Origin of the sequence: Mycobacterium sp. Root135 (assembly GCF_001426545.1) — a bacterium.
GTDB lineage: Bacteria > Actinomycetota > Actinomycetes > Mycobacteriales > Mycobacteriaceae > Mycobacterium.
The window spans coordinates 511,496-568,911 of the sequence record NZ_LMEZ01000006.1 but is presented as its reverse complement, the minus strand read 5'-3'; the positions used below and the strand labels follow the sequence as shown (position 1 = coordinate 568,911).

General features: G+C 67.3%; 52 protein-coding genes (1 of these 52 cut by a window edge). 23 read left to right on the top strand and 29 right to left on the bottom strand.

Translation table 11 applies throughout. The features are described 5' to 3' along the window. From tig to clpX, 4 genes are all read left to right on the top strand, one after another. Positions 1-1,254, top strand: partial view of a trigger factor gene (gene tig, locus ASD37_RS19395; protein WP_056554837.1) — the 3' portion only. It extends 177 nt beyond the left edge of the window; the window shows 1,254 of its 1,431 coding nt (coding positions 178-1,431); its start codon lies beyond the left edge, outside the window; it ends in the stop codon at positions 1,252-1,254. Positions 1,255-1,357: 103 nt separating this feature from the next. Beyond that, positions 1,358-1,960 (top strand): ATP-dependent Clp protease proteolytic subunit, encoded by a 603-nt coding sequence (locus ASD37_RS19390; RefSeq protein ID WP_162253289.1) that lies wholly within the window; start codon positions 1,358-1,360, stop codon positions 1,958-1,960. Further along, the gene (locus tag ASD37_RS19385) at positions 1,957-2,607 is read left to right on the top strand and encodes an ATP-dependent Clp protease proteolytic subunit (protein WP_056554832.1); all 651 of its coding nucleotides are present in this window, start codon (positions 1,957-1,959) and stop codon (positions 2,605-2,607) included. The genes ASD37_RS19390 and ASD37_RS19385 overlap by 4 nt, the downstream gene beginning before the upstream one ends. A gap of 304 nt (positions 2,608-2,911) precedes the next feature. Continuing rightward, a complete protein-coding gene (clpX, locus tag ASD37_RS19380) occupies positions 2,912-4,192 on the top strand; it encodes an ATP-dependent Clp protease ATP-binding subunit ClpX (protein WP_056554829.1) in 1,281 nt (426 codons plus the stop codon). A 66-nt stretch (positions 4,193-4,258) separates the two neighbouring features. Here clpX and cynS read toward each other — a convergent pair whose 3' ends face one another. The 6 genes from cynS to ASD37_RS19350 form a co-directional block, all read right to left on the bottom strand. After that, positions 4,259-4,711 carry a cyanase gene (cynS, locus tag ASD37_RS19375; RefSeq protein WP_056554826.1) on the bottom strand — a complete coding sequence of 151 codons (453 nt, stop codon included), beginning with the start codon at positions 4,709-4,711 and terminating at the stop codon, positions 4,259-4,261. Positions 4,712-4,724: 13 nt separating this feature from the next. Further along, positions 4,725-6,041 carry a glycosyltransferase gene (locus ASD37_RS19370; RefSeq protein WP_056554824.1) on the bottom strand — a complete coding sequence of 439 codons (1,317 nt, stop codon included), beginning with the start codon at positions 6,039-6,041 and terminating at the stop codon, positions 4,725-4,727. Positions 6,042-6,139: 98 nt separating this feature from the next. Beyond that, on the bottom strand, positions 6,140-6,964 hold the full coding sequence (fdhD, locus tag ASD37_RS19365) for a formate dehydrogenase accessory sulfurtransferase FdhD (protein WP_056554821.1): 825 nt from the start codon (positions 6,962-6,964) through the stop codon (positions 6,140-6,142). Next, positions 6,957-9,305: an FdhF/YdeP family oxidoreductase gene (locus ASD37_RS19360; protein WP_200959929.1), complete on the bottom strand. Its 2,349-nt coding sequence runs from the start codon at positions 9,303-9,305 to the stop codon at positions 6,957-6,959. The genes fdhD and ASD37_RS19360 overlap by 8 nt, the downstream gene beginning before the upstream one ends. Positions 9,306-9,314: 9 nt before the next feature. Continuing rightward, complete coding sequence (locus ASD37_RS19355; protein WP_056554816.1) at positions 9,315-10,385, bottom strand: YncE family protein; 1,071 nt, start codon at positions 10,383-10,385, stop codon at positions 9,315-9,317. Positions 10,386-10,470: 85 nt separating this feature from the next. Beyond that, positions 10,471-11,328, bottom strand: coding sequence for a DUF559 domain-containing protein (locus ASD37_RS19350; RefSeq protein ID WP_056554813.1), 858 nt, complete (start codon positions 11,326-11,328; stop codon positions 10,471-10,473). Between the two features lie 239 nt (positions 11,329-11,567). On the opposite strand from ASD37_RS19350, the gene ASD37_RS19345 reads away from it, so the two are divergent. Next, positions 11,568-13,742, top strand: coding sequence for a glutamine synthetase III (locus tag ASD37_RS19345; protein WP_056554810.1), 2,175 nt, complete (start codon positions 11,568-11,570; stop codon positions 13,740-13,742). 138 nt (positions 13,743-13,880) lie between these two features. After that, positions 13,881-14,273: a nuclear transport factor 2 family protein gene (locus ASD37_RS19340; protein ID WP_056554806.1), complete on the top strand. Its 393-nt coding sequence runs from the start codon at positions 13,881-13,883 to the stop codon at positions 14,271-14,273. On the opposite strand, the gene ASD37_RS19335 is transcribed toward ASD37_RS19340, so the two are convergent. From ASD37_RS19335 to ASD37_RS19325, 3 genes are all read right to left on the bottom strand, one after another. After that, positions 14,270-15,061, bottom strand: coding sequence for an enoyl-CoA hydratase/isomerase family protein (locus ASD37_RS19335; RefSeq protein WP_056554802.1), 792 nt, complete (start codon positions 15,059-15,061; stop codon positions 14,270-14,272). The two genes, ASD37_RS19340 and ASD37_RS19335, sit on opposite strands and share 4 nt — an antisense overlap. A gap of 638 nt (positions 15,062-15,699) precedes the next feature. Continuing rightward, on the bottom strand, positions 15,700-16,737 hold the full coding sequence (locus ASD37_RS19330) for a Gfo/Idh/MocA family oxidoreductase (protein ID WP_235568469.1): 1,038 nt from the start codon (positions 16,735-16,737) through the stop codon (positions 15,700-15,702). Then, positions 16,730-17,908 carry a Gfo/Idh/MocA family protein gene (locus tag ASD37_RS19325; protein WP_056554796.1) on the bottom strand — a complete coding sequence of 393 codons (1,179 nt, stop codon included), beginning with the start codon at positions 17,906-17,908 and terminating at the stop codon, positions 16,730-16,732. Before ASD37_RS19325 ends, ASD37_RS19330 begins: the two co-directional genes overlap by 8 nt. 90 nt (positions 17,909-17,998) lie before the next feature. On the opposite strand from ASD37_RS19325, the gene ASD37_RS19320 reads away from it, so the two are divergent. Next, positions 17,999-19,048 (top strand): LacI family DNA-binding transcriptional regulator, encoded by a 1,050-nt coding sequence (locus ASD37_RS19320; RefSeq protein ID WP_156720970.1) that lies wholly within the window; start codon positions 17,999-18,001, stop codon positions 19,046-19,048. Between the two features lie 262 nt (positions 19,049-19,310). Next, positions 19,311-20,852 carry an alpha/beta hydrolase gene (locus ASD37_RS19315; protein ID WP_056555513.1) on the top strand — a complete coding sequence of 514 codons (1,542 nt, stop codon included), beginning with the start codon at positions 19,311-19,313 and terminating at the stop codon, positions 20,850-20,852. Here the strand turns inward: ASD37_RS19315 and ASD37_RS19310 are convergent. From ASD37_RS19310 to iolC, 8 genes are all read right to left on the bottom strand, one after another. After that, entirely contained in the window at positions 20,849-21,829 is a 981-nt protein-coding gene (locus tag ASD37_RS19310) for an adenosine deaminase (RefSeq protein WP_056554791.1), read from the bottom strand. The genes ASD37_RS19315 and ASD37_RS19310 overlap by 4 nt on opposite strands. A gap of 10 nt (positions 21,830-21,839) precedes the next feature. After that, a complete protein-coding gene (locus ASD37_RS19305) occupies positions 21,840-22,688 on the bottom strand; it encodes a sugar phosphate isomerase/epimerase (RefSeq protein ID WP_056554788.1) in 849 nt (282 codons plus the stop codon). 101 nt (positions 22,689-22,789) lie between these two features. Continuing rightward, on the bottom strand, positions 22,790-24,280 hold the full coding sequence (locus ASD37_RS19300) for a CoA-acylating methylmalonate-semialdehyde dehydrogenase (RefSeq protein WP_056554785.1): 1,491 nt from the start codon (positions 24,278-24,280) through the stop codon (positions 22,790-22,792). A gap of 8 nt (positions 24,281-24,288) precedes the next feature. Next, a complete protein-coding gene (locus ASD37_RS19295) occupies positions 24,289-25,164 on the bottom strand; it encodes a sugar phosphate isomerase/epimerase family protein (RefSeq protein WP_056554784.1) in 876 nt (291 codons plus the stop codon). A 10-nt stretch (positions 25,165-25,174) separates the two neighbouring features. Continuing rightward, positions 25,175-27,124, bottom strand: coding sequence for a 3D-(3,5/4)-trihydroxycyclohexane-1,2-dione acylhydrolase (decyclizing) (iolD, locus tag ASD37_RS19290; protein ID WP_056555510.1), 1,950 nt, complete (start codon positions 27,122-27,124; stop codon positions 25,175-25,177). 2 nt (positions 27,125-27,126) lie between these two features. Then, entirely contained in the window at positions 27,127-27,996 is an 870-nt protein-coding gene (gene iolB / locus ASD37_RS19285) for a 5-deoxy-glucuronate isomerase (RefSeq protein WP_056554781.1), read from the bottom strand. 2 nt (positions 27,997-27,998) lie between these two features. Next, positions 27,999-28,901 (bottom strand): aldolase, encoded by a 903-nt coding sequence (locus ASD37_RS19280; RefSeq protein WP_156720969.1) that lies wholly within the window; start codon positions 28,899-28,901, stop codon positions 27,999-28,001. Continuing rightward, positions 28,894-29,865 carry a 5-dehydro-2-deoxygluconokinase gene (iolC, locus tag ASD37_RS19275; RefSeq protein ID WP_056554778.1) on the bottom strand — a complete coding sequence of 324 codons (972 nt, stop codon included), beginning with the start codon at positions 29,863-29,865 and terminating at the stop codon, positions 28,894-28,896. The genes ASD37_RS19280 and iolC overlap by 8 nt, the downstream gene beginning before the upstream one ends. Before the next feature lie 154 nt (positions 29,866-30,019). Between iolC and ASD37_RS19270 the strand changes: the two genes are divergently transcribed. From ASD37_RS19270 to ASD37_RS19250, 5 genes are all read left to right on the top strand, one after another. Continuing rightward, on the top strand, positions 30,020-30,751 hold the full coding sequence (locus ASD37_RS19270; protein WP_056554776.1) for a GntR family transcriptional regulator: 732 nt from the start codon (positions 30,020-30,022) through the stop codon (positions 30,749-30,751). A gap of 166 nt (positions 30,752-30,917) precedes the next feature. After that, entirely contained in the window at positions 30,918-31,910 is a 993-nt protein-coding gene (locus ASD37_RS19265) for a substrate-binding domain-containing protein (protein WP_056554773.1), read from the top strand. A 14-nt stretch (positions 31,911-31,924) separates the two neighbouring features. Next, complete coding sequence (locus ASD37_RS19260; protein ID WP_056554770.1) at positions 31,925-32,983, top strand: ABC transporter permease; 1,059 nt, start codon at positions 31,925-31,927, stop codon at positions 32,981-32,983. Positions 32,984-32,987: 4 nt separating this feature from the next. Then, the gene (locus tag ASD37_RS19255) at positions 32,988-33,806 is read left to right on the top strand and encodes an ATP-binding cassette domain-containing protein (RefSeq protein WP_056554767.1); all 819 of its coding nucleotides are present in this window, start codon (positions 32,988-32,990) and stop codon (positions 33,804-33,806) included. A gap of 163 nt (positions 33,807-33,969) precedes the next feature. Beyond that, a complete protein-coding gene (locus ASD37_RS19250; protein ID WP_056555502.1) occupies positions 33,970-34,440 on the top strand; it encodes a carboxymuconolactone decarboxylase family protein in 471 nt (156 codons plus the stop codon). A 20-nt stretch (positions 34,441-34,460) separates the two neighbouring features. On the opposite strand, the gene ASD37_RS19245 is transcribed toward ASD37_RS19250, so the two are convergent. The 3 genes from ASD37_RS19245 to ASD37_RS19235 are packed head-to-tail and all read right to left on the bottom strand — an operon-like array spanning position 34,461 to position 38,660. Further along, a complete protein-coding gene (locus tag ASD37_RS19245) occupies positions 34,461-35,276 on the bottom strand; it encodes a metallophosphoesterase (protein ID WP_056554765.1) in 816 nt (271 codons plus the stop codon). Positions 35,277-35,281: 5 nt separating this feature from the next. Beyond that, a complete protein-coding gene (locus tag ASD37_RS19240; RefSeq protein WP_082570260.1) occupies positions 35,282-37,204 on the bottom strand; it encodes a putative nucleotidyltransferase substrate binding domain-containing protein in 1,923 nt (640 codons plus the stop codon). Next, positions 37,188-38,660 (bottom strand): sugar porter family MFS transporter, encoded by a 1,473-nt coding sequence (locus tag ASD37_RS19235; protein ID WP_056554763.1) that lies wholly within the window; start codon positions 38,658-38,660, stop codon positions 37,188-37,190. Before ASD37_RS19235 ends, ASD37_RS19240 begins: the two co-directional genes overlap by 17 nt. A 325-nt stretch (positions 38,661-38,985) precedes the next feature. Here ASD37_RS19235 and ASD37_RS19230 point away from each other — a divergent pair, with 325 nt between their 5' ends. Further along, positions 38,986-39,852: a substrate-binding domain-containing protein gene (locus tag ASD37_RS19230; RefSeq protein ID WP_235568468.1), complete on the top strand. Its 867-nt coding sequence runs from the start codon at positions 38,986-38,988 to the stop codon at positions 39,850-39,852. Positions 39,853-39,895: 43 nt separating this feature from the next. Here ASD37_RS19230 and ASD37_RS19225 read toward each other — a convergent pair whose 3' ends face one another. Then, positions 39,896-40,897: a sugar phosphate isomerase/epimerase gene (locus ASD37_RS19225; RefSeq protein ID WP_056554756.1), complete on the bottom strand. Its 1,002-nt coding sequence runs from the start codon at positions 40,895-40,897 to the stop codon at positions 39,896-39,898. Positions 40,898-40,931: 34 nt separating this feature from the next. Next, on the bottom strand, positions 40,932-42,107 hold the full coding sequence (locus ASD37_RS19220; protein WP_056555499.1) for a Gfo/Idh/MocA family protein: 1,176 nt from the start codon (positions 42,105-42,107) through the stop codon (positions 40,932-40,934). A 106-nt stretch (positions 42,108-42,213) separates the two neighbouring features. Here ASD37_RS19220 and ASD37_RS19215 point away from each other — a divergent pair, with 106 nt between their 5' ends. Continuing rightward, entirely contained in the window at positions 42,214-43,224 is a 1,011-nt protein-coding gene (locus ASD37_RS19215; RefSeq protein WP_056555497.1) for a LacI family DNA-binding transcriptional regulator, read from the top strand. 25 nt (positions 43,225-43,249) lie between these two features. Then, positions 43,250-44,272: a Gfo/Idh/MocA family oxidoreductase gene (locus ASD37_RS19210; RefSeq protein WP_056554753.1), complete on the top strand. Its 1,023-nt coding sequence runs from the start codon at positions 43,250-43,252 to the stop codon at positions 44,270-44,272. Positions 44,273-44,286: 14 nt separating this feature from the next. On the opposite strand, the gene ASD37_RS19205 is transcribed toward ASD37_RS19210, so the two are convergent. Beyond that, positions 44,287-44,940, bottom strand: coding sequence for a TetR/AcrR family transcriptional regulator (locus tag ASD37_RS19205; protein WP_056554750.1), 654 nt, complete (start codon positions 44,938-44,940; stop codon positions 44,287-44,289). 61 nt (positions 44,941-45,001) lie between these two features. Here ASD37_RS19205 and ASD37_RS19200 point away from each other — a divergent pair, with 61 nt between their 5' ends. Next, the gene (locus ASD37_RS19200) at positions 45,002-45,478 is read left to right on the top strand and encodes an SRPBCC family protein (protein WP_056555494.1); all 477 of its coding nucleotides are present in this window, start codon (positions 45,002-45,004) and stop codon (positions 45,476-45,478) included. On the opposite strand, the gene ASD37_RS19195 is transcribed toward ASD37_RS19200, so the two are convergent. After that, on the bottom strand, positions 45,475-46,251 hold the full coding sequence (locus tag ASD37_RS19195; protein ID WP_200959927.1) for a TIM barrel protein: 777 nt from the start codon (positions 46,249-46,251) through the stop codon (positions 45,475-45,477). The genes ASD37_RS19200 and ASD37_RS19195 overlap by 4 nt on opposite strands. Positions 46,252-46,359: 108 nt before the next feature. Between ASD37_RS19195 and ASD37_RS31555 the strand changes: the two genes are divergently transcribed. Continuing rightward, entirely contained in the window at positions 46,360-46,509 is a 150-nt protein-coding gene (locus ASD37_RS31555) for a hypothetical protein (protein ID WP_156720967.1), read from the top strand. Here the strand turns inward: ASD37_RS31555 and ASD37_RS19190 are convergent. The 5 genes from ASD37_RS19190 to ASD37_RS19170 all read right to left on the bottom strand — a co-directional run bounded on the left by ASD37_RS19190 (position 46,496) and on the right by ASD37_RS19170 (position 51,256). Beyond that, positions 46,496-47,161 (bottom strand): hypothetical protein, encoded by a 666-nt coding sequence (locus ASD37_RS19190; RefSeq protein WP_056554746.1) that lies wholly within the window; start codon positions 47,159-47,161, stop codon positions 46,496-46,498. The two genes, ASD37_RS31555 and ASD37_RS19190, sit on opposite strands and share 14 nt — an antisense overlap. An 84-nt stretch (positions 47,162-47,245) precedes the next feature. Continuing rightward, the gene (locus ASD37_RS19185; RefSeq protein ID WP_056554743.1) at positions 47,246-48,226 is read right to left on the bottom strand and encodes a Gfo/Idh/MocA family protein; all 981 of its coding nucleotides are present in this window, start codon (positions 48,224-48,226) and stop codon (positions 47,246-47,248) included. Continuing rightward, positions 48,223-49,092, bottom strand: coding sequence for a sugar phosphate isomerase/epimerase (locus ASD37_RS19180; RefSeq protein WP_056554739.1), 870 nt, complete (start codon positions 49,090-49,092; stop codon positions 48,223-48,225). The genes ASD37_RS19185 and ASD37_RS19180 overlap by 4 nt, the downstream gene beginning before the upstream one ends. Further along, complete coding sequence (locus ASD37_RS19175; protein ID WP_056554736.1) at positions 49,089-50,096, bottom strand: Gfo/Idh/MocA family oxidoreductase; 1,008 nt, start codon at positions 50,094-50,096, stop codon at positions 49,089-49,091. The genes ASD37_RS19180 and ASD37_RS19175 overlap by 4 nt, the downstream gene beginning before the upstream one ends. Further along, a complete protein-coding gene (locus ASD37_RS19170; protein WP_056554733.1) occupies positions 50,093-51,256 on the bottom strand; it encodes a phytanoyl-CoA dioxygenase family protein in 1,164 nt (387 codons plus the stop codon). Before ASD37_RS19170 ends, ASD37_RS19175 begins: the two co-directional genes overlap by 4 nt. Before the next feature lie 144 nt (positions 51,257-51,400). Here ASD37_RS19170 and ASD37_RS19165 point away from each other — a divergent pair, with 144 nt between their 5' ends. The 5 genes from ASD37_RS19165 to mobA all read left to right on the top strand — a co-directional run bounded on the left by ASD37_RS19165 (position 51,401) and on the right by mobA (position 57,259). Then, on the top strand, positions 51,401-52,405 hold the full coding sequence (locus ASD37_RS19165) for a LacI family DNA-binding transcriptional regulator (RefSeq protein ID WP_056554729.1): 1,005 nt from the start codon (positions 51,401-51,403) through the stop codon (positions 52,403-52,405). 88 nt (positions 52,406-52,493) lie between these two features. Further along, entirely contained in the window at positions 52,494-53,342 is an 849-nt protein-coding gene (locus tag ASD37_RS19160) for a PfkB family carbohydrate kinase (RefSeq protein WP_056554725.1), read from the top strand. A 332-nt stretch (positions 53,343-53,674) separates the two neighbouring features. Then, entirely contained in the window at positions 53,675-55,627 is a 1,953-nt protein-coding gene (locus tag ASD37_RS19155; protein WP_056554723.1) for a 2-oxoacid:acceptor oxidoreductase subunit alpha, read from the top strand. Further along, positions 55,624-56,700, top strand: a complete 1,077-nt coding sequence (locus ASD37_RS19150; protein ID WP_056554719.1) for a 2-oxoacid:ferredoxin oxidoreductase subunit beta — start codon at positions 55,624-55,626, stop codon at positions 56,698-56,700. The genes ASD37_RS19155 and ASD37_RS19150 overlap by 4 nt, the downstream gene beginning before the upstream one ends. Beyond that, positions 56,672-57,259 carry a molybdenum cofactor guanylyltransferase gene (mobA, locus tag ASD37_RS19145; RefSeq protein ID WP_082570257.1) on the top strand — a complete coding sequence of 196 codons (588 nt, stop codon included), beginning with the start codon at positions 56,672-56,674 and terminating at the stop codon, positions 57,257-57,259. The genes ASD37_RS19150 and mobA overlap by 29 nt, the downstream gene beginning before the upstream one ends. The last annotated feature ends 157 nt before the right edge of the window (positions 57,260-57,416 follow it).

Here is a 57,416-nt window from a genome sequence, read left to right as displayed (position 1 = left end):
AAGCAGGCCATGCTCGACCAGGTCGTCGGCGAGGCCGTCCCGGCCCGCTACAGCGAGGCCATCGCCAGCGCCGAGGTGCAGCCCCTCGGGCAGCCCGAGATCGAGGTCACCAGCAAGGAGTACGGCGGTGACCTGACGTTCACCGCCGAGGTCGACGTCCGGCCCGAGATCACCCTGCCCGACCTGTCGGCGCTGGCCTTCACCGTCGACGCCATCGAGGTGGACGACGAAGAGGTCGACACCGAGCTGCAGAACCTGCGGGCCCGCTTCGGCACGCTCACCGGCGTTGACCGTCCCGCCCAGGACGGCGACTTCGTCTCCATCGACCTGTCGGCGACCGTCGACGGTGAGGACGTCGAGGAAGCCAAGACCGAGGGCCTGTCCCACGAAATCGGATCGGGCAACCTGATCGAGGGTCTCGACGACGCGATCAAGGGCCTCTCGGCCGGCGAGAGCAAGACCTTCACCACCAAGCTCGTCGCGGGCACGCACGCCAACGAAGATGCCGAGGTCACCGTCAAGGTCGTCACCATCAAGGAGCGCGAGCTTCCCGAGCCCGACGACGAGTTTGCCCAGCTGGCAAGCGAATTCGACACCATCGACGAGCTGAAGGCGAGCTTGGTCGACCAGGTCAAGCAGGCCAAGCGCATCGGTCAGGCCGAGCAGATCCGCGACAAGGCGCTGGAGACCCTGCTCGAGCAGGTCGAGGTCCCGCTGCCCGAGGCGATCGTTCAGGCCCAGGTCGACGACACCGTGCACAACGCGATCCACGCCCTCGACCACGACGAGGCGAAGTTCGCCGAGGCGCTCGAGGCCGAGGGCAGCACCCGCGAGGAGTTCGACGCCGACAACCGCTCCAACGCGGAGAAGGCCGTCAAGACCCAGCTGTTGATGGACGCCGTCGCCGACGAGCTCGACATCCAGGTCGGGCAGAACGACCTCACCGAGCGTCTGGTTCTCATGTCGCGGCAGTACGGCATCGAGCCGCAGCAGCTCCTGCAGGTGCTGCAGCAGAACAACCAGCTGCCCACCATGTTCGCCGACGTGCGCCGTGGCCTGACCATCGCCGCCGTCGTGCACGGCGCGTCCGTCACCGACTCCGAGGGCAACGAGGTGGACACCACCGAGTTCTTCGGGCCCGCCACCCCGCTCGGGGCCGAAGCCGCCGACGAGTCCGACGACGAGGACGAGGTTGACGAGGTCGAAGCCGACGAAGCAGCCGACGAGTCCACCGAGGCCGACGAGTCCAAGTAACCCCGAAGTGACGCTGTGAGCGAACGACCCCGGTCTGGGGAGTCCTGGCAGCGCAGCTTTGGTTAGTGTCAGTGAACGAGTACGCAAACTCGAGAAAGCAGGTATTCCAGCCGTGACTGACATGCGTTCGGGCGCGTCGGGGCTCAACCTCACCGACTCCGTCTATGAGCGGTTGCTGGCCGAGCGGATCATCTTCCTGGGCACCCAGGTCGACGACGACATCGCCAACCGGCTGTGCGCGCAGATCCTTCTGCTTGCCGCTGAGGACCCCAGCAAGGACATCAACCTCTACATCAACTCGCCCGGCGGATCGGTGACCGCGGGCATGGCGATCTACGACACGATGGTCCTCGCGCCGTGTGACGTGGCCACCTATGCCATGGGTCTGGCCGCGTCGATGGGCGAGTTCCTGCTCGCCGCCGGCACCAAGGGCAAGCGCTACGCCCTGCCGCACGCGCGGATCATGATGCACCAGCCCAGCGCTGGCATCGGTGGCAGCGCCGCCGACATCGCGATCCAGGCCGAGCAGTTCGCGTTGACGAAGAAGGAAATGAACCGGCTCAACTCCGAGTTCACCGGTCAGACTCTCGAGCGCATCGAGACCGACGCGGACCGCGACCGCTGGTTCACCGCCCCCGAGGCGTTGGAGTACGGCTTCGTCGACCACATCATCACCCACGCCAACTTCAACGGGAGTGCCTCATGACGCAGCCCCACGGCGGTGCCGTGAATCCGATTCAGGCGCGCTACATCCTTCCGTCGTTCATCGAGCACTCCAGCTTCGGCATGAAGGAGTCCAACCCGTACAACAAGCTGTTCGAGGAACGCATCATCTTCCTCGGCGTACAGGTCGACGACGCCTCGGCGAACGACATCATGGCGCAGCTTCTGGTGCTGGAGTCTCTCGACCCCGACCGCGACATCACGATGTACATCAACTCGCCCGGTGGTTCGTTCACCTCGCTGATGGCGATCTACGACACCATGCAGTACGTGCGTGCCGACATCCAGACGGTGTGCCTCGGCCAGGCGGCCTCGGCCGCGGCCGTGCTGCTCGCCGCGGGCACGCCCGGCAAGCGGATGGCGTTGCCCAACGCGCGCATCCTGATTCACCAGCCCGCCGTCGGTGGGGCGATCCAGGGTCAGGTCTCCGACTTGGAGATTCAGGCCGCCGAGATCGAGCGCATGCGCACCCTCATGGACACGACGCTGGCCATTCACACGGGCAAGGACGCCGCGGTCATCCGCAAGGACACCGACCGCGACAAGATCCTCACGGCCGCCGATGCCAAGGAGTACGGCATCATCGACACGGTTCTGGCGTACCGCAAGCTCTCCGCACAGCCAGCCTGACGCACGCCGCGGTGCGGTCCGCTCTTCCGCGGATCGCACTGCGCCGGCGCGCGTACCGTGGATTCGGAACGTCGCCTCACCGATTGGGTTGACGACACGCCAACGGCGCGAGGTGCGTTCCGGAGGACCAAGGGCTACGGCAGGGGATATGTTCTCCCTCTACACAGATGAATACCAACGGCGCTATTCGGCTTTATCGGTCGCACGGCGCCGGAACATACGGGTAGCGTCGGGAGAAACCCCGAGGTGATCTTGCACACCGAGACATACCGACGGCGATCAGGAAAGTAGGGCCGCAGGGACAATGGCGCGCATCGGAGACGGCGGCGATCTGCTGAAGTGCTCGTTCTGTGGAAAGAGCCAAAAGCAAGTCAAGAAGCTCATCGCAGGCCCAGGCGTGTACATCTGCGACGAGTGCATCGACCTCTGCAACGAGATCATCGAAGAAGAACTGGCCGACGCTGACGACGTCAAACTCGACGAGCTGCCCAAGCCCGCCGAGATCCGCGAGTTCCTCGAGGGGTACGTCATCGGCCAGGACACGGCCAAGCGCACCCTCGCGGTCGCGGTCTACAACCACTACAAGCGCATCCAGGCGCAGGAGAAGTCGCGCGACTCGCGTGCCGAGCCCGTCGAGCTGGCCAAGTCGAACATCTTGATGCTCGGCCCCACCGGCTGCGGCAAGACCTACCTGGCCCAGACGCTGGCCAAGATGCTCAACGTTCCGTTCGCCATCGCGGATGCGACGGCACTGACCGAAGCCGGTTACGTCGGCGAGGACGTCGAGAACATCCTGCTCAAGCTGATCCAGGCCGCCGACTACGACGTCAAGCGCGCCGAGACCGGCATCATCTACATCGACGAGGTCGACAAGATCGCCCGCAAGAGCGAGAACCCGTCGATCACCCGTGACGTGTCCGGTGAGGGCGTTCAGCAGGCACTGCTGAAGATCCTCGAGGGCACGCAGGCGTCGGTGCCCCCGCAGGGCGGTCGCAAGCACCCGCACCAGGAGTTCATCCAGATCGACACCACGAACGTGCTGTTCATCGTGGCGGGTGCCTTCGCGGGACTGGAGCGCATCGTCTCCGATCGCGTCGGCAAGCGTGGGCTCGGCTTCGGTGCCGAGGTGCGCAGCAAGGCCGAGATCGACACGCAGGACCACTTCGCGGAGGTCATGCCCGAGGATCTGATCAAGTTTGGTCTGATTCCGGAGTTCATCGGTCGTCTGCCGGTCGTCGCGTCGGTGACCAACCTGGACAAGGAGTCCTTGGTCACCATCCTGTCGCAGCCCAAGAACGCGTTGGTGAAGCAGTACAACCGGCTGTTCGAGATGGACGGTGTGGAGCTGGAGTTCACCCCGGACGCCCTCGACGCGATCGCCGACCAGGCGATTCATCGCGGCACTGGTGCCCGCGGTCTGCGCGCCATCATGGAAGAAGTCCTGCTGCCGGTGATGTACGACATCCCCAGCCGCGACGACGTCGCCAAGGTCGTGGTGACCAAGGAGACCGTCGAGGACAACGTCTTGCCGACCATCGTGCCGCGCAAGCCACCTCGTGCCGAGCGGCGCGAGAAGAGCGCCTAGCTTTCAGAGTGCACTGAGGGTCGTGAATCCATTGGATTCACGACCCTCAGTGCATTCTCAACGCGCCTACTCGGCGGCGTTCCATTCGTAGGACAGGAACTTCCCGTCGAGCGTCACCACCACGCGGTCTCCGCCGGGGTGCGGCTTCTTCTCGACGTTGACGCTGAAGTTGATGGCGCTCATGATGCCGTCGCCGAACTGCTCGTGGATGATTTCCTTGATCGCCCCGCCGTACACCGACAGCGCCTCGTAGAACCGGTAGACGGTCGGGTCGGTGGGCACCGCGGCCTCGAATCCGCCGCGCATCGGGACGGCTGCCAGCACGGGGAGCGCCGCGTTGTCGAGGCCCAGCAAGGCAGCCAACACGGCACCCTGCTCGGGCGGAATCGGGTGTTGGCCGAGCAGCGCGGCCGTGGTCCACACCACCGGGCGGTCGACCGCATCGGCGAGGTGCTGCCACGTCAGGCCCTTGGCGAGGCGCGCCGCGATGATCTGCTGGGTGATCTCGTCTCTGGTCATGTCTCTCAGGGGATCACAAATGCGACGGGTGCGCAGGGGTGCTGAGTCGGCGCTCGGCGACGACCTCGTCGACCAGGTCGGCGACCGCCGCGACTCCGTTTCGACGGGCGTGGGCGCACTGCAGGTTTCGTGCCGCGTTCCGATACTTGTCGTCACCGACGACCTGGCGCACCGCGCGCTTGACCATGGTGGGGGTGGGCACCCCGGTGCCCAAGTTGACCCCGACGCCGAACCAGTCGACGCGTGCCGCGACCTCCGGCTTGTCCTCGGTGTCGCCCGCCACGATCAGGGGCACGCCGGCCGTCAGGGCACGCTGCACGGCCCCGTACCCGCCGTTGGTCACCATGACGTCGACCGACGGAAGCAGGATGTCGTGCGGGATGAACTCCGCTGCAAACGTGTTCGGCGGCAATGGATGTCGGAGCTCGCTGACCGGTCGCCCGCCCGTGGTCACCACGACGGTGACGTCCTCGTCGGCGAGCGCTTCGATGGTGGGCTCGATCAGTCTGCTCAGATCGGTGTTGTCCACGGTGCCCTGCGTGACGTGGACGATCGGACGTTCAGTGGCCAACTCCCGCCACCAGGGCGGTGCGACGAAGCCGTCGGTCGGCAGCGGGTTGACCGCGCCGACGAAGCGGACGTGCTCGGGCAGGTCGCTGCGGTGATATTCGAATTCGGGGATCGTGGGGACGATCATGCGGTCGGCGAGAACGGCCGAATCAAGCACGAACACCGGCAATTTGGGGTGCCCGAGTGCCTTGAGCATGGTGTCGGCGGCCTGGTGGGACCGGCGCAGGAGGTACTTCTGCGCCACCATGTTGAGTACGCGGTGGCGTAGCCGCCCCGTCGCTCCGATGTGGGGCTGAATTCCGGTGCCGCCCGGGGCGGTGTCCCGGCTGGTGAGGAACAGCGGCGTCGTCGTGTAGCTCAGCACCGGTGGCCGCGCGGCGGGGTCGCCGAGCAACATCGGCAGGACGCCGAGGAAGAAGGCGTCGGCCAGGATGACGTCGTATCGTGTGGCGGCCATCAGTTCGTCCAGCGCCGCGGCCTGAAGTGGCATGGGTCGGACGAAGATGTGCTCGACGTCGAAGTTGAGCCGGTCCACGCCCGATGTCTCGGCGCGCCCGGGCAGGTCGTCGAGCGAACCGCCCTGGTCGGCGCCGAAGGGCAGCGCGCGAGCCGTCGCCCCCGTCGCGCGTACCTGGTGCGCGAATCGTCCCGAAGTGAGGACGGTGACGGTGTGTCCCCGTCGCACCAGCCCACGGGCCACGTTGAGCAGTGGGGACACGTGTCCGATGTGCGGGCATGCTGCGATCAGAATCTCGGCCATGGTTGGCTCCCTCGTCCAGTAGTGCGTGCATCGACGAGTGCGATGTTTCGCGACGAGGGACGATCGAGCTTGAAGGTTGGCTGGAGATCGGGTGGAGATCAGTGCTTGACGCGGTCCTGGCGGGTGTAGACGTTCATCGAGCTGCCGCGCAGGAACGCGACAAGGGTCAGGCCGGCCTGGGCGGCCAGGTCGACGGCGAGCGACGACGGGGCCGAGACCGCGGCCAGGATGGGAATGCCTGCCATCACGGCCTTTTGGGTCAGCTCGAACGACGCGCGCCCGCTGACCAGTAGGACCGTGCCCGTCAACGGGATTCGGTCGTTCTCGACCGCCCACCCGATGACCTTGTCGACGGCGTTGTGCCTGCCGACGTCCTCGCGGACGACGAGCATGGTGCCGTCGGCGTCGAACAGTGCGGCACCGTGCAACCCGCCGGTGGTGGCGAAGATGCGCTGCGCACTGCGGAGCTGAGTGGGCATGGCGGACAACGTCTCCGACGCGACGACGGTGGGATCGTCACCGGGGGAGTGGCGGCTGATGAGCCGGATGGCGTCGATCGAGCCCTTGCCGCAGACCCCGCACGACGACGTGGTGTAGAAGTTCCGGGTCACGTCGACGCTGGGCGCCGGAACGTCGGCTCCCAGCGTCACGTCGAGCACGTTGTAGGTGTTCATCCCGTCGTCGCCGGTGCCACTGCAGTACTGCACCGCGAGGATGTCGGCGCGCGCGCCGATGACGCCCTCGGTCAGTAGGAACCCCTGTGTCAGTTCGACGTCGGATCCGGGCGTGCGCATCGTCACGCTGAGCGCGGTGCCGTTGACGCGGATCTCCATGGGCTCTTCGACGGCGAGCGTCTCGGGCCTGGCGGTCGCGCCGTCGGCGGTGAGGTGGCTGGCCCGACGACGGGCGGTGACCCTACCCATTAGTGCGGGCCTCCAGTCGGATCAGCACGGCCTTGGACACCGGCGTGTTCGATCGGGCCGCCACGTGATCCAGCGCGACCAGCGAGTTGGTCTCCGGATAGTAGGCCGCCGCGTTGCCGACCGGCGTGGAGTACGGCACGATCAGGAAGTCCTCGGCGCGACGTTCCTCGAGATTGCCTGCGGCAGTGGTGTATTCGGACACCAAGTCGACGCGGTCGCCGTCGGTGAACCCGAGCGAGACGACGTCGGCCGGGTTGACGAAGATCACCCGACGGCCACCCTTGACGCCCCGATAGCGATCGTCGAGACCGTAGATGGTGGTGTTGTACTGGTCGTGGCTGCGGAGGGTCTGCAGGATCAGCCGACCTTCCGGCACGGGTATCCACTCCAGCGGGTTGACCGCGAAGTTGGCCTTGCCCGTCGTGGTGGGGAACTCGCGGGAGTCGCGCGGCGGGTTGGGCAGCTGAAAGCCGTCGGCCTGCCGGACCTTGCGGTTGTAGTCCGCGCAGCCGGGCACCACCGCCGCGATGGCGTCGCGGACCCGGTCGTAGTCGGCCCGGAAGGCCTCCCACGGCACGGGATGGTCGGGGCCGAGCACGGCGCGCGCCAGCTCGCTGACGATCGCGACTTCGCTGCGTACGTGCTCGCCGGGCGGTTGCAGGCTGCCGCGGGACAAGTGCACCATGGACATCGAGTCCTCAACGGAGACTTGCTGTTTGACGCCTTGCTGCAAGTCCTTGTCGGTGCGACCCAGCGACGGCAAAATTAGTGCCGTGTGCCCGACTGTCAGGTGGCTTCGGTTCAGCTTCGTCGACACCTGCACGGTGAGCGAGCAACTGCGCAGCGCGGCCTCGGTCACCGCGGTGTCCGGCGTCGCCATCGCGAAGTTGCCGCCCATGCCCATGAACACCGAGGCGTGACCGTCCCGCATGGCCCGGATGGCGTCGACGGTGTCCATGCCGTGCTTGCGCGGGCTGACGATGCCGAACTCGGAATCCAGTGCCTCCAGGAAGGTTTCGGGCATCTTCTCCCAGATGCCCATGGTGCGGTCGCCCTGGACGTTGGAATGGCCGCGCACCGGGCACACCCCCGCGCCCGGCTTGCCGATCATGCCGCGTAGCAGAAGCAGGTTGGTCAGCTCGGAGATCATCGGGACGGCGTGCTGATGTTGGGTCAGGCCCATGGCCCAGCAGGCGATCGTCTTGTCGGAGTCGATCAACATCTTCGCGAGCCGATCCAGCTGGCTGCGGTCGATGCCCGTCGCCTCCAGCACCGTGTCGAGGTCGACGGCTCTGGTCTGCGCCTCGTAGGCGTCGAAGTTGGCGCAGTGCTCGGCGATGAACTCGCGGTCGACAATCTGGGCGCTTTGACCCGCTTTGTCCTGGGCCTCCAGCAGCAGCCGGCCCAGCCCGGCGAACAGCGCCATGTCGCCACCGAGCCGGATCTGGACGAACTCGTCGGCGATGCCGATGCCGTGGCCGATCACCCCGTGCACCTTCTGCGGGTCCTTGAAGCGCATCAGACCGGCCTCGGGCAGCGGGTTGATCGCAATGATCTTCGCGCCCTTCTCCTTTGCCTTCTCCAACACCGACAGCATGCGCGGATGGTTCGTGCCGGGGTTCTGCCCGGCGATGATGATGACGTCGGCCTCTTCGAGGTCCTCGACGGTTACCGATCCCTTGCCGATGCCGATCGAATCGGTCAGCGACGTCCCGGACGACTCGTGGCACATGTTCGAACAGTCCGGCAGGTTGTTGGTGCCGAAGCTGCGGACCAGCAGTTGGTAGAGGAACGCGGCCTCGTTGCTGGTGCGCCCCGAGGTGTAGAAGACCGCCTCGTCGGGGCTGGCAAGTGCGTTGAGGTGCTGGGCGATCACGTGGTAGGCGTGGTCCCAGCTGATGGGGCGGTAGTGGTCGTCCCCGGCTCGCAGGATGACCGGGTGGGTGAGCCTGCCCTGCTGGCTCAGCCAGTATTCGGGACGCTCCTCCAGGTCGGCGATGGAATGCCGGGCGAAGAAGTCGGGGGTGACCACGCGTTTGGTCGCCTCTTCGGCGACGGCCTTGGCGCCGTTCTCGCAGAACTCGGCGAACTTGCGGCCGCCGTGTTCCTCGGGCCAGGCGCAGCCCGGGCAGTCGAATCCCTTGCGCTGATTCAGCCGAACGAGCGCCGCGGCCGTGCGCAGCGGACCCATGGACGTCACGCCGCGGTGCAGCGAGACCATCACCGCCTTCATCCCGGCTGCCTCGTGCTCCGCACCGGTGGTGGCAACCGAGTGTTCGTCGTAGTTCACCGCGATGTCGCGGCTTACGTCACGACCCGTCATCCGACGCCGAATACCCATGTTTCCAATCTAGGCCGGTGGATTCATGATCTGTACCAGGCCGCCGGAAACGCCTGCGACGAACAACCGTCCGGTGGTGGTGTCGACTCCGAGCGTGTACGGATTCTGGACCGTCGCGAGCCGCGCGACCTCGCGGGGAGTGTCGGTTGCCACGTCGTAGCCGACGACCTCGTTGGTGGCCGACGACGCGACCCACAACCGGTCGCGCGTCGCGTCGTAGGCGATGCCGTAGGGCGCCCCGGCCTGCGGCACGCTGGCCACCTCCTTCGGCTCGGTGCTGAAGACGCGGACCGCGTTGCCGCGAGTGTCGGCCGCGACGTATCGACCGTGCTTGTCCGCGACCAGGTGGGTCGGGCCGTCACCGGCCGGGGTGGAGCCCACGATCGTCAACTTGTCGGCGTCGTAGACGGTGAGGTCGTTCTTGCGGACGTCGAGCATCCCCATCAGGTTGCCGACCGGTGCCATGCCTGCGGGCTGCACGCTGTCGGTGAACACCTTCACGATGTCGTCGCCGCGGATGACGGTCGTCGTCCCGCCGTGCTCGTTGGCGACGAACACGCTGCCGTTTGGCGCCTCGGATGCGTCGTGAGGAACCGTGCCGGTGATGATTTGCGGTTCGGCGGTGCCGCCCGGCAGGTCGACGCGCACCAGGGCGTTGGCGCTCTCGACGGGCACCAGCACGGGTCCGCCGGGCTTGGCCAGTTGCAGGTGTCGCACGGCGCCGGGCAGCGGGACCCGCTTCGTGATCGCGCCGGTGTCGGCGTTCATCAGCACCAACTCGTACGGATTGCGCTTTGCGACGGCGACCGTCCGGGTGACCGCGTCGACGACGACGCCCTCCGGCGAGTCGCCGACGGGGACGACGCGACCGGGTGGGGTGGTGGCCGGTACGGGTGCCCGACCGGGTTCCGCGGGCGGCGGCAGGGCGTCGGCGGGTGGCCGGGTGCCCTCGGTCGGCACCCCCGTCGGCAGCAGGCCGGTGGTGGTGGGCGTGGTGGGCATGGCCGTCGGCGCGGGCGGAGTGCCGCCGCAGCCGGCAAGCAACGCGACTGCCGAGGCCAATGCCAGGAGCTTCTTCATGCCGATGGCCTACCCGCCGACGCCGAGTGTGAGCCTTTTGGCGGCCAGCGGTAAGAATTTCGCCACCAGACCTACGGTCGGCGGGTCAGATCGGGCAGCCGGCGGCCCGCAGCTTGGCGATCACGCGTCGGATGACTACGTCGGGACGGGCGAGCATCTCGGCGCTGACGCGAATCACCGTCCAACCAGATTCCTCCAGCAGGGCGATGCGCTCGATGTCCCACGATCGTTGTCGGGCGTCGTGCCAGTGCTGCACGCCGTCGTATTCGACCGCGACCTTCCATTCCCGCCAGCCCATGTCCACCCGGAGGCGGACGCGTCCCCGGCCGTCTCTGAACTCGATCTGAGTCTCCGGGCGCGGCAGTCCCGCGTTGACCAGGATCAGACGCAACCGGGTCTCCCGAGGCGACTCGGCGCCGCCGTCGACGAGGCCCAAATGTGAGGTCAGCAGTCGCACGCCTCGGGCGCCCGGCCGGGCGGCGGCCACTGCCAGGACGTCGCTCGGTGTCGTTGCCGTGGCCCGGAGCAGCGCGTCGAGCATGGGAATGGCGAGCGGGGCAGGACGCGTGCGGCCGATGTCGAACGCCGTGCGAGCCGGCGTCGTCACCCGCATGCCTCGGACGTGCGTCGTCTCGTCGGCACGCAGGTCGTAGTCGTGCACGACGATCGCCACCTGGTGGTTGCGGTCCGAGCGAATCACCTCGGCGGGACTGACAGCGTCGAGCCATTTGGTGCCGTGCAGTGCCGCCGCCGACACTCCCGCGAGCGTGACGCGGTCGCCTAGGGACAGCCAGGCAGCGCGTGCTCTCGTCGCCGCGGTGAGTTCGACGTCAGCCGGGAGATAAACGTCTCGGTATATCCGGCGAAAGCCCGTACGCAGCTGATGTCGGGTGAGGTGGCCGCTGGCCATGGCCGTGCTGCCGAGGAACGGTTCGTCGTACATGGGGCGAGCGAAGTGCAGGATGCCGACGGGACCGGGCCCTCGACCCACGCCGACCGTCGGCCCTGTGGATGAATCACGGTCTGTGCACCGCCATGCGGCCCACGCTCGGCGCCGCGACATTTGCTAACTCCGCCTTCTGTCGGTGACGCCTGCGTAACAATCCCGGAACAAGGCGTTCTTACTGTGAGCCGGTCAGTCCGCGAACCAGTTGCGGACGTGCGCGGGGAAGAGGAACTCCATTGAGCGGAAACGCAGTCCGTCTGCAGGCGATCAACAACGTCGAGGCCTACGTGCCTCCTGCGATCAGCTTCGACCCCACTGAGGCTCCTGGCGAAATCTGGGGCGCCAACGTCTTCACGCTGGCCGAGATGCGGTTGCGCCTGCCGAAGTCGGTGTACAAGTCCGTCGTGGCGACCATCGAGAAGGGCGCGAAGCTCGATCCGGCCATCGCCGACTCCGTCGCCTCGGTCATGAAGGACTGGGCGCTGTCCAAGGGCGCCACCCACTACGCGCACGTCTTCTACCCGATGACCGGGCTGACCGCCGAGAAGCACGACAGCTTCCTCGAGCCCGTCGGCGACGGTCAGACCCTCGCCGAGTTCGCAGGCAAGACTCTCATCCAGGGTGAGCCCGACGCCTCCAGCTTCCCCTCGGGCGGCCTGCGCAGCACCTTCGAAGCGCGCGGCTACACCGGGTGGGACGTCACCAGCCCGGCCTACATCCTGGAGAACGCCAACGGCAACACGTTGTGCATCCCGACGGTCTTCGTCTCGATGACCGGTGAGGCCCTGGACTTCAAGACGCCGCTGCTGCGCAGCCAGCAGGCCATGGGTACCCAGGCCGAGCGCATCCTGAAGCTGTTCGGCCACGAGAACTTCGACCACATCGTGTCGTTCTGTGGTCCGGAGCAGGAGTACTTCCTCGTCGACCGGCACTTCTTCCTCGCCCGCCCCGACCTGATCAACGCGGGCCGCACCCTGTTCGGCGCGAAGCCGCCCAAGGGGCAGGAATTCGACGACCACTACTTCGGCGCCATCCCCGACCGGGTGCTGGGCTTCATGATGGACACCGAGCGTGAGCTGTTCAAGCTCGGCATCCCGGCCAAGACCCGCCACAACGAGGTCGCGCCAGGACAATTCGAGATCGCGCCGATGTTCGAGCGGGCCAACATCGCCGCCGACCATCAGCAGCTGTTGATGACGACGTTCAAGTCCATCGCCAAGAAGCACGGCATGGAATGTCTGTTCCACGAGAAGCCGTTCGCCGGTGTCAACGGGTCGGGCAAGCACGTCAACTTCTCGCTGGGCAACTCGCAGTTCGGCAGCCTCCTGGTGCCGGGTGACACGCCGCACGAGAACGCGCAGTTCCTGGTGTTCTGCGCCGCGGTCATCCGCGCGGTGCACAAGTTCGCCGGCCTGCTGCGGGTGTCGGTGGCCTCGGCCACCAACGACCACCGCCTCGGCGCCAACGAGGCCCCGCCGGCGATCATCTCGATCTTCCTCGGCGACCAGCTCGCCGACGTCTTCGACCAGATCGCCAAGGGTGCGGCGACGTCGTCGAAGGGCAAGGGCTCCATGATCATCGGCGTCGACACGCTGCCGGTGCTGCCAACCGATCCGGGCGACCGCAACCGCACCAGCCCGTTTGCGTTCACGGGCAACAGGTTCGAGTTCCGCGCGCCGGGCTCGGGTCAGACCATCAACGTCCCGATGATCATCCTCAACACGATCATGGCCGACTCGCTGGACTACATGGCGACGTGGCTGGAGAAGGCCGTCGGCGACGGCGAGGACTTCGACATGGCCGTGCAGAAGCTGCTCACCGAGATCATCACCGAGCACGGCGCGGTGGTCTTCAACGGCGACGGTTACTCCGACAACTGGCAGACCGAGGCCGCGGCCCGCGGACTGCCCAACCTCAAGACGACGCTGGACGCCATCCCGGAGCTGGGCACGCCGGAGGCGATCGAGGTCTTCGAGAAGTACGGCGTCTTCAACGCGCGTGAGCTACACAGCCGCGAAGAGGTCCGCTACGAGACCTACGCGCTGACGGTGAACGTCGAGGCGAAGCTGACGTTGGAGATCGGCTCGACGGTGATTCTGCCTGCGGCAGTGCGCTATCAGACTGAGCTGGCGTCCAACGTGGCGACGCTCAAGGCGGCGGGCATCGAGCCCGACACCACACTGTTGCAGATGGTCTCGACGCCGATCTCGGAGCTCACGGGTGCGTTGACGGCGCTCAAGACGGCGATGGATGCCCACGGTGGCGACACCGCCGCCGAGGAGGCCGCACATGCGCAAAGCCTGCTCGCGTTGATGGACGCGGTCCGCGCGGCCGCCGACACGCTGGAAGGCCTCGTGGCGGACGATCTTTGGCCGCTTCCGACCTACCAGGAGATGTTGTACATCCTCTGATCGATCCTGACGAGCACCTTCTGCGGAAGGTGCCCCGTTTCGCATTCTCCACCGGATCTCATTCATTCGAATGATGTGCCCGGTCTGCGCCGGTGCTTGTCTGACAAGGGTCCAGATGCACACGGAGGGGAGACGACGATGTCGGAGGAACAACAGAACGTCGAGCTGATCAAGAGGGGTTACGACGCCTTCGCGGCCGACGACGTGGAACAGCTCATGAGCCTGCTCGACGACGACGTCGAATGGGTCCAGCCTGGCGAGAGCACGATCAGCGGGACCTACCACGGCAAGGGTGAACTCGGCGGACTGCTCGCGCGGATGGCCGAGAAGTCGTCGACGGTGACGCCGATCCGATACGTCGCCGACGGCGACACCGTGATCGTGGTCGGTGACGTCACCCTCGACGGCGAGACGAGTCAAGGCGTCATCGTGTACACGATCCGCGACGGCAAGACCGCCCACGTCCAGGTGTACGGCGACACGGCCATGCTGGAGCGCCACTACGGCAAGAAGCAGGTCCCGACCGGTTAGCGCCCCTGATAGGTCGCCTTGCCCGGTCCGTTCTCGAGGAAGCTCGCGACGGCGCCCTTCAGGTCCTCGGTCGCGAACAGCGCACCCGACAGCTCCGGGGTGACGCCGTCGGCGTGGCCGACACCGCCGGTGCGCCACGCCGCGATGATCTCCTTGGTCGCCGCGTGTGCCTTCGTCGGTCCGTCGGCCAAGCGGGTCGCCAACGCGCGAGCCGCCGACTCGACGTCGTCGTGCACGGCGTTCACCACGCCCCACGCCGCCATCGTGGCCGCGTCGTACACGTCGCCCGTCATCACCAACTCCCGGGCCCGCCCCGATCCGGCCCGCTCGGCCAGACGCTGCGGTCCGCCCATGGACGGTGTCAGTCCGACGACGGTCTCGACGAGTCCGAACTTGGCGCGCGGTCCGGCGAGGATGACGTCGCACGCCAGGGCGATCTCGAACGCCGCGGTGAGCGTCAGGCCGTGGGCGGCGAACACGACGGGGCAGGGCAGCGCCTCGATGGGCGCGATGATCTGGGTCAACAGCCTGTGCCACAGGTCGGCACCCTGCTGCGCGGTCAATCCCTGGAAGACGTGGACGTCCACGCCCGCCGAGTTCACCTTGCCCTCGGCGCGCAGCAGCACGGCGCGGGGCGTGTTGGCCGTCAGCTCTGCGACGTTGGACGTGAGCGAGTCGAACATGGCCTGGTCGAAGAGATTCAGCGGGCCGTGGTCGAAGGTCAGGGTGGCCAGTTCGGCGCCCGACGGGGTGGCGGATCGAACGACGGTGGAGGGGTCAGTCGGCACGGTGTCAGGGTGTCATCCCACTCGTCGGCGTGACCGGGGAGGTCGACTCAACCGGAGACGTCCACCATCCCCTGGTGCTCCTCGATCGCGACGCGTTGGCCATGCTCGGCTTCCTGCACGTCGATCCGCACCTCGCGGCCGCACTCGTCTGGGCTGGCCCAACGGAGAACTGTGGGCGGTCACTCTCGCCACCACCGCACGACGGCTATCGATTCCATCGGGGTCCATCTGTGAATCCAGGGGAGGGCTCGAGATTCGGCATGCCCGGCCGTGCCACGCAACTGTCGAGTACTGCGGATCGCGATAGTTTGATTTTGGAGTTGGGTCGAGACGTGTTCGCACCGCCTCAGTACGGGGGAACTTCGAGCGGCGAGCACTACTCGCCCATACCTTTTGAGGTGTTGGAAGCCCTGAAGGGCTCCCTGAAGGAGATTGCGGCGAAACTGCCGCCGAAGGCAAGCGGATGACTAGGCCCGCGGTCAGCCTGTCTGCGTGACCGTCGCTTGCCGGACCCCGGCGAACCACAGCTGATGCCGTCCGGTGGTTGTGGACGGATCGGGGCAGCTACGGGCTGAACGGCGCACACCGTGTCTGACCCGCCCTGGCGAACACTCTCAAATGTCCAGTAAGCGCTCGCCTTACGTCCTGTGCGCCGGTGTCGTATCCGGGGCCGGATAGTGCACCCGCTCCATCTGGCCGGTGTTGAGGGACCGGGTGGCGGCCTCGGCGACGGCTTGCGCCTTCAGGGCCTCGTCGAGATCGGGTCCGATGGGACTGCCGTCTCGCAGCGCGGCCACGAAGTGGTCAAGCGCTGCAAAGTAACTCGGTGCCACCCGGTCGAACCACCCGGCGTGCATGCCGTCCCCGACGACCTGGCCTGCGCCGTACCGCACGACGGCTCCGGTGCGGTGACGCCGTGCCTCGACCATGCCGGTCGACCCGAGTACCTCGATGCGTTCGTCGTAGCCGTAGCCGATCTGGCGGGCGCTGTCGATTTGGACCAGGGCGCCGCCCGGCAGTCGTAGCGTGACGGCCGATAGGTCGACGTCGCGATACTCGGCGAGGCGTGGCTCGACCATCGTCGACCCGGTGGCGAACACCGCCTCGGGATCCAGTCCGGAGATCCACCTCGCCAAGTCGAAGAAGTGCACGGTCTGGTCGCGCATCTGGCCACCGGAGACGGCGATGTACGCCAGCGGCGGCAACACCGGACCGCGCGTGGTCATTTGGATCAGATGTACGTCGCCCACCGCGCCGGAGGTGACGACGCGCTGCAGTTCGGCATAGTCGCGGTCGAAGCGGCGGTTGAAGTCCACCATCGCCGGGACGCCGCGGTCGCGGACGTAGCCGACGACCTCGACCGCCCGGGCGAGGTCCAGGTCGACGGGCTTCTCGCACAACACCGGGATGCCTGCGGCGGCGGCCGCGCGGAGGTGGTCGGCGTGGGTGTCGGTCGACGACGCGATGAGGACCGCATCGACGGCGTCGGGATCGAAGACCTCGGCCAGGTCGTCCGCGATCTTGCAATGGTGTTGCATGGCAACCGCTTTGGACCGGGAGGCGTCGACGTCGTAGACGAGGGTGAAGTCGACCTCTGGGTGGGCGGCGAGGTTCGCGGCGTGGACGCCGCCGATGAATCCGGCGCCGACCAACGCGAAGCGCGGCACGTCAGACACCCGCCATCGGACGCGCGGCTCGAGCGGTGACCCAGGCGCCGTCGAGGGCGTGCGACGCCGCCGCGGCCTCGACGAACTGGACCCCGATCAACCCGTCGACGCCGGTGGGGATGGTCAGCTCCCTCGTGGGCGCCGGCGTGCCGTCGCGGCGGGCGCGCAGCAGCTCGGCGAGGTCGGCGTAGAAGTTGGCGAACGCCTCGAGGAAGCCCTCGGGATGGCCCATGCCGGGCCGGGTCAGGCGGGCCGCGTCCTCGGACAGCGAGCCCATGCCCTGGGTGAGAGTCGTTGCGGCGCCGTCCTGGTCGCGGATGACGAGGTGCTGCGGGTCCTCGTGTCGCCATTCCAGGGCGGCGTCCTCACCGAAGACGTGCAGGCGCAGGCCGTGCTCGTTGCCGGTCGCGGCCATGCTGGCCCACAGCGTGGCCGGCGCGCCGTTGGACAGCGTGAGCCGCACCGCGGCGTTGTCGAAGACCCGTCGCCCCGGTACCAGGGTCGTCAGCTCGGCGGAGACCCTGGCGGGTTCCAGGCTCGTGACGTAGCGCAGTAGGTGGAGCGCATGGGTTCCGAGATCGCTGAGCACGCTGGGGAATCCGGCGACGTCGGGGTCGGTGCGCCACCGCGCCTGCCGGTGGTCGCCGAGCTCCAGCGGCGTGGACGCCCACCCGGAGGCGTGCTCGACGACCACGAGGCGGATGGCGCCGAGTGCGCCGTCGCGGACCAGGCGCGCCGCATGCCGCACCATTGCGTACGCCGAATAGCAGTGGGGGACGGCAAGAATCGCCCCCGTCGACTCCGCGATCGCGATTAGTTCGGCCGAGGTCCGCGAGTCCCGCGTCAACGGCTTCTCGCACACCACCGAGATGCCGGCCTCCAGGAACGTGCGGGCGATCTCGAAGTGGCTGTCGTTGGGCGTGGCGACGGTGACGACGTCGACGCCGTCGCGCCGCGCGCTCTCGGCGGCCGCCATCTCGCGGTGATCGCGGTAGACGCGGTCGACGCCGAGGTCGCGGGCCACGTGGGCCGACGATTCCGCGTCGCGGCCGAACACGCCCGCTGCCAGCACGTACCGGTCGTCGAGCCGCATGGCGTGGCGGTGGGTCTTGCCGATGTCGGCGCCGGCCCCGCCGCCGACCATGCCTGCGGTCAGTCGGCGGCTTCCTGGTTCGCTCACGGTGGTGCTCCTCGGATTCTTTGTGGACAGAATGGGACCGGTCCCAGTACCGTACGGGTCAGGTGACGAAGGATCAATATGCTGACAGCCATGAGTCCACCGGACGGGCGTGACCGCCCCGCGACGATCCGAGACGTCGCAGCCCGTGCCGGGGTGTCGAAGTCCTTGGTGTCCAGGGTGCTGCGCGGAGAAGCGAATGTCAGCGCGGCCCGACGCGACACCGTCCTGACCGCGATGTCCGATCTGGGCTACCGCCCCAACGCCATCGCCAGGGGGCTGTCCGAGTCGCGCAGCGCAACCGTCGGCGTGATGCTCAACGACCTGCGCAACCCCTGGTTCGTCTCCCTGCTGGAAGGGCTCACCACCACGCTCGACGCGGTAGGGATGGCACCGGTGCTGGCCGACAGCCACCTCGACCGACGCGTCGGCCGCGACACCGTCGAAACGCTTCTCTCCCAACGGGTCGACGGCCTCGTCGTCGTCGGTACCACCGACCTGGGCGACACGATCGAGCGCGCCGCTGCGATCGTCCCCGTGGTCGTCGCCGGAACCCACGAGCCGAACCTGCCGACGGTCGACATCGCCGCCGACGACGACGTCGTAGGAGCTCGGTTGGCCACCCAGCACTTGCTCGATCTGGGGCACCGCCGCATCGGCCACCTCGCGGGTCCGGGGATCGTCGGATTACTGCGGCGCAAGGGTTTCCTCGACACCATGGCAGGGGCGGGTCGCACCGACGACGCGCTCGTCGAGGTCTCGGGCATGACCGAGGAAGGCGGATACGCCGCAGCCTCGCGGTTGCTCGACCGGCCGAAGCGTCCGACGGCGATCTTCGCCTTCAACGACGTCAGCTGCGTTGGCGCGCTGTCGGCGGCGGCCGATCGGGATCTGGCGGTGCCACGTGATCTTTCGCTGGTGGGCTACGACGACACGTACCTGGCGCGGATCAGGCACCTGTCGTTGACGTCGGTCGACAACGGCAACTTCGCCGTCGGCGTGCAGGCCGCCAAGTTCCTGCTGCAACGCCTCGAGCGACCACACGACGCGCAGCGCGTCTACCTACACCAGCCCGCGCTGAGCATCCGGCGCTCCACGGCGCCACCTCAATCGAGTCAGGTCGAGACGTCGACCACCTTCTGATGACCCTCGATGGCGAATCGCTGCCCACTGTCGATCTCCTCCACCTTGACCTCTCGTCCACAGACGGGGCACGCCAATGCCTCGTCGGGTGGCGGTCCATCGGGTAGTTCGCGACCGCTGCCTTCGCATTTCTGGTCCATTGCTTCCTCACGTCGGTGTCCGGGTCTACCCGCTGATACCCCGGCGCGGTGACGACAACACGGTCTGCGAGAGGCTTCCTGGCTTGGCGGTGTTCCCTGGTTGTCATGGCAGCATGTTGCCGATGAGCTGGATTCAAGATCGCGGCGTGGGTCGGTCGCTGTTCGTGTTGGCCGCGGTCGTCACGGTCGGTGCGGCGACGGCCGGCTGCGGCGGGACCGTCGGCGGCAAGCCGGAGGCCTCTGCCGAGCGGACGGGCGAGACCGTGCAATGGGGGCCGTGTCAGGTCGCGGGTGGAGGCGAGGACGCCGAATTGCCGGACGGTGCGCAGTGCGGAAAGCTCACCGTGCCGGTCGATTACGCCAAGCCGGACGCCGGCAACGCCACGTTGGCGTTGATTCGCTTTCCCGCGACCGGGCAGAAGATCGGGTCGCTGGTGATCAACCCCGGTGGTCCCGGCGGGTCCGGGGTCGACGCGGCGATCGGCACGGTGGACGCATTGCCCGCCGAGATCCGGCAGCGCTTCGACCTGGTCGGGTTCGATCCGCGGGGGATTGGCTCGTCCACGCCGGCGGTGCGCTGCAACTCCGACGCCGAGGCCGACGCCGCTCGGGCAGACCCGCAGGTCGACTACAGCCCCGCGGGCGTCGCCCACATCGAGGACACCGAGAAGAAGTTCGTGCAGCGCTGCGTCGACCGGATGGGCAAGGACTTCCTCGCCAACGTCGGAACCGCCAGTGTCGTCAAGGATCTCGACGCGCTGCGGGCGGCGCTCGGCGACGACAAGCTGACCTACATCGGCTATTCCTACGGAACCCTGATCGGCTCGGCCTACGCCGAGGCGTATCCGGACAAGGTGCGGGCGATGATCCTCGACGGCGCCGTCGACCCGAACGCCGACCCGATGCAATCCGACGTCGACCAATTCGCCGGATTTCAGAAGGCGTTCGACGACTTCGCCAAGGACTGCGCCAAGAACGCCAGGTGCCCGCTCGGTACCGATCCGGCCAAGGCGGTCGACGTCTACCACCACCTGGTCGACCCTCTGGTGGCCAAGGCCGCACCGACCCAGGATCCTCGTGGGCTGAGTTACGGCGACGCGATCACGGGCACCATGGATGCGATGTATTCGCCAACCCTGTGGAAACACCTCACCGACGGCTTGACCGAGCTCACCAAGGGTCACGGCGACACCCTGCTGGAGCTCGCCGACGACTACTCCCAACGCGACGAGCAGGGTCACTACGCCAACATCGGCGACGCGCAGATCGCGATCACGTGCGTCGACCGGCCGCCCGTGACCGACCGTGCCAAGTTCGTCGAGGAGGATCGGCAGACGCGAAAGGTCGCGCCGTTCATGACCTTTGGGCCGTTCACCGGCCACGCGCCGATGGACAACTGCGCGTTTTGGCCGGTGCCGTCGACGAGCGCCCCGCACGCGGCGGCCGCCCCCGGTCTGCCGCCGGTGCTCGTCGTGTCCACGACCCACGACCCGGCCACCCCGTATCAGGCCGGGGTCGACCTGGCCAAGGAACTGCACGGTGGGCTGTTGACCTACGAGGGCACCCAACACACCGTGGTCTTCGAAGGCGAGTCGTGCGTGGACGACGCCGCCACCAAGTACCTCGTCGACCTCACCCTGCCGGCCGCCGGAACCACCTGCTAGCTGGCCCCGATCTCCGCGAGCAACTCGGCCTTGCGGGGGGCGTCGGCGAACGAGGCCGCGACGGAGTTGCGCGCCAGCGTCGTCAGCGCCGCCTCGTCGAGTCCGAGCGCGTCGCGGACGGCCGTCACGTTGTCGTCCAGATAGCCACCGAAGTAGGCGGGGTCGTCGGAGTTGACCGACACGTTGAGTCCCCTCTGGAGCATGGCGGGCAGCGGGTGGTCGGCGATGTCGTCGACGACGCGCAGCCGCACGTTGGACAGCGGGCACACCGTCAACGGGGTCTGTTCGGTGACCAACCGCTCGACGAGGGCGTCGTCCTCGAGGCAGCGGATGCCGTGGTCGACGCGCTCGACGCCCAGCAGGTCCAACGCCTCCCAGATGTAGGCGGGCGGACCTTCCTCGCCGGCGTGCGCCACCAGGTGCAGACCCTCGGCGCGTGCCCTGGCGAAGACGTCGACGAACTTCGACGGCGGATGTCCCACCTCGGCGGAGTCCAGTCCGATTCCGAGGATCGGCTTGCCAAGTGCGACAACGGCTTCCAGGACGTCCATCGCCGACTGGGCGCTGTGGTCGCGCAGCATCGCGATGATCAGACCGCTGCTGACGCCGTGGGTGGCGAGGGAGGATTCGAGCGCCGTCGAGACGCCGTCCATCACCTCCTCAAGGGCGATCCCACGGCTCAGGTGAGCCTGGGGGTCGAGGAACACCTCGGCGTGCCGGACACCGGCGCGGGCGGCCCTGGCGAGGTACGCGTTGGTCATCTCGGCGAAGTCCGACGCGGTCTGCAGCGTGGCCATGTTGGCGTAGTACAGATTCAGGAACGACTGCAAATCAGCGAAGTCGTACTGCGCCGAGAGCTCGTCGACGTCGGCGTAGGGCAGCTCGATCCGGTTGCGCTCGGCGAGGCGCAGGATGGTCTCCGGTTCGAGGGTGCCCTCGAGGTGCAGGTGCAGTTCGGCGAATGGCATACCGCCCATTGTCGCCGAACTACAAGACGGTCAGCGCCGAGTCCGCCGCGAGTCGCAGTGCCTGGTCCACCGGCAGCGCCCGAAACGACGTCGACAGGATTTCCACACCCCACGGCCCGTCGAACCCCAGATCGCGCAACGTTGCCACCAGCCCGACGAGGTCGAAGGACCCGTCGCCGCACAGCACGCGGTGGTCGACGGTGTCGTCGAACAGAGTGCCGACGACATCGGGTGCCGCGTCGTCGAGTTCGACGCCGAAGATCATCTCGGGTCCCAGCGCGGCGCGGAGCTCGGCCAGGGACGTGTCGGCCCGGAAGACGTGCCAGGCGTCGACGAGCAGCCCGGCCGCGGGATGACCTGCCGCCGAGACGATCTCGGCACCCATCGGCACCGTCGCGATCGCCGAGAAGGGCATCGTCTCGATGGCGACCTTGGTCCCGTGGTCCGCCGCTTGCTCGGCAAGTTCCCGCAGGGGTGCCGCAAGGGCGAGTGGGTCCGTCGTCGCAGGCCCGTTCTCCGAGCCGATCTTGATCATCACCGGACGCAGGACGTCCGCCGCCTCGAACAGCAGGTCGCGGACGTCGTAGGTGTGCCCCGCCGCGCCGCGCGGGATCCACCAGCGTTCGAGCAGTTCGATCTCGACGTGGGTCAGGCCCGCGTCGGCGATCAGGCCCTTCAGCGCGTCGAAGCCGATGGCGTCACGGATGGCGACGAGGTCGTCGGTGATCAGCCCGAACCCGCAGAACCCCGCGTCGGCGATCGCCCTGACGCGTTCGGCGATGGGCACGGGGCTGGTGGCGGGGGTGCGCATCGGCGAGGTGTCGCCGGCGCTGGTCCACGCGGTCGCCACCAGGCGTGGTGTGGTCACGAATCCTCCAAGAGCGCCCGCCGAGTGTGCGGTGAGATCGCGTCGTCGCCCGTTTCGGCGATCTCACCGCACACGCGACGGAGAGTGGGTCGGTGCGTGGGCTACGCGTTCTGGGGGAAGCCGAGCTCGATGCCGCCATGGCTCGGGTCCAGCCACCGGCTGGTGATCGCCTTGCCGCGGGTGAAGAAGTGCACGCCCTCGGTGCCGTGGGCGTGGCTGTCACCGAACAGTGAGGCCTTCCAGCCGCCAAAGCTGAAGTACGCCATGGGCACCGGGATGGGCACGTTGATGCCGATCATTCCGACCTCGACCTCGTTCTGGAACCGTCGCGCGGCGCCGCCGTCGTTGGTGAAGATGGCGGTGCCGTTGCCATAGGGATTGGCGTTGATGAGTTCCAGTGCCTCGTCGTAGGTTTCGACGCGGATGACCGACAGCACGGGGCCGAAGATCTCGTCGGTGTAGACGCTCATCTCGGGGGTGACGTGGTCGATCAACGTCGGGCCGAGCCAGAAGCCGTCCTGCCCGCCGTCGGCGGTGACGTTGCGGCCGTCGACGACGATCTTGGCGCCGTCGGCCTCGCCGGCGTCGATGTAGGACGCCACCTTGTCGCGGTGGGCCTTGGTGACCAGTGGGCCCATGTCGGAGTTCTTGGTGCCGTCGCCGATCTTCAACGGGGTGGTGCGCTCGGCGATCTTGGCCACCAGGTCGTCGGCGATCGGGCCGACCGCGACGCACGCGGAGATGGCCATGCAGCGTTCACCGGCCGAGCCGAAACCGGCGTTGACCATCGAGTCCGCCGCCAGGTCCAGGTCGGCGTCGGGCAGGATCACCGCGTGGTTCTTCGCCCCGCCGAGGGCCTGCACGCGCTTGCCTGCGGCGGTGCCGGTGGCGTAGACGTACTGCGCGATCGGGGTGGAACCGACGAAGCTGATCGACTTGACGGCCTTGTTGGTCAGCAGTTCGTCGACGACGGTCTTGTCGCCCTGAAGCACGTTGAAGACACCGGCGGGCAGGCCGGCTTCCTTCCAGAGCTCGGCCATCCACAGCGACGCGGTGGGGTCCTTCTCCGAGGGCTTGAGGATCACGGTGTTGCCCGCGGCGATGGCGATGGGGAAGAACCACATCGGCACCATGGCCGGGAAGTTGAACGGTGAGATGATGCCGACCGGGCCGACGGGCTGGCGGATCGAGTAGACGTCGACCTTGGTCGACGCGTTCTCGGTGAAGCCGCCCTTGAGCAAATGAGGAATGCCGCAGGCGAATTCGACGACTTCCTGGCCGCGGCTGACCTCGCCGAGGGCGTCGGAGACGACCTTGCCGTGCTCGCTGGTGATGATCTCTGCCAACTCACCCTTGCGGGCGTTGAGCAGTTCCCTGAATGCGAAGAGGATTTGCGTGCGCTTGGCGAGGGACGTGTCGCGCCAGGCGGGGAAGGCCGCTGCGGCGGCGTCGATCACCGCGCGGGCGTCGTCGACGCTGCCGAGGGCAACCTCGCCGGTGACCTCGCCGGTCGCGGGGTTGGTGACGGGTGCGGTGTTGGTGCTGGTGCCGGGGAATGCTTCGTTGTTCAGCCAGTGGGTGATGGTGGTCATGTCTGTTCTCACTTCGTGTACTTGGCGACGTAGTCGGTCATGGTGGTGAGCTGGTAGCGCGACACCTCGTGGGCGTTCTCGTCCTCGGCGAACACCGACGACACCATCACGGTGTCGGGTCGGTCGTAGAACCCGATCTCGGCGAGCCCGGAGAAGAACTCGTCCCAGTCGACGTCACCGTCTCCGATCTTGAGGTGCTGGTGCACCCGGGCGGCGTTGCCAGGGGGGTTGGTGATGTACCGCAGCCCATGGCTGCGGTGGTGATCCATGGTGTCGGCGACGTGGACCAGTCGCAGCTTGTCGCCGGCGGCCCGCATGATGTCAATCATGTTGCCGCCCATGTGGTATGTGTGGCACGCCACGTACACCATGCCCAGGTTGGGGGAGTTGACGCCCCGGATGATGCGCACCGCCTCGAAGCCGTCCTCGACGAAGTCGTCCGGGTGCGGATCGATGCGGACGTCGATGCCTTCGCGCTCGAAGATCGGCATCAGTTCCTCCATGGACCGGAAGAACGCCCGCTCGGATTCCTCGGCGCGTTCCGGCCGGCCGGAGAATTCGGTGTTGATCACGTTGACGCCGAGGTCGACGGTGATCTGGATGACGCGCTTCCAGTTGCGAACGGCCGCTTCCCGCGCGTCCTCGTCAGGACCCGACCAGCGCAGCACGGGGAGAACCGAGGCGATGCCGACGTTCGCGTGCTCGCACGCCTTGCGGAACTTGGCGACCAGATCGTCGTCGGCCCGCGGGTGGTTGTAGAACGGGATGAAGTCCCGATGCGGGGTGAGCTGCAGGTGTTCGAAGCCCAATTCGGCCGCTACGCGCGGGAATTCGAGCAACTCGTAGTCGTGGTGGAACGGGGTGGGGTCGAGTGCAATCTTCATGGTGGGCCCCTCAGCTTTCAGACGGTCGGACGAATGGCCGCTGGATCTTCTTCCAGTCGGCGTACGTCTGGTAGGCGTTTTGAGTCGATTCGAGCGTGGACGTCTCCGATACCGGCACGTCCCACCACGATTCGCTGTCCGGGGCGAAGACCAGCGGGTCGGTCTCGACGTGGATCACCGTCGTGCGGTCGCTGGCCTTGGCCACCTTGACGGCGTCGGTGAACTCGGCTGCGGTCACCACGCGGATCACGTCGGCGCCGAGACTGGCGGCGTTGGCGGCCAGGTCAACGGGCAGCTTGTCGCCGTCGAGACGGCCGTCGCCGCTGCGGTAGCGATACGCCGTGCCGAACCGCTGAGAGCCCAGTGCCTCGGAAAGTCCGCCGATGGAGGCGAAGCCGTGGTTCTGCACCAGCACGACGATGACCTTGACGTTCTCCTGCACCGCGGTGACCAGTTCGGTGGCCATCATCAGGTACGAGCCGTCGCCGACCATGACGAACACGTCGCGGTCCGGCTCGGCCATCTTGGCGCCGATGCCGCCGGCGATCTCGTAACCCATGCAGGAATAGCCGTATTCGACGTGGTACCCCTTGCGATCCCTGGTGCGCCACAGCTTGTGCAGATCGCCGGGCATCGAACCGGCGGCGCAGACCACGACGTCCCGGGCATCGGACAGCGTGTTGACCAGGCCGATCACCTGGTTCTGGTTCAGCGCCACGTCGTCGTCGAGCTTGTACACCGCGGAGACGGTGTCATCCCATTCCTTCGCGAGATCGGCTGTGCGCGTGCGGTACTCGTCGCTCACCGAGTAGTCGCCCAGTGCGACGCCGAGCGCCTCGACGGCCTCGCGGGCGTCGGAGACGACGCTGACGCCACCCTGCTTGACGGAGTCGATCGACGCGACGTTGACGTTGACGAACTTCACGTCGGGGTTGTTGAACGCGGTCCGCGAGGCGCTGGTGAAATCGCTGTAGCGGGTGCCGATTCCGATGACGACGTCGGCCTCGGTGGCCAGGGCGTTGGCCGCGGTGGTGCCGGTGGAGCCGATGGCGCCGACCGACTGGGGGTGGTCGTAGGGAAGTGCCCCCTTGCCCGCTTGGCTCTGACCGACGGGAATGCCCGTCTTCTCGCAGAACGCGGCGAGGGCGTCGGACGCGTCGGAGTAGATGACGCCACCGCCGGCGACGATGAGCGGCTTCTTCGCCGCGCGGATCACATCGGCCGCCCGCGCGATCACCGATCGTTCTGGGAGCGGCCGCGCCACATGCCACGTGCGTTCGGCGAACAGCGATTCCGGCCAGTCGTGGGCCTCGGCTTGCACGTCCTGGGGGATTGCCACCGTGGCCGCGCCCGTCTCGACGGGGTCGGTGAGCACCCGCATCGCGCCGAGAAGCGCGGCGGGCAACTGCTCTGGCCGCCACACCCGGTCGAAGTACCGGGACAGCGGCTTGAACGCGTCGTTGACGGTGATGTCGCCGGAGGACGGCAGCTCGAGTTCCTGCAGCACAGGCGAACTCGCCCTGGTGGCGAAGGTGTCGGCGGGCAGCAGGAGGACGGGCAACCGGTTGATGGTCGCCAGGGCGGCGCCAGTCAGCATGTTGGTCGAGCCGGGTCCGACGCTGGCGGTGATGGCCCAGGTCTGCAGCCTGTCCTTCTGCCGCGCATAGGCGACGGCGCTGTGCACCATGGCCTGCTCGTTGCGGGCCAGCACGTAGCGCAGGTGCGGCTCGGAGTCCGTCTCGATCGCCGTGATCTCATCCTGCAGGAGCGCCTGGCCGAGGCCGGCGACGTTGCCGTGTCCGAAGATGCCGAAGGCTCCGGCGAAGAACTTGGAGCGGATGCCGTCGTGTTCGACGTACTGGTTGCCGAGGAACCGAATGGTGGCCTGCGCGACGGTGAGTCGTACGGTGGGCTCGCCGTCGGCGATCTTCTCGGCTCGCTTGGGTGCGGTGGAGACCATGGTCATGCTCCCTTCGGGGCGTGCAGGGGTAGGCGGGGGTCGATACTCTGGTCGTCCCAAGTGCCGCGGAGCCATGCGTGTTCGGGGTCGTCGACGATCTTCCAGGCGCGTTCGGCACCCGGTCCTGCCATCACGTTCAGGTAGTACATGTGGTAGCCGGGGGCAGCGACCGACGGGCCGTGATAGCCGTGCGGCACCAAGACCACGTCACCGGTGCGGACCTCTTCGAGCACCTCGATCGGCCGGTCCGGCGTGCCGTAGACGCGGTGGTAGCCGAAACCCCTTGAGCCGTCCGGGCCGGGGGCGATCTCGAAGTAGTAGATCTCCTCGAGCTCGGATTCGGTCGGCGTGTTCTGGTCGTGCTTGTGGGCGGGGTAGCTCGACCAGTTGCCGCCGGGGGTGATGACCTCGCAGGCGATCAAGGAGTCGGCCTCGAACACGCCCGCGGTGCCGAAGTTGTGGACCTGCCTGCTGCAGTTGCCCGCGCCACGCAACTCGACGGAGACGTCGGCAGCCGCGACACGGCGGTTGGGAAACGACCGCTTCGCGCGGGCGCCGCAGATGGCGAACCGGCCCTCGCCGGTGATCCGATACTCCTGGTCGATGCCGAGGTAGACCATGTCGGACGGTCCGTCGAAGACTGAGTTGCGTTGCGCTAGTTCGAACGTCACGCCGTCGCACTCGACGCTGCCGCCGCCGGCCAGCGGCAGGATCATCACCTCGGTGCCGCCGGTGTGGAGCTCGGCGGATTGGGTGTCGTCCAGTTCGATTACCTGCAGGGAGGATTCGGTCCAGCCCGCGGATTTCGGAGTGACGTCGACCGTGTAGGGCAGTTCGGCGGTGCGGGCCGGGATGTAGAGCTTGCTGTGCATGGTTACCTCACCATCGAAACGGCGGTCGCCACCGCGGAACTCACGTCGTCGTCGGGGGGGTAAAGCAGGGTGCGGCCGACGATGAGCCCGCGCACCGACGGCAGGCCGAGGGCCTTCTCCCAGGACGCGAACGCCTCGTCGGGATCGGCGGGATCACCGCCGAGCAGCAACGTCGGCATCGTGGTCGACTCCATCACGCGGTCCATCTCGGGAACCACGGGCAGCTTCATCCACGTGTATGCCGACGTGGAGCCGAGGCCCTGGCCGATGTGCACGGACTTGATGACGGCGTCGGGGCTCAGGTCGTTGTGGACCTTGCCGTTGACGCGGCTGGACATGAACGGCTCGAGCATGGCGATGAGGCCACGCGCGGCGAGCTCGTCGACGGCCTGCGCACACGCCGTCATCGTTGCGACGGTGCCGGGATCGTCGAGGGCGATGCGGCACAACATCTTTCCGCCGTTCATCTTCGCGGCTGCGGTCGACTCGGCGGTGGCGCCGGTCATCCGGTCGTCGAGTTCGAACGCCGCGCCGGCCAGGCCACCGCGGTTGAACGACGAGAACACCACCTTGTCCTCGAGGGCACCGAGGAGCAGGAGGTCGTCGAGGATGTCCGAGGTCGCGAGGACGCCGTCGACTCCGGGCTCGGCGAGCGCGGCGCGCAACCGGTCCAGGAGATCGGTGCGGCTGTTCATCGCGGTGGGGCGGTTGCCAACGGCCAGCGCGCCGCGGGCGGGGTGGTCGGCGGCGACGATCATCAGCCGACCGTCACCACGGATGGTCGGGCGCGTGGTCCTGGTGTCCCAGGCGCGGGCGACGGCGCCCGGGTCGGCGGCGCGCAGATCGGTGACGGCGGCGTAGTCAGAACAAGCCGGAGCGACGTGGGAGATTTCAGCACTAGACATTGACGGCATCCTCGGCGGTCTTCTCGGCCAACTCTGCGACCTCGGCGGCGGTGGGCATGGCGGTCGAGCACTCGAGCCGCGAGGCCACGATGGCCCCTGCGGCGTTCGCGTAGCGAAGGGTCTTCTCCAGCGGCCAGCCGTGTAGCAGACCGTGAATGAGGCTGCCGCCGAAGCTGTCTCCGGCGCCAAGGCCGTTGACCACGTCGACCTCGTTGGGCGGCACGGTGACCGACGAGTGCTTGGTCTTGCCGAGCACGCCTCGGGGGCCCTGCTTGACGATCGCCAATTCGACGCCGAGGTCGAGTAGCGCGTCGGCCGCCTTGTGCGGGTTGGTTTCGCCGACGGCGATCTCACATTCCTCGCGGTTGCCGACGGCGACGGTCACGTGCTGCAGTGCTCGCTGCACCTGCTCGGTCGCCGCGGCGGCGTTCTCCCAGAACATGGGTCGGTAGTCGAGGTCCAGGACCGTCAGTGGCGCCCTGCCCCGATGTTCCCATGCCGCGAAGTGCGCGCTGCGGCTCGGCTCTTCGGACAACCCCGTGACCGTCGACCAGTACAGCCGCGCGGATCGGACGGCGTCGGCGTCGATCTCACCGGGGGTGACTTGCAGATCGGGTGCGCTGGGCTTGCGGTAGAAGTACAGCGGGAAGTCGTCCGGCGGAAAGATCTCGCAGAAGGTTACCGGCGTCGGAAACGCGTCATGCGTTGCGACGTAGCGGTTGTCGACCCCGAGCCGGTTCAGTTCGGCGCGGACGTACCGTCCGAACGGGTCGTCGCCGACGCCGGAGATCAACGCCGCACGGTTGCCGAGTCGGGCCGCGGCGACCGTCACGTTGGCAGCACTGCCGCCGAGGAACTTGCCGAACGACTCGACCTCTTCGAGGCCGACACCGATCTGCAGTGGGTAGACGTCGACGCCGCAGCGGCCGATGGCCAGCACGTCGAACGGCTCTGAGGTGGACAAGTCGGCTCCCTGGTCGGTTGGTGTAAGGGCTTGCCCAAGACTGTGCCCTCCGTCACTCGGGTCTGTCAAGAGTTTGTCCTGACATTCGGACTTGCGATCATGCCGGTGTTACTCTGAGCCCAGTCTTGCCTGGTCATCCGAGATTGGAGTCGACGTGCCGCTCGAGGTGGAGCTCGACCGTTCGAGCCCTGTTCCGTTGTATTACCAACTGGCGCAGGCGATCGAGGCGGCCATCCGGGACGGCCACCTGGTGCCGGGCGACCGCTTCGAGAACGAGCTCGACCTCGCCAAGCGCCTCACGCTGTCGCGGCCGACGACCCGTCGCGCCATCCAAGAGATCGTCGACAAGGGCCTGCTGGTGCGCAAGCGCGGCGTCGGCACCCAGGTGGTACAGAATCCGGTGCACCGTCGCGTCGAGCTGACCAGCCTCTACGACGACCTCGCCCGAGCGGGCCAGGAACCGACCACCGAACTGCTCGACTACCAGGTCGGCCAGGCCGAAGACGAGGTCGCGACGCAGCTCAGTCTCGCCAGCGGCCACGAGATCGTGACCATCCAGCGGCTTCGGCGCGCAAACGGTGAGCCCCTCGCGGTGATGGTCAACTACCTGCCGATCGAATTGGCCCCTGAGGCCGACGAACTGGAACGCAGCGGCCTATATCAGGCGTTGCGCGCCCGCGGTGTGCACATTCGGCTGGCCAGACAGCGCATCGGTGCCCGACCCGCGACGCGGACCGAGGCCAAGCTGTTGACCGAGAAGCCCGGTGCCCCACTGCTGTCCATGAGCCGGACGGCATTTGACGACTCAGGCAAAGCCGTGGAATACGGCGACCACTGCTACCGCGCGTCGCGGTACTACTTCGAGACCACGCTCGTCGACCGTTAACCGGTTTGCATGCCGGCCGGCCCATGGGCCAGCTGGCTAACTTTGACGTGCCTGAGGCCGTATGACCTGCAGTCCTAATGTCCGAACAAAGTCTTGACTTTCGGCTGTGACCCGTATTACATCGTCTCAAGGCCGTGTCCCACGGCACCCGCAGACAGGAGAGACGATGAAGTTTGTTCGGCTGGCAGCCGCCGCTGGAGCCGGGGTAATCGCCCTGGGGCTCGTGTCGTGTTCGAGCACGGGCGGCAAGCCCGCGGGGTCGGGCGACGGCTCGGGTGGGGGCGGTAGCGTCGACACCCCGCGCATGACCGTCGCGATGATTACCCACGAGGTGCCCGGCGACTCGTTCTGGGATCTCATTCGCAAGGGCGCCGAGGCGGCCGCGAAGAAGGACAACATCGAACTCCGGTACTCCAACGATCCCGAGGCGCCCAACCAGGCCAACCTTGTTCAGAGCGCGATCGACAGCGGCGTGGACGGCATCGCCGTCACACTCGCCAAGCCCGACGCGATGGCCCCCGCGGTGAAGGCGGCGATAGCCAAGGGCATCCCGGTCGTGGCATTCAACTCCGGTTTCGACAACTTCAAGGCGATGGGCGTCCAGGAGTACTTCGGCCAGGACGAGAAGCTGGCGGGCATCGCGGCGGGCGAGAAACTCACCGCTGACGGGGCCAAGAACATCATCTGCGTCATCCAGGAGCAGGGCCAGGTGGCGCTCGAATCGCGTTGTGCCGGAGTCAAGGAAGGCTTCAAGGGGCAGAGCGAGATTCTGAACGTCAACAGCAAGGACATGCCGTCGGTGGAAGCGACCATCACCGCGAAGCTGCAGCAGGATCCGTCCATCGACCATGTCATGGCCCTTGGCGCGCCCATTGCGCTGACCGCCGTGCAGAGCGTGACCAACGCCGGTAGCACGGCGAAGATCACCACGTTCGACACCAATGCGGCACTGGTCGACGCCATCAAGGGCGGCCAGGTGCAGTGGGCAGTCGACCAGCAGCCGTACCTGCAGGGCTACCTCGCCATCGACTCGCTGTGGCTGTTCAAGAACAACAAGAACCTCATCGGCGGCGGCGCGCCGACGTTGACAGGACCGTCCTTCATCGACCAGGGCAACATCGACGCCATCGCCGAGCTGGCCAAGGCCGGAACTCGCTAGGAGCGGGAGCGCACATGACTACGCAAGAAGGTCTCGACGTCGCCGACCACAAGGTGGTTCGCGACGAGCGCGTCAAAGAGCGAAATCGATTGCAACGGTTCCTGATCCGCCCCGAGATGGGTGCGGGTATCGGCGCCGTCGGCATCTTCGTGTTCTTCCTCGTCGTCGCACCACCGTTCCGCGAGGCCGCGTCCCTGGCTACTGTTTTGTACGCCAGTTCGACCATCGGCATCATGGCGTGCGGCGTCGCGGTCCTGATGATCGGGGGGGAGTTCGACCTCTCGGCCGGCGTGGCGGTGACGTTCAGTTCGCTTGCCGCGTCGATGCTGGCCTTCAACCTGCACCTGAATCTTTGGGTTGGAGCGGCGCTGGCTCTGGTGCTCGCACTGGCCGTCGGCTTCCTCAACGGCTTTCTGGTGATGAAGACCAAGATCCCCAGCTTCCTCATCACGCTCAGTTCGTTCTTCATGCTGGCCGGCATCAACCTCGCGGTGACCAAGTTGGTCGCCGGTCAGGTGGCCACCCAGAGTGTCGGCGACATGTCCGGCTTCGCCTCGGCGCAGAAGGTCTTCGCCTCGTCGTTCGACGTGTTCGGGGTGGGAATCCGCGTCACGGTGGTGTGGTGGCTCGTCTTCACCGCGGTGGCGACGTGGGTGCTGTTCAAGACCAAGATCGGAAACTGGATCTTCGCCGTGGGCGGGGACGCGGATAGCGCTCGAGCCGTGGGTGTTCCGGTCACCAAGGTCAAGATCGGGCTGTTCATGTTCGTCGGGTTCTGCGCTTGGTTCGTGGGCATGCACCTGCTGTTCGCGTTCAACACCGTGCAGTCCGGCCAAGGTATCGGCAACGAGTTCTTCTACATCATCGCCGCGGTCATCGGCGGCTGTCTGCTGACCGGTGGCTACGGCACGGCGATCGGCGCGGCCATCGGTGCGTTCATCTTCGGGATGACGAACCAGGGCATCGTCTACGCCGGGTGGGACCCGGACTGGTTCAAGTTCTTCCTTGGCGCGATGCTGCTGTTCGCGGTGATCGCCAACAACGCCTTCCGTAACTACGCAGCGAAGAAGTGAGCTGATGACCACCACAGTCGAGAAGCCAAGCCACGACGCACCTTCCGGCGGCAAGGTACCGCTGGTCGAACTGAAGAACGTCGGCAAGTCCTACGGCAACATCACCGCGCTCAAGGACATCTGCCTGCGCGTGCACGCCGGTGAGGTGACCGGAATCCTGGGCGACAACGGCGCAGGGAAGTCTACGCTGATCAAGATCATCTCAGGTCTGCATCAGCAGACCGAAGGCGACTTGATCGTCGACGGGGAGTCGGTCAAGTTCGGTTCGCCCGCTGACGCGTTGGCCAAGGGCATCGCCACGGTGTATCAGAACCTGGCCGTCGTCCCGCTCATGCCGGTGTGGCGCAACTTCTTCCTCGGTCAGGAAATCCGCAAGAAGTCGTTCCCATTCTCGTTGGACGCCAACGCGATGCGGGCGACCACGCTGACGGAGCTGTCGAAGATGGGCATCGAACTGCCCGACGTCGACGCGCCGATCGGTTCGTTGTCCGGCGGTCAGCGCCAGTGCGTCGCCATCGCGCGTGCGGTGTTCTTCGGGGCCCGCGTGCTGATCCTCGACGAGCCCACCGCGGCACTGGGCGTCAAGCAGTCCGGGGTCGTCCTGAAGTACATCACCGCGGCCAAGGAGGCTGGCTTCGGAGTCGTCTTCATCACGCACAACCCTCACCACGCACACATGGTGGGCGACCACTTCGTGTTGCTCAACCGCGGGCGCCAAAAGCTCGACTGTGCCTATGAGGACATCACCCTGGACCACCTCACCCAGGAGATGGCCGGTGGCGACGAGTTGGAGGCGCTGACCCACGAGCTGGGTCGGAAGTAACGCCTGTCCCAGAGCCCCGCCTGCCGCGTGAACCCGCGCTGCAGGCGGGGTTTCGTCGTCTGCGGGCAAGAGTGCCGCACGACGACTACGGACTTTCAAGGGCGCCATGCGAGTCGACGACGGCGACGATGGGGTGAGGCACCCAACCGACGGAGATCTTGCGATGACGACCTGGCATGACTACATGGAGAACACCGTGACCCTGAAGGTCTCCAAGGCCCTCATCGCGGCCACCAGGGCGATCGCCGCGTCGGCTCTACCGTCGACCGTCAACGAACTGGTGAAGATCCGAGCTAGCCAGATCAACGGCTGTGCCTTCTGCGTCGACATGCACACCAAGGATGCGACGGCGGCTGGCGAAGACCCGCAACGCCTCCATCTTGTTGCGGCGTGGCGAGAGGCCACGGTCTTCACGGATCCGGAGCGGGCAGCCCTGGAACTGACGGAGCAGGGCACCCGCATCGCCGACGGCACGGGCGTGTCGGACGACGCGTGGGCGGATGCGCTGCTGCACTTCACCGAAGACGAACTCGCCGCGCTCGTGTCGCAGATCGTCGTCATCAACGCGTTCAACCGACTGAACGTGATCTTCGGTCGTCCCGGAGGCGATTACCAAGTCGGACAGTTCGACTGAGGTACGACCGGCATTGCGGCTCAACGCGCCGTGACGGTGCCGGTCAATTCGAAGGCGCGCCAAGGGGTTGTCGGGGTATCGCGGTGGTCGGGGTCGACGCCGATGAGCCGGCCGCCCGCAAGGTGGACGGATTCGTGTTTGGCGTCGGCGTCGATGATGACGAGGGCTTCGACGCCGGCCGTCGGAGCGGTGGCGTCGTCACCGCGCCAGGCGGTGAGGCCGGCGTGTCCGTGAATCTGACTGAACGGCATCTGTGTGTCTGCCCAGCCGGGAAGCAGTTCGGTCATGGTGTCCGCCCACAGCGGCCCGGCGTCCGAGGCCGTTGTTCCGTGCAGCATCACACCGGCCCGGAACACCGTGTCGGCGTCGGTTTTCGCGAGGTGGTTGATTCGGCGGGCCGCCTCTGCGGCGGTGGGTGGACCGCCGAGGGTGCTGGCCCAGAACTCCGCGGTGATGCCGGCGTGGGTGATGAGGATCGACTCGTAGGAGGCTTCGACCGCGGCGGCGACGACTGCGGAACCGTCCTGCCACCACCGTTTGATAGTGCGAATATGTTTGCGACTCAACGTTTCCGACCAGGCAAAGACCGGCGGCTGGAGGTAGTGCGCTTCGTGGTTGCCGACGAGCTGAATCCACTGGTTGGGCTGGGTGCGCAGGTAGTGGTCGACGAGGTCGACGACCTGAGCGGAGTCGGGCCCCCGGTGGATCAGATCACCGACCTGCACCACGATCAGATCGTCGGGTAGCGATCCGTCGGGACGCGCGCCGAGGCGGGCGAGCTCGTGACGCAGCGGTGTGGCATGTCCACCGACGTCACCGATGACGGCGATCCGCATTGGGGTCAGGTTGCCTTCCGGCGGATCGGCCGGGGGAGGGTCGAGGGCCGCAGGGCTGACGGTCGAACTGCGACGCGGTCCATTCGACGCGCAATGCCGTTGATCTCCCGCACGGCCTGGCCGATCATGCTGCGTTCGATCGGCGACAGCTCGTCGCGGTCGATCAGGTCGCTGGGTGTCTTGCCCTCGTGCAGCCGGTTGAGGTGATGGCGCAGGCGCATTCGCTGCAGGATCTCGAACACCTCGATCAGGCGGCCGGCCTCCGCGCTGGGCAGGATTGCCGAACCGGCTGCGTCGCGGAGTCGTTTCACGGTCTGCAGTTCGGTGGAGCCGACGCCGAGCGCCGCCCACCGCGCGATGCTCACCACCGGTAGGAGCCCGTGGGTCTTGACGTCGAAGGTGTCGCCCTTCCCGGTGAACACGTCGCGAAGTGTGCGCTCGCGTTCCTTGGCGCGGTGTGAGATCGACTCCGACAGAAGCAGATCCATCGCGGCCGGGTGCTGCCGGAAGTCGGTGAAGACTCGCGCCACCTCGGGCAGGCCGGGAGTGCCGTGGATGGGCCTGGCGTCCACCAGGAGGGAGGCGATCACGGCGAGGCCCGTCCGATGGACCGCCATGGCAGCGCGGGAATGCTCCCCGGGCGCGGTCAGCCAGCGCGTCGCCGCCGCTCGCCATTCACCGTTGGTCCGGGAGAACGCCTTGTTGGTGGCGTTGGCACCGTTGACGTCGACGCCGAGTCCGGCCGCGGTGAGCAGTTCGTTGACGTCGTCGAACGCGCGGCGGTACAGCAGCATCGCCTCGGGGGACACGTCGTCGTCGAAGGCGATGGCGACGTCGAGATCCGAGCCCGGCATCGCCTCGCGCCGGCCGTGGCTGCCCAGGAAGAGCCAGGTGAACTGGTCGAGGGAGAGGTCGGGGTGGTCGGTGAAGACCAGTCCGATCGACCGGCGGACGATCGCGTCGACGATCGCGGAGTAGACCCGGATGATGCGGTCGACGGCCAGCCCACGGTCGAGGATGTCACTGAGCACCGCCGGTGCCCGTCGGGCCCGCTCGACCAGCTCGGTGCGGTCGCGGGCCCGGCGGATCTGTTCGAGCATCCCGAATCCGGCTGTCGTCGGCGCCAGGACGAAGTCACGCGCACCGAGTACGCCGCGTAGCTTGTCGGCGCGATCCACGACCGGCAGATACTCGGCTCGGGTGTCGAGCAGCGTGATCAGCGCTTCCACCGACGACCCGGTGAGCTCCACCGTCGTGGCCGGATACACCATGACCTCGCGCGCGGGGGTGTCCCCGGAGATTCCGTCACCGACGACACGGCGGCCCAGCACCGCATCGGTGACGATGCCGAACGTACCGTCGCCCGATTCGACTACGGCGCAGTGCATCTCACGTTCCGCCATTTTTCGTGCGACGACGGAGACCGGCGTCTCCGGGGCGACGACCAACGGCGTGGTCGCGATGAGGTCTTCGACCGTGCTGAACATCGGCGCCGATGTCGCACGGCGTCGGGTCCGCGAGATGTAGTCGGCCAGGAAGCGAGCCCCGCTGCGCGAGTAGAACGCCGGCTCGACCAGGTTGCCCGGCAGAACTGCGATGCCGGCCGACGTGGTGGCCACCACCCGGGGGCCGATGGGGCGTTCGGTCAGCATCGCCGAGAACCCGAAGACGTCACCCGCGACGAACCGGTCGTCACCGGCCTTCGTCACCTGATCCTGGTCGTGCCACAGGTCGACCTCGCCGGTGAGCACCACGTAGATCTCCGTTGGCGGCGCGGTGAACGCGTCGACCACCAGATCGCCTGCGGCGAAATGACGTACGGTCGCCGCCGCGGCGATGGCGGCCAGCTGCGCCGGGTCGAGCGCACTGAACAGCTCGATCCCGGCGAGGAACCGGCTCAGGTCCTCCGGCTCAGCGCAGGCCGACATAGATCTGACCGGTCGACACGTCCTCTTCGAGCGCCTCCAGCGAGCGGCCGCGGGTCTCGGGCACCTGGGTGTACACGAACAGCAACGCGACGACTCCGATCCCGGCGAACAGGAAGAACGAGCCGGTGATGCCGATGCTCGCGACCAAGGTCGGGAAGTACAGCCCGAGGAATCCGTTGGTGACCCAGCAGAAGAAGACCGCCATGCCGATGCCGAGGCCGCGCATGTGCAAGGGGAAGACCTCTGCCAGCCAGACCCACACGGCGACGTTGAGGAACGTCTGCATCGACAGCACGAAGCCGACCACGAGGACGAGGATCACATACGGCCGCGCGGGGTTCCCCGCCGGAAGCAGCATCGACGCAATACCCACCAGGCAATGGAAGGTCGTGGTCAACGTGAGGCCGATCATGAAGGTCTTGCGGCGGTCGATCCGGTCCATGTTGCGCAGCGCGATGATGCCACCGATCACGGCGACAACGCCGAACGCGATGTTGGCGAGGACGGCCTCTTGCTCGCCCATGCCCGATTCCTCCAGCACCCTGGTGCCGTAGTACATGATCGAGTTGATGCCGGTGAGCTGCTGCATGATGCACACACCGATGCCGACGAAGATGATGCGCCGCAACCACTTACTGCCCATGATCGCGCGGATCCCGATCTGGTGGCTCTCCTTCTCCTGATTGGCGATGAGTTCCACCTGAGCGATCTCCGCCATTGCTCGGTCCTCCGAGCGAACGGTCTTCAGCACCGCGAGCGCTTCGTCGTTGCGGCCCTTCTCGACCAGCCAGCGGGGCGACTCCGGCATCCGCAGCATGCCGATGAACAGCGCGACGGCAGGGAGTGCGCACACCGCGAACATGATTCGCCAGACGCCGTCCACGTGGCCGAGGGTCGTGCCGAGGATTGCGTTCACGACGAAGGCGGACAGCTGGCCGACGACGATGGCCAACTCGTTGCGTCCGGTGATCGAGCCTCGGATCTCATACGGTGCCAGCTCCGCGAGGAAGACCGGGACCACCGTCGACGCTCCACCAACTGCGAGACCGAGCACGACGCGGCCGGCCACCAGAGTGGCGAAGCCTCCCGCGGAGAACGTCCCGGACTCGGGCCCGGCCGGCGAGAAGACCACCAGCAGGACTCCGACGAAGAACAGCACCGCCAGGATGAGGATCGTCTTGCGGCGCCCGATGGCGTCGGAGATGATCCCGCCGACCAGGGCACCGATCGCCGCGGCGAACAGCAGGGCGCTGATGACGACGCCCAGCTGGAGTAGCGACAGTCCGAGTTCCCGCGCCATCGGCCCCTCGGCGCCGTTGGCCACGCCGGTGTCGTAGCCGAACAGCAGGCCGCCCAGGCAGGCGACGACCGAGATCACGCCGATCCGACTTCGGTGAGGCCCGTTGGTCAGGGGCGGTAGCTCGGCTTCCGCCGCCGATTCAGCGTGTGCGGTCATTTGGGGGCTCCTTGTTGCTCGGCCCGCAGGGGCTCGTTGGCGCTCGGTGGCGACGGTGATGGCCGTCACATCGTTCAAGACTAGCGCGCGATAGTCATTTGTAAAGTCATATGCACAAGGAAGTGTTTAACGCCCGGGCGGCGTTGGCTGTGGGACCATGACGGTCGTGCGGGAATCCAGACCGGGGAGCAAACACCGCCCGGTGACTCAGGGCGACGTCGCCGAAGAAGTAGGCGTATCCCGAGCCCTCGTGTCGCTGGCCTTCCGGGGTGCGCCTGGGGTCAGCCGGGAGTCGCGACGCACGATCCTTGAAACGGCCCGACGGATGGGGTATCGGCACAACGTCATCGCCGCCGACCTCGCCACGAAGACTCGCTCCACGATTGGCCTCTACCTGCTGGACTTCCGCAACGAGGTGTACGCCGACGTGTACCGAGGGGTACGAGATTCCTTGGAACGCAAGGGAAATCGCGTGGTGCTGACGGTCTCGGACGCCGACGAACCCACCGACCAGCAGGCCATGAGTTCCCTCATCGAAGCGCGTGTCGGAGTGATCATCGCCGCGACGCTGATGCTGCCCGACGTCGAGGTGCGCGCGATCGCCCAGTCCGTCCCCGTGGTCAGCGTTGCGCGAAGGGTGGCGGGAGTCGACAGCGTCTACGCCGACGACGAGGTTGGCGCGACGGCGGCGACGAACTATCTGCTCGATCTCGGGCACCGGCGTATCGCGCATGTCACCGGTGTCGAGTACGAGGGTCATCAACTGCGTCGCCGTGCCTATGAAGCGGCCATGGTGAACGCCGGCATGATCCCGCAAACCGTTGTTGCACCTGGCTACTCGCAGGACGCCGCCGAGCGCACCGCCCGTGGCATCTTGAGTGTGGCCGACCGCCCGACGGCTGTCTTCGCGCACAACGACGAGATGGCGCTGGGTGTCCGCGAGGCGGCACACTCCCTTGGCCTGTCCATCCCGAGGGACCTGTCGCTGGTCGGCTACGACAATTCGCGGGTCGCCCGGCTGCACGGGATCGATCTGACGTCGGTCGACCAGCATGCGCGTCGGCTCGGGCAGGACGCCGGTGCGGCGGCCCTGGCTCGGATGCGGCTCGAGCATGGGCCCCCGCTGGACGCCCGGCACAAACCCGATCTGGTCGTGAGGAGCTCCACCGCGCGGTGTGACCCTGACGCGTGACATCAGGCCTGTCGCGCGCTAGCGCCGGGCTGGCCCGGCACGTTCACTGCTGCAGGGCCGCGTCGGCCGCCTTGAGTACCTCCGCCGCCACGGCGATTCCTTCGATGCGACCCAACTCGGTGTCCTCGTGCTCGATGTTGACCAGCATGTCCGGGTCGACCTCGTGCAGGGCGCGCAGGAACTCGGTCCAGTACGCGGTGTCGTGACCCTTGCCGAGCGCGACGAAGTCCCATGCGGACTCCTTGGGCCACTCGTTGGCCCACTCGTCGCCGCCGAGATTGGTACGGGGCTCCTCGGGTGACAGTCGACGGAAGCTGTTGTCCAGCACGCCGTTCAGTGCCGCGTATTCACGGTTGACCCGGACGTCCTTGGCGGCCGCGTGGACCACCAGCTCGCCGAGGTGACGGACGACCGCCACGGGGTCCATCTGCTGCCAGAACAGGTGCGACGCGTCGAGTTCCACTCCGATGTTGGTGGTGCCTGCGAGTTCGACGAGCTGATGCATCGTCGCGCTGTTGAACACGATGTTCTGCGGGTGCAGTTCGAGGGCGACCTTGACGTCGCTGTCCCGGGCGAGCTTGTCGGTCTCGCGCCAGAAGTCGGCGGTGATCGCCCACTGGTAGTCGAGGACGTCGAGTGCGGCGGAGTTCCAGGCGTTTACGATCCAGTTGGTGCGCGTTGCCGAGGATTCACCGCCGGGCAGGCCCGACATGGTGACGACGCGATGCTGGCCGAGCCGCTCGGCGAGGCGGATCGAACGGCGGATGTCCTCGGCGTGCTTCGAGCCGATGTCGGGGTTGGGATGCAGCGGGTTGCCGTTGCAGTTCAACCCGGCGATGGAGACCCCCGTGCCCTCGAAGATGCCGAGGTAGTCGTCGCGCGCGGTGTCGCTGACCAGGATGTCGTGGAAGGTCGGAACGTGTACCGGAGGCAGGAATCCTCCGGTGTTGATCTCGATGCCGGTCAGGCCGACGTCGGCGATCGCCGCGATGGCTTCGGGCAGTGGTCGGTCGTGGAGGATGGCGTTGTAGAGGCCGAGCTTCATTGAGTCTGTGTCCCTTCGGGTTTGGTCGGGGAGGTCAGTTGACCTTGACGGCGAGCCCGCCGCCGTTCGCTGATTCGGTGATGGCGGCGACGACCTGCAAGCCGTGCAGACCCACCTCGAAGCCGGGCAGCGGCCCTAGGTCTCCGATGCCTGCGATCTGGTCGAGGAACGCGCGGGTCTGGTAGTTGAACAGATCGGCAACGCCGTGACCGACACCGCCGGCGTCCATCGGGAGACCACCGCGGATGTAGGGGTGGTCCGGCCCGATCAGCACCCGGCGTGACCCGCCGAGCTCACTGCGGACGTCGTCGGCCGAGATCTGGAACTCACCGGCACGATGCAGATCCCACGCCGCCGAACCCTTGGAGGCGAACAGTTCGAATCCGAGACCGTCGGGCAGGTTGTGCGCCACGCGAGACGCCGAGAAGGTGCCGACGGCGCCGTTCTCGAAACGTGCGGTGAAGGTGGCGACGTCCTCGTTCTCGACGGGTGCGAGCTCGTCGCTGACGGCGCCCTTGGTGTGGCCGTAGGTGACGCCGAGCGGAACGGGCCGTTCGGTGACGATGGTGGCGAATGCGGCACCACTGACCTCGACGATGGGTCCGCAGACGAATTCGGACAGGTCGAGCAGGTGGCTGCCGACGTCGGCGAGTGCTCCGGTGCCGGGTCCGCCCTTGTATCGCCAGGTGATCGGCGAGGTGGGATCCAATGCGTAGTCGCACCAGTAGTGACCGTTGAAGTGGACCAGGTCGCCCAGCGTGCCGGCCGCCAACTCGCGGCGGATCATCTCGACGGCGGGGGAGCGGCGGTAGGTGTAACCGACTGCCGTCACCGTGTCCGACTTGTCCGCCGCGGCGACCATCGCCTCGGCGTCGGCGAGCGAGCCGGCCAGCGGCTTCTCGCACAGCACGTGCTTGCCAGCGGCGAGCAGTCCTTCGACGATTTCGCGGTGCAGGTGGTTGGCCACGACGACGCTCACGGCGTCGACGTCCGGTGCGTCGGCGATGGCCTTCCAGTCGTACTCTGCGCGTTCGTAGCCGTATCGCTTGGCGGTGTCGTCGGCGACGGCTTGGTTCATGTCGGCGATGGCGACCAGTCGAACGTCGGGCCGATCCGTTCCGAACAGTGTTGTGGCGGCGCGGTATCCGGCGGCGTGCGCCCGTCCTGCCATGCCGCCGCCGATCACGGCAACGCCGATTGAGTCAGTCATCGAGCGCACTCCCTCTGAGTTTCGTTGGTCCGGTCTATTAGACCGGTCTAAGTACGCTACTATGGTCTGCGTCACGCAGGGTGTCAAGCCCCTGCGAAGTGAGGGGATGATCGTGGAGAAAGAGCCGGGCCGGGTGACGATGCAGGACGTCGCCGACAAGGTTGGGGTCTCAAAGGCATTGGTGTCGCTCGTCTTCCGAAAGGCACCCGGTCCCAGTGACCAGACGAGGGCGAAGGTCTTCGCTGCGGCCGAGGAGCTCGGCTACCGCGTCAACCGCACCGCTGCGCTGATGACTGCGCGACGTTCGCACCTGATCGGCGTCATGGCCGACATCCGCAACGGGTTCCACGCGGAGATGGTCGAAGACATCGTCGAGGCGGCGGATCGCGCCGGCTACGAGGTGGTGCTTGGCGCGGTGACTCCCACCCATGGCGAGGCGAAGGTGATCGACACCCTCGTCGACTTCCGTTGCGAGGGTGTCATTCTCCTGGGGCCCGAGTCGGAGGTGACTTCCCTCTCGGCGATGGGCCGACGACTGCCGACGGTCGTCGTCGGCCGACGGATGAGCTCCGCGTCCCTGGACGTCGTCCGGGCCGCAGACGCGCGCGGGATCGGTTCGGTCGTCGACCACCTCGTCGAATTGGGGCACCGGCGCATCACCCACGTCACGGGAGGTTCGGGGTCGATCGCCGCGGACCGCCGCAAGGGTTACGTGCGAGCCATGCGTCGCAACGGGTTGGACGACGACATCGGCCTCGTCGAGGCGGACTTCACCGAGAACGCCGGGGTCGACGCGGCCAAGACGTTGTTGACCGCGGACCGGTTGCCGAGCGCGGTCGTCTGCGGCAACGACCGCAGCGCCGTTGGCGTCTTGGATGCCCTGCGCCGCGCCGGAGTCGACGTGCCGGGCGCGGTGTCGGTCACGGGGTACGACGACAGTGTCCTGGCTCGGCTGGGCCACATCGACATGACGACGGTCAGCCAGGCGCCACGGGAACAGGCGAATCGAGCGGTCGAAGCGATCGTGGAGCGACTCGACGCCGGACGAACCGAGCCCGTGTCGTCGGTTCTGGTACCGCAGTTGATCATTCGCGGTACGACCGCGACACCGGCGTAACCCCCACAACCCAGAGGAGCACCCCATGCGGATTGGTCTGGTCGGATACGGTGTCGGCGGGCGGTATTTCCACGCGCCGTTCATTCAGGCGGCCGACGGCTGCGAACTCGTCGGTGTCGTGACGCGGTCACCTGAGCGTGCCGCGCAGGTCGCCGCGGACCTGCCGGGCGTGCCGGTCTTCGGTTCGCAAACCGAACTGCTCGACTCCGGCGTCGACGCGGTGACGATCACGACGCCACCGCAGACCCGGCGCGAACTGGTGTTGGAAGCACTCGATCGCCGCGTTGCCGTGGTCGCAGACAAACCCTTCGCACCGACGGCCGCCGCCGGCCAAGAACTAGTCGACGCGGCACGTAGCGCCGGGCTCCTTCTCAGCGTCTTCCACAACCGCCGGTGGGACACCGACGTGACGACGCTTCGACGGGTGCTCGACGGGGGCGAGCTGGGAGACATCTGGCGGTTCGACTCCCGCTTCGACCTGAATCAGCCGCAGACCGTGGAGGCCGGACCCGACGGCGGACTGTTGCGCGACCTCGGCAGCCACCTCGTCGACCAAGCACTGTGGCTCTTCGGCGAGGCGCGGCGGGTCACGGCGAATCTCGACTGGGTCGACCTGCCGGACGGCCGGACCGACGGCGGCTTCGTGCTGACCATCGTCCACGCGAGCGGAGTGCACTCGCACGTGTCGGCGAGCAAGCTCAACTACGTCGAATCGAGGGAGCTGCGCGTGCTGGGGTCGGCGGGAAGTTACGTGTCGGCACAGTCAGACGTGCAGGCGCAGGCAATCTTTGCGGGGATGCGGCCCGTCGACGATCCGAGTGGCTGGGGATATGAGGCGCCCGAACGGTGGGGAACCCTGTCCACCGCAGACGGCACGTCCCAGGTGCCCTCGGAGCAGGGCGCCTACTCGGATTACTACACCCGCTTCGCCGCCGCGGTGGAAGGTCTAGGACCACAACCGGTTCCGGCCGCCGAGGCGATCGCGACCCTGGCCGTACTCGACGCGGCCCGGCTCAGCGACGCCGAGGGCACCACCGTCCTGCTCTGAGAATGTTGCGACGACTAGTCACTCGACACGGGTGGGACGAGGTCGCCAAGTTCGGCTCGAACCTCGACCACCCGTAGTCGCATGGCCTTCGCCGTCAGCGTCGGGTCACACCGCCCGAGGGCGACGTCCATCCCGACCTCGCGTGACGCACATGCCAACGCCGACAACCACACCCGCATCACCAGCCAGGGTCCGCGGGAGTCGGGGCCGACGCCCATCCGGCGCGCGACCGACTCGAGCAGGCCCTGGTGCGTCGTGCCGATCGCCAGCGGGCGCAGTGTGGCGGACTCGCCGATGACCAGCAAGGCTCCCGCCAAAAGGCTTGGCGTCACGGCATGTCTGCCAGCGTGCACGTCGTCGAGCATCGAGAGGTGCGACTGCACCAGCGCGTCGAGTGGGGCGACGTCGGGTTCCACGTCGTCGAGGTGGGCGAGGGCGGTCTCGGCCATGTCCTGGATGACCGAGAGGATCGCGGCTTCCTTGGTCGGGAAGTACCGGGAGAAGGTTCGCGGCGAGACGTCGACGGCGGCGGCGATCTGTTCGACGGTCGCATTCGCGAAGCCGTGGCGTCGACTCAATTCGACGGCCGATCCCACGAGCTGAAAGCGGGTGCGCAGCCGCTTACGCTCCCGCAAACTCGTCTGTACTCCGTGGGCGGCGTCGGTCACGCCTTCGAGGTTACGTGCGAGACGGGTGTTGCACCTTGAACCAGCGGGGTATGTGTCGGACATGACCACTTCAGCAGTGACGACAGTCGACGCAGGCCCGAAACGGGTGGCGCGCCGAATCCAGGTAAACGCCCCGGCGGCGGAAATCTTCGCCATCATCGGCGATCCGCACCGCCATCCCGAACTCGACGGCTCGGGCACGGTCCGCGACGTGGACGTCAAGGGACCGCATCACCTCGGGGTCGGAGACAAGTTCACCGTGGGGATGAAGCAGTACGGCGTGCCCTACAAGATCGTCTCGACCGTCACCGAGTTCGACGACGGCAGGGTCGTCGAGTGGCAGCATCCGCTCGGGCACAAGTGGCGGTGGGAGTTGGCCGAGGCGACCCAGGGTGAGGGCACGGTCACCGAGGTCACCGAGACCTTCGACTACAGCACCGCCAAGGTGCCCTTGATGATCACCGCGTTCGGCTACGACAAGAAGAACGCCGACGGCATCACCGCGACGCTGCAGCGTCTCGCCGAACGATTCGGCTAGACGGTGAACGCCGCCCGGAACGCCTCGAGCGCGTCGACGTCGTCGCCCGACGCGTAGCCCTCAAGGCCGACGGTGCCGCGATAACCCATGTCCTGCAATGCCTTCGCGATGGCGGGATAGTAGATCTCACCGGTCCCGGGCTGACACCTGCCGGGAACGTCGGCCACCTGCACCTCGCCAATGGCGTTGCCGCAGCGGCGAACCAGCTCGATCAGGTTCCCCTCGCCGATCTGCGCGTGATACAGGTCGAGCATCATCTTGACGTTGGGGTGGGCGACCCCTTCGATGAGCGCGAGAACGTCCTTGGCGCGGGCCAACGGCACCCCCGGATGGTCGACGATGGTGTTGAGGTTCTCCACGCAGAACGTCACCCCCGCGGCCGCGCCCATCTCACCGAGCCTCTCCAAGGTGCGCACGGCGGTGGCCCACATCGCGCCGGTGGCGCGCAGGCGGGGACGGGCGGGCAGGCCGTCGACGAGTTCGGCTGTATGGAGGTTCAGCCGGGTAACCCCAAGCGTCTCAGCGGCCTTGACGCTCAACTCGGCCGTTCGGACGACCTCGTCGGCGGTCTGCGGGTCGATCAGGTCGCCGTGCAGGTATCCCGTCATCGAGGTGAACGTGGCGCCCGTCGCGGCCAGTGCGTCCAAGTCCTTGTCGTGCCAACTCCAAATCTCCGCGGCGAAGCCGAGATCGTGAATGCGGCGTACCCGCTCGACGATTGGAAGTTCGGTGAACACCATCTCGGCGCTGACGGCCAGTTCGAAGTCACTCACGACGTCAGCCTAGTGCTCAGAGAAGTTGGTCGACCGTTCATCGGCGTGACGTCCTGCGGTGACCCGCGCCACCACGCATCATTACCGCGGGGACGGCACAATCGACACATGGACGTCGACCACCAACGAGCGGTACGCACCGCTGCTTGGCGTGACCCGTTGAGCCTGTCGTTCCGCGCGCACCGCCGGGTGTTGCTGCTCCGCCTGCGCTGGCACGAGCGCGCCGCCACCCGGCCGCGCACCACTACGGCCGACTGAAGATGCAATGGGCGTTGCCGCCGACGGGTTCCTCGGCGACGACCTTGCCGTCGAGGATGATTCGGCACCCCGGCCCCGGGGTGTCCCGCCCGACCGCGACGACCTGAAGCAACTGCACGTCGGATCCGACGTTCATCGTGCGCGCGAACGGAAGACGCGTGTGGTCCGCCACCAGGGAGCTCCCCGGATCGGTGTCGATGCTGAACACCTCGCCGGGACCGGTCACCTCGAACCTGACGGACGACTGACCGGGTGTGGTGGCGGGACCCTGCGGGCCGGACGCCCTTCGTGACGCGGCGGCCGCGTTGTCGGCCAGGGTCGCCGACCGAACCGCAGGCGTGACGCAGACGGTGTCCCCGTCGAACGCCTCGCGCCAGACGTAGCCCTGGGAGCAGGATTCGGGGCCGGAGGCCTGACTCGGGTCCTTGTTGGCGCCGGCGTTGGCGTTCTGCTGGGCGACCTGCTGCCGGATGGCGGGGGTGACGCAGACCGTGTCGCCGACGCGGGCCTCTCGCCAGACGTACCCGCTGACGCAGGTGTCCGGCCCGTAGGGCAGGGGATCGGCGACCGCGGGAAACGGGAACGCGCAGGCGACGATCCCGAGTGCGGCGGACAGTGGAACGAGTGGCGACAGCTTCGACGTGGTCTTCATGGGAGAGCCCCTCGGCGGCGGTGGAGTTGTGATCGGACGTCGCAACTCTGTCTCGCCGCAGGGGACGCGGGCGTGAGTAGGGGACTACCTGGAAACCGACGCCGCCCGGTACGCGTCGTCGACGAACGCCATGTTGGCGACCGCGTCAGCCGTGCCGAAGGGCAACGCAGTGCCGTGCTCGACGTGCGCGGCGAACGCCTCCAGTTGGTAGGTGTAGGACGCCCGGGTACCGAGGTGTTCGACCGTGGTGCCCGACGCGGTGGTGACCGTCAGCCGGTCGTCGGTACTGGGGCTGATGAAGTCGTGCACCAGCAGGTCGCCCGTCGTTCCCGCGATGCGGATGGTGAACGAACGGTGATCGCCCACCATCGAATTCGCCGTCAGCCCCGTTGCGCCGCCAGGGAAGCCGAGTTCGACGTCACACCAGGCGTCCACCCCGGGCGTGCGTTGCTCGGCGTGCGCCCGCACGATCGACGGCCGGCCCTCGATGCCGGGTGCCGAGAGGCGTCCCAGTGAGCGCATGACGTGTAGCCCGTAGCAGCCAAGGTCCATCAGGGCCCCGCCGGCCAGGTCGAGGGACCAGCGCGGATCGTCGTCGGCCGGCGGCTCCATCGTCATCCTGACCTCGACGTGGGTGACGGCGCCGATGGTGCCGTCGCCGGCGAGCTCGAACGCGCGCTGCGTGACGGGATGGAAGAAGTAGTGGAAGCCCTCCAGCACGGTGACGCCCGCCGCGTCTGCGGCCTCGGCCACCCGCCGAGCCTCGGCTTCGCTACGGGCGAAGGGCTTTTCGCTCAACAACGGCTTGCCTGCCGCGATCGCCGCCAGGTTCCAAGGCGCGTGCAGCGAGTTCGCCAACGGGTTGTAGACGACGTCGACCTCGGGGTCGTCGATCACCGCCTGATAGTCGTCGAGCACCCGCTCGACGCCGTATTTCTCCGCGAAGACCTCCGCTCGCGACCGGTCCCGCGCCGCCACGGCCACCAGGCGGTGGCCGAGTTCGGCTGCGGGACCGACGACTGCCGCCTCGGCGATCCGCGACGCTCCGAGAACCCCGATCCTCACGACGTGAGCTGTCGCAGGTACGCCACACTGGCCACGACGTCGCGCACCGGGCCCTCGCCTGCTGGCTCGGCGTCGAGGATGGTGTCCTGTTCCAGCACGAACCATCCGTCGAAACCGTTGTCCCGCAACACCGAGACGATCCCGGCAACGTCGACGTCGCCGGTGCCGAGCGGGGTGTACATGCCCGCCTTGACGGCCTCGGTGTAGGTCAGCTCACCGGACTGCACCTTCGCCGCCAGCGCGGCGTCGACGTCTTTGAGGTGGGTGTGGGCGATGCGGTTGGGTACGGCCTTTGCCAGTTCCAGCGGGTCGGTGCCGCCGATCAAGAGATGGCCGGTGTCCAGGCACAGCTTGATCGACGAGCCCTGCAACACCCGGTCGACGTCGGCGCGCGTCTCGACGATGGTTCCGACGTGGGGATGCAGCACGGCGAGCAGACCCCGCTCGGCGACGATGGCGGCCAACCGGTCCAGGTTGGCGACCAGCCTCGCCCACTGGGCGTCGTCGAGGACGGGCCGGGAGTCGTAGCCGTCGGCTCCGGTGGCCGCGGCGAGCACCACGACGCCGGCTCCGGCGGCGACCAGGGACTCGAGAGGGCCGGCGAGGTCGTCGGCGGGGTCGTGGTCCTCCTTGAACAGAATGACGGGTACGAAGCCGCCGACGCAGGCCAGGTCCTTCTCGCGCAGAACGGCTTTCAGATCATCGGTGTCGGTCGGGAGAAAGCCCTCCGGTCCCAATTCCGTAGCGGTCAGCCCGGCGCCGCGCATCTCCGTCAGCACCCGGTCAGGGTCCAACTGGAAACCCCAGCCGGGAACTTCGCAGACACCCCAGGAGATGGGTGCCCCCGCAATCTTTAGAGTGCTCACGCGTTCCGAACCTCCGCGATCGTCACCGGCGTCCCCCGCTTCAGGGATTCGGTGGCGGCCTCGGCCAGCCACGCGACCTCGACCGCGTCGGCAACCGTCGCGCCGAGGACCGGCCCGCCCTTGGTCACCTCGACGAACGCGGCCAGCTCGGTGCGGAACGCCTCGGTGAAGCGGTCCATGAAGAATCCGTGCGACGGCCCGGTGGGAAAATCGTTGTCGGGATCGGTGTTTCGCAGGGGCACGCCCTGATCCCAGCCCGCGGCGACGCTGTCGTCGAAGCCGTGGACCTCGAGGCGGCAGTCGTATCCGCGCGCGTTGTAGCGGGCGTTGGACACCACGCCGAGCGCGCCGCCGTCGAACTTCACGATCACCGCGGCGGTGTCGACGTCGCCGTACTCGGCGAACAGCGGGTCACCCTGCACGGTTCCGGTGGCGTACACCTCGACCGCGCGCTGGCCGGTGATCCAGTTGATCACGTCGAAGTCGTGCACCGCGCAGTCGCGGAAGATGCCTCCCGAGCCCTTGATGTAGTCCAGGGGCGGGGGAGCGGGGTCCATCGTGGTGCTGCGCACGGTGTGCAGCTTTCCGAGCGACCCGTCGTCAACGGCACGCTTGGCCGCCGCGAACGCCGCGTCGTACCGGCGTTGGTAGCCGACCTGCACCGGGACGCCCGATGCCAGGATGGCCTCGGCGACGCGGGCGCTCTCGACGGCCGTCGACGCGATGGGCTTCTCGCAGAACGTGGGGATGCCCCGCGCGACCGCGGCCAGGGTCAGCTCGGCATGGGCGGGAGTGGCGGCCGCGACGACCACGCCGTCGACGCCGGAGGACAGCAACTCGTCGACGGTCGCGACGTACCTGGCACCGTGCTTGGCGGCGACGGCCTCGGCCACGTCACCACGCTCGTCGGTGATCACCAGTTCGTCGATGCCGGCGAGCCCGCTGAGGGTTTCGGTGTGGAAGGCGCCGATGCGGCCCAATCCGATTACGCCGAGGGTGGTCATGCATTTCTCCTTGTCGTGTGGTCGTCGAGGACGACGTCGAGTGCTTCTGGGGTGAGGCCGTCGGCCAGGGCGGCCAGCACGGTGTCGACCTGGCTCGGCGGCGCGAGGCTGCCGATCGGTTGGTCCCGGTCGAGGTTGGTGGGAAACGCGTAGCCCTCGGCCGTTGCGTTGACCGAGTTGCGGATCTCGCGATCGGAACGCCCGGCAGCCTTCATGGCGAGCAGGGCCGGGTAGGTGCCGCGGATCATCGCTGCCCGATCCATCGCCTCCATGGCACGCCCGAACGGCGAGGAGATCTGCAGCAGGTTGGCCATTCGACGGATGTCGGTGGAGGTGTTGGCACCGGCACCGTGCATGAGTGCGGGGTTGAAGAACACCGCGTCGCCCTTGCGCAGGGGCACCTGCACCATGCGGGTGGCGAAGAAGTCGACGAACTCCTGGCCGTAGAACGCGATGTAACCGCCGGCGAACTTCTGCGAGTGCGGCAGCAGCATGGTCGGGCCGCTCTCCAGCGGCATGTCGCAGTGCGCGACGGCGCCCTGCAGGGTCAGGGCGGCCGACATGCGGTGCATGTGCGCCGGGTAGGCCGACAGCTGGTCCCGGTCGACGAAGCCGAGGTGGTAGTCGCGGTGCGGAACCTGTGGTGCGCCACCGGGATTGACGACGTTGACCTGTGAGGTCACCTGGTAGCGCGGGCCGAGCCAGGCCTCGCACACCATGGCGAGGGCGTCGTTGGCGTAGTAGTGGGCGAACACCTCGGGGTCGTGCAGGGCAAGCTTCTCCGCGGCGTTCCAGATCCGGTCGTTGGCGCCGGCCTTGCCGAAGTGGTCGCCAACGGCGCCGCCCGCGGCCCGCTGCGCGTCGATCAAGGCGGTGAACGCCTCGCTGGCGCGGTCCACGACGTCGTGCTCGAACGCGCCCTCGAAGACCACGACGCCGGGTCCGTCGGACAGGGCGTGGATCAATTCGGTCTGCAGGGCGCGGCGATCGGCGCCGGCCACGGTCTGGGCGGAGTAGACCAGGACGCCCTGGCGGACGTCACTGGCGAGCGGGTAGTCGCCCGCGTCGGTGTCGGCGGACACGAGCCCGCGAAAGTCGTCGAGGTCGCAGTCGGCGTCTTCGATCCACGCCCGGTGCGTGGTGGAGGTGGGAGTAGCCATGCCCGTTAGTCTTGTTGTGACGGGCGCCGCAATCAACACCAAAAACCCGTCAAAAACACCTCAGCGCCTTGGCGATTTCGGCGCGCTGATCCGCGGCCAGCGCGGCTGAACGCGCCCAAATCGCACGGGGAGGGGAAGGGGGACGTGCCGCATCGCTACAAGGTCCGCGAGATCGCCCAGCAGTCCGGCCTGAGCGAGGCGACCGTCGACCGCGTCCTCAACGACCGGCCCGGCGTCCGCGAGAACACCCGCGCCGAGGTCGCCCAGGCCATCGCCGACCTCGACCAGCAGCGTGCCCAACTCCGACTGAACGGTCGCCGCTTCCTGGTCGACGTGGTGATGCAGACCCCGCAGCGGTTCTCCGACGCCTTCCGCGCCGCGATCGAAGCCGAACTACCCGCGTTCGCCCCGGCCATGCTGCGGGCCCGCTTCCACCTGTGGGAGTCCGGGTCGACGGCGCAGATGGCCGAGGAACTGGGCAAGATCCGCGGCAGCCACGGCGTGGTGTTGAAGGCGCAGGACGCCCCCGAGGTCACCGAGGCCGTCGACCGGCTCGTCGGGCAGGGCGTCCCGGTCGTCACCTATTCGACCGACGTGCCGAACAGCGCGCGCTGCGCCTACGTCGGCATCGACAACCACGGGGCGGGCGTCACCGCCGCCTATCTGATGGACCAGTGGCTGGGCTCGTCGAGCTCGGGTGTCCTGATCACGTTGAGCGGCACGGTCTTTCGCGGTGAGGGTGAACGCGAGGTCGGCTTCCGATCCGCGCTGCGCGGTTCCGGGCGCGAGGTCGTCGAGGTCAGCGACAGCGACGGCATCGACGCCACCACCGAGCGACTGGTCCTCGACGCCCTGCAGCGGCACCCCGGTGTGGAGGCCGTCTACTCACCCGGCGGCGGCAACACCGCGACGGTCGCCGCGTTCGAGAAACTGGGACGCACCTACAAGGTCTTCGTCGCCCACGACCTCGACGCCGACAACCGACGGCTGTTGCGCGACGGGCGGATCTCGGTGGTCCTGCACAACGACCTGCGCGCCGACGCCAGGGTGGCGATGCGGCAGATTCTGCAGCAGCACGGCGCCCTTCCCGCGGAACCGGCACGGCCGACGCCGATCCAGGTGATCACCCCGTTCAACCTGCCCGTCTAGGCAACGAGTCGTCGATTCCCAGCGTGGCCAGATACCATTTCGCCTCACGGCGACTCCGGTGCGCCGACGAAGAGCAGGAGATCGAACGGTGCGGCCACAGCTCGTCGACGGCGTCACCGTCCTCGGCAACCTCGCAGTCGACCAGATCGACGGCGCGCCCCCCAGCCCGGGTGGCTGCGCCTCGTTCGCCGGTGTGGCGCTGGAGTACGCGGGCGGAGCCGGCCAGATCGTGGCCATGGGCGCCCAAGAGGACCATCAGTTGTTCACCGGCGTGCTCGACCGGTTCGGGTCCCTCGTCAGGATCATCGACTCCGACCGCACCGCCGGCTTCCGGCTGGACTACGTCGACGTCGACCACCGCGTGATGTCCGTCACCGCACTCGGCCCCATCTGGGGAACCGAGGAGATCGAGACGGCCAACCCGGAGACCACCTGGGTGCACCTCGCTCCGCTGCTCCGCGCAGACTTCCCGGCTGCCACGCTGGCGCTGTTGGCCGAGCGTGGTCACCGCGTCGCCTACGACGGTCAGGGCCTCGTCCGGGCTGACCGCGTCGGCCCGCTCGCGGTGGACCGCGACTATCCGCACAGCCTGCTGCGCGACATCAGCGTGCTCAAGTTGGCCGAGGACGAAGCGGTCATCGTCGCCGACGGCGAGTTCGACGCCGCGACGGCCGAACGGCTGGGCGTCCCGGAGATCCTGGTGACCCTTGGCTCCGAGGGCTGTGACATCTACACCGAGGGTGACGTCGTGCGGGTGCCTGCGGCGTGGCGCGTCACCGGAGTGCAAGCCACGGGCGCCGGCGACATGTTCACGTCGTGCTACGTGGCCAACCGGGCGGCCGGTGCCGGTCCGGTGGCCGCCGCGGAGCGCGCCAGCGAACTGGTCGCCCGCGAGCTCGAGAAGCGGCTGCCCGTCCCGTCGCCCGACAGGGTGTAGACGCAGGTCGCAGCCGGTCAAACTCGACACCCGTCAAGTTTCTACCGGCGGGTAGCTTCGTTCTTAGGATTTACCTGTAGTCCAACGTGACGAAAACCACAAAAACGCCGCACCCCTCGCGGCTTCACGGTCGTGAACTGGCGCTTTGCGCTCGCCCGCCGGACGGCGCGCGTAGCTGGCCGGTAAAGCCCAGCCTAAGAGCAGTGCAATAATCGGTACTGCTAGTGACAGATAAGAAGAGGTTGACGTCGACCCAGCGGCGCGGGCGCGAAAGCGCTCTACCCAGCGGCACGGCAATCCCTCAACTTCGTGAAGTGTGAAAGGCGGGGGTCGTGACTCTCAGCGGCAGCGAAGCCGGTACGAGCTCCTCCACTCGGCAGAAGCTCGAGAAGGTCGTCATCCGCTTCGCCGGTGACTCCGGCGACGGCATGCAGTTGACCGGTGACCGGTTCACCACGGAAGCTGCGCTGTTCGGCAACGACCTTGCGACACAACCGAATTACCCCGCCGAGATCCGGGCACCACAGGGCACGCTGCCCGGCGTCTCGTCGTTCCAGATTCAGATCGCCGACTTCGACATCCTCACCGCAGGCGACCGCCCGGACGTTCTCGTCGCGATGAACCCGGCGGCGCTGAAGGCCAACGTCGGGGACCTGCCGCGCGGCGGTCTGGTCATCGCCAACTCCGACGAGTTCACCAAGCGCAACCTGGCGAAGGTCGGCTACGAGGCCAACCCGCTGGAAGACGACAGTCTGTCTGACTACGTCGTTCAGGCCGTTCCGATGACCACCCTGACGCTGGGTGCCGTCGAGCAGATCGGCGCCACCAAGAAGGACGGCTCGCGAGCGAAGAACATGTTCGCGCTCGGTCTGCTGTCGTGGATGTACAACCGCGAGCTCGAGGCCAGCGAGGCGTTCATTCGCGAGAAGTTCGCCCGCAAGCCCGAGATCGCCGAAGCCAACGTGCTCGCGCTCAAGGCCGGCTGGTACTTCGGCGAGACCACCGAAGCGTTCGCCACTACGTACGAGGTGTCTCCGGCCAAGCTCAAGTCCGGTGAATACCGTCAGGTGTCCGGCAACACGGCTCTGGCCTATGGCATCGTCGTCGCGGGTCAACTGGCCAACACACAGGTGATGCTCGGTAGCTACCCGATCACGCCCGCATCGGACATCCTTCACGAGCTGTCCAAGCACAAGAACTTCAACGTCCTCACCTTCCAGGCGGAGGACGAGATCGCCGGCATCGGTGCGGCCCTTGGGGCGTCCTACGGCGGTGCGCTCGGCGTCACCAGCACCTCGGGTCCCGGCGTTGCGCTCAAGGCCGAGGCCATCGGCCTCGGTGTGATGGCCGAACTCCCGCTGCTGGTGGTCGACGTCCAGCGGGGTGGCCCCTCCACCGGGTTGCCGACCAAGACCGAGCAGGCCGACCTGATGCAGGCGCTCTACGGCCGCAACGGCGAGTCCCCGGTCGCGGTGCTCGCACCCCAGTCACCGTCGGACTGCTTCGAGATCGCCGTCGAGGCCGCCCGGATCGCGCTGACCTACCGCACGCCGGTGATCCTGCTGTCCGACGGCGCGATCGCCAACGGTTCCGAGCCGTGGCGCATCCCCGACGTCACCACCTTCGAAGCGATCGACCACACCTTCGCCAAGGAGGGTGAGCCATTCCAGCCCTACGCCCGTGACCCGGAGACGCTCGCGCGGCAGTTCGCGGTCCCCGGTACGCCCGGTCTGGAACACCGCATCGGTGGCCTCGAGTCCGCCAACGGCTCCGGCAACATCTCCTACGAGCCCAAGAACCACGATCTGATGGTGCGCCTGCGCCAGGCCAAGATCGACGGCATCACCGTTCCCGACCTGGTCGTCGACGACCCGAGCGGCGAGGCGGAACTGCTGATCGTCGGCTGGGGCAGTTCCTACGGCCCCATCGGCGAAGCGTGCCGTCGCGCTCGGCGCAACGGCGTCAAGGTCGCCCACGCGCACCTGCGGTACCTGAACCCGTTGCCCGGCAACCTCGGTGACGTCCTCCGCAAGTACCCGAACGTGGTGCTGCCCGAGATGAACCTCGGTCAGATGGCGCTGCTGCTCCGCGGCAAGTACCTCGTCGACGTGCAGTCGGTGACGAAGGTGGAGGGCATGGCCTTCCTCGCCGAGGAAGTGGAGGGCATCATCGAATCGGCCCTCGACGGGACGTTGCGGGACAAGGAAACCGACAAGGCCAAGTTCGCCCGGCTGGCAGCGGCCACCATCGAGATTCCGGCGACGGCGCAAGGAGCTGAAGCATGACCGACCTGATTGGTTCGGATCTGGGACTGACGGCGCTCACCAAGATCAGCGGTGTGCCGACGACCGACCAGCCGCAGAAGTCCAAGGACTTCGCCAGCGACCAGGAAGTGCGCTGGTGCCCCGGCTGCGGTGACTACGTCATCCTCAACACCATCCGCAGCTTCCTGCCCGAGCTCGGGCTCAAGCGCGAGAACATGGTGTTCGTCAGCGGCATCGGCTGCTCCAGCCGGTTCCCGTACTACCTCGAGACCTACGGCCTGCACTCGATCCACGGCCGCGCCCCGACCTTCGCCACCGGCCTGGCACTGGCCCGCGACGACCTGTCGGTGTGGGTCGTCACCGGTGACGGCGACGCGCTGTCGATCGGCGGCAACCACCTGATCCACGCGCTGCGCCGCAACGTCAACATCACGATCCTGCTGTTCAACAACCGGATCTACGGTTTGACGAAGGGCCAGTACTCGCCGACCTCCGAGGTCGGCAAGGTCACCAAGACCTCGCCCATGGGCTCCATCGACCACCCCTTCAACCCGGTGTCACTGGCACTCGGGGCGGAGGCGACGTTCGTCGGTCGTGCGCTGGACTCGGACAAGAAGGGCCTGACCGAGGTGCTGCGGGCAGCCGCCAGCCACCGCGGTGCGGCGCTCGTCGAAATCATGCAGGACTGCCCGATCTTCAACGACGGCTCCTTCGACGCGCTCCGCAAGGAGGGCTCCGAGGACCGGCTGGTCAACGTGAAGCACGGGGAACCGATCACATTCGGCACCGACGGCGCGTACTGCGTCGTGAAGTCCGGCTTCGGCCTTGAGGTCGCCAAGACCGCCGACGTGTCGGCCGACGAGATCGTGGTGCACGACGCCACGATCGACGATCCGGCGTACGCGTTCGCATTGTCGCGCCTCTCCGAGCAGAACCTCGAACACACGGTCATGGGCATCTTCCGTCAGGTGAGCCGCCCGACGTATGACGAGATGGCACGCAATCAGGTGACCTCTGCGATGGAATCCAGGCCCCACGACACCTCCGCTCTGCAATCCTTGCTTCGTGGCAAGGACACCTGGAACGTCGAATAGCAGTACTCCGCTCGCCGGCATCGTCCTGGCGGGCGGAGCCTCGAGGCGAATGGGCCGCGACAAGGCGACGCTGGAGATCGCCGGTCGCACCTTCGTCGAACAGGCGGTGCTGACGCTCTCCGGCCGCTGCTCACCGGTCTTCGTGGTGGCGGCACCGGGTCAGCCGTTGCCCACCCTCGACGCCGAAGTGCTGCGTGACGACGTCCGTGGCGTCGGACCTCTTTTGGCCACGGCCAGGGGTCTTCGCGCCGCGGCCGACGCCGGCCTGGAACGTGCCTTCGTCTGCGCCGTCGACATGCCGTATCTCACCGTGGACCTGATCGACGAGCTGGTGGGCCCGTCCCTGCGGCTGGGTGCCGACGTGGTGCTCCCGTGGGACGGCCGCGACCACTACCTGGCCGGTGTCTACCGGACCGACCTCGCGGCGCGGGCCGACGCGTTGGTGGCCGCCGGCGAGCGCAGCATGCGTGCGCTGGTCGACGTCGTCGACGCCCAGCGCGTCGTGATGGCCGAGCAGCGCGCGTTGGCGAACGTGAACGCCCCCGCCGATCTGGGGTGACGGCCCAGCAAATGGTCAATTGTGACGGCAACGGCGGCCCATTTCTCGGATAGCGCTTTTATCCGCCAATCAAGTGACGTAATTGCGCGTTATTCGTGCCTTAATTCGTGATCTGCACGAGACGAGCCTCGGATGTGCCTGTTCCGGTGCGCGATCG

Bases quoted from the DNA above. Each gene is read 5' to 3' on its own strand.
- ASD37_RS19385 (WP_056554832.1), top strand. From the start codon at position 1,957: ATGACGCAGCCCCACGGCGGTGCCGTGAATCCGATTCAGGCGCGCTAC.
- clpX (WP_056554829.1), top strand. From the start codon at position 2,912: ATGGCGCGCATCGGAGACGGCGGCGATCTGCTGAAGTGCTCGTTCTGT.
- cynS (WP_056554826.1), bottom strand. From the start codon at position 4,711: ATGACCAGAGACGAGATCACCCAGCAGATCATCGCGGCGCGCCTCGCC.
- ASD37_RS19370 (WP_056554824.1), bottom strand. From the start codon at position 6,041: ATGGCCGAGATTCTGATCGCAGCATGCCCGCACATCGGACACGTGTCC.
- fdhD (WP_056554821.1), bottom strand. From the start codon at position 6,964: ATGGGTAGGGTCACCGCCCGTCGTCGGGCCAGCCACCTCACCGCCGAC.
- ASD37_RS19360 (WP_200959929.1), bottom strand. From the start codon at position 9,305: ATGGGTATTCGGCGTCGGATGACGGGTCGTGACGTAAGCCGCGACATC.
- ASD37_RS19355 (WP_056554816.1), bottom strand. From the start codon at position 10,385: ATGAAGAAGCTCCTGGCATTGGCCTCGGCAGTCGCGTTGCTTGCCGGC.
- ASD37_RS19350 (WP_056554813.1), bottom strand. From the start codon at position 11,328: ATGTACGACGAACCGTTCCTCGGCAGCACGGCCATGGCCAGCGGCCAC.
- ASD37_RS19340 (WP_056554806.1), top strand. From the start codon at position 13,881: ATGTCGGAGGAACAACAGAACGTCGAGCTGATCAAGAGGGGTTACGAC.
- ASD37_RS19320 (WP_156720970.1), top strand. From the start codon at position 17,999: ATGAGTCCACCGGACGGGCGTGACCGCCCCGCGACGATCCGAGACGTC.
- ASD37_RS19315 (WP_056555513.1), top strand. From the start codon at position 19,311: ATGAGCTGGATTCAAGATCGCGGCGTGGGTCGGTCGCTGTTCGTGTTG.
- ASD37_RS19310 (WP_056554791.1), bottom strand. From the start codon at position 21,829: ATGGGCGGTATGCCATTCGCCGAACTGCACCTGCACCTCGAGGGCACC.
- ASD37_RS19300 (WP_056554785.1), bottom strand. From the start codon at position 24,280: ATGACCACCATCACCCACTGGCTGAACAACGAAGCATTCCCCGGCACC.
- ASD37_RS19295 (WP_056554784.1), bottom strand. From the start codon at position 25,164: ATGAAGATTGCACTCGACCCCACCCCGTTCCACCACGACTACGAGTTG.
- iolD (WP_056555510.1), bottom strand. From the start codon at position 27,124: ATGGTCTCCACCGCACCCAAGCGAGCCGAGAAGATCGCCGACGGCGAG.
- iolB (WP_056554781.1), bottom strand. From the start codon at position 27,996: ATGCACAGCAAGCTCTACATCCCGGCCCGCACCGCCGAACTGCCCTAC.
- ASD37_RS19280 (WP_156720969.1), bottom strand. From the start codon at position 28,901: ATGTCTAGTGCTGAAATCTCCCACGTCGCTCCGGCTTGTTCTGACTAC.
- ASD37_RS19265 (WP_056554773.1), top strand. From the start codon at position 30,918: ATGAAGTTTGTTCGGCTGGCAGCCGCCGCTGGAGCCGGGGTAATCGCC.
- ASD37_RS19260 (WP_056554770.1), top strand. From the start codon at position 31,925: ATGACTACGCAAGAAGGTCTCGACGTCGCCGACCACAAGGTGGTTCGC.
- ASD37_RS19255 (WP_056554767.1), top strand. From the start codon at position 32,988: ATGACCACCACAGTCGAGAAGCCAAGCCACGACGCACCTTCCGGCGGC.
- ASD37_RS19250 (WP_056555502.1), top strand. From the start codon at position 33,970: ATGACGACCTGGCATGACTACATGGAGAACACCGTGACCCTGAAGGTC.
- ASD37_RS19245 (WP_056554765.1), bottom strand. From the start codon at position 35,276: ATGCGGATCGCCGTCATCGGTGACGTCGGTGGACATGCCACACCGCTG.
- ASD37_RS19240 (WP_082570260.1), bottom strand. From the start codon at position 37,204: ATGTCGGCCTGCGCTGAGCCGGAGGACCTGAGCCGGTTCCTCGCCGGG.
- ASD37_RS19235 (WP_056554763.1), bottom strand. From the start codon at position 38,660: ATGACCGCACACGCTGAATCGGCGGCGGAAGCCGAGCTACCGCCCCTG.
- ASD37_RS19230 (WP_235568468.1), top strand. From the start codon at position 38,986: ATGGGGTATCGGCACAACGTCATCGCCGCCGACCTCGCCACGAAGACT.
- ASD37_RS19225 (WP_056554756.1), bottom strand. From the start codon at position 40,897: ATGAAGCTCGGCCTCTACAACGCCATCCTCCACGACCGACCACTGCCC.
- ASD37_RS19220 (WP_056555499.1), bottom strand. From the start codon at position 42,107: ATGACTGACTCAATCGGCGTTGCCGTGATCGGCGGCGGCATGGCAGGA.
- ASD37_RS19215 (WP_056555497.1), top strand. From the start codon at position 42,214: ATGATCGTGGAGAAAGAGCCGGGCCGGGTGACGATGCAGGACGTCGCC.
- ASD37_RS19210 (WP_056554753.1), top strand. From the start codon at position 43,250: ATGCGGATTGGTCTGGTCGGATACGGTGTCGGCGGGCGGTATTTCCAC.
- ASD37_RS19200 (WP_056555494.1), top strand. From the start codon at position 45,002: ATGACCACTTCAGCAGTGACGACAGTCGACGCAGGCCCGAAACGGGTG.
- ASD37_RS31555 (WP_156720967.1), top strand. From the start codon at position 46,360: ATGGACGTCGACCACCAACGAGCGGTACGCACCGCTGCTTGGCGTGAC.
- ASD37_RS19190 (WP_056554746.1), bottom strand. From the start codon at position 47,161: ATGAAGACCACGTCGAAGCTGTCGCCACTCGTTCCACTGTCCGCCGCA.
- ASD37_RS19175 (WP_056554736.1), bottom strand. From the start codon at position 50,096: ATGACCACCCTCGGCGTAATCGGATTGGGCCGCATCGGCGCCTTCCAC.
- ASD37_RS19170 (WP_056554733.1), bottom strand. From the start codon at position 51,256: ATGGCTACTCCCACCTCCACCACGCACCGGGCGTGGATCGAAGACGCC.
- ASD37_RS19150 (WP_056554719.1), top strand. From the start codon at position 55,624: ATGACCGACCTGATTGGTTCGGATCTGGGACTGACGGCGCTCACCAAG.